Origin of the sequence: Abyssibacter sp. (assembly GCF_964229365.1) — a bacterium.
Lineage (GTDB): Bacteria > Pseudomonadota > Gammaproteobacteria > Nevskiales > OUC007 > Abyssibacter.
This window is the reverse complement of record NZ_CAXRDQ010000026.1, coordinates 1-56,572: the sequence shown is the minus strand read 5'-3', so window position 1 is coordinate 56,572 and position 56,572 is coordinate 1. Positions and strand designations below refer to the sequence as shown.

Sequence of the window (56,572 nt, the reverse complement as noted above, 5' to 3'; positions counted from 1 at the left end):
GGCTGTACGGGCCGCATGGGTCGCCGGGAACGCCGGCACCTGAATACCGTGGCCGGCGTCCGGCAACGCTTCGGTCGTCACCACTGGCCACAGCGCCACGGCCCGCAGCCAGCGACGGCCTGATTCCGCCATCGGCGCTGCCTGCAACCCGGTCGCCAGCCGGTAGGCAACCAGCTCCTGCTCTGCGTTGGCCGGGATTTCGGCGCCCATCGCCTCGATCCGCTGGTACACCGATGCCCAATCCTCGGCGCGGAGCGAGGCCTCGATCTCCCGAACGAGCGGCCGCTCCTGTAGCGCCGCATGCCGCGCCGCCGAAACCGACTCAGCCATGGCCGCTCCAGGCATCACACCGGCCAGGCAGACACAGGCGGCCGCCAGATTAAGTCGTCTTTGCATACTGGACATCATCGCGTTCGCTCCCCCGGCCCGCGCACGCGAGCCAGACACACCATACCGCCGACAAACAGGATCAGGATGGACAAGATCGACACGCGCGAGCTGCCGGTGAGCACGGCGGATACGCCGACCAGCACCGGGCCCAGCACCGCGGCGAACTTACCCATCATGTTGTAGAAACCGAAGAATTCGCCCGCCCGGTCCGCCGGGATCAGAACCGAGTAGTACGAGCGCGACAAGGCCTGCACCGCGCCCTGCACCAGGCCGATCACCGCCGCCATGATGTAGAACTGCGCCTCGGTCTGGAGAAAAAAGCCCCAGAGCGTGACGCCGACGTAGACGAGGATGCCGGCGAACAGCGCGTTGCGCGTGCCGATTCGGCCTGCGAACCGGGCCATGATCAGCGTGGCGGGAAAGCCGACGAACTGGGTGATGACCAGCGCCTGAATCAGCGCATTGGTTTCAAAGCCCAGCTTGGCCCCGTAGTCCACAGCCATACGCGCGATGGTGTGAACACCGTCGATGTATAGCCAGTAAGCGATCAGAAAGGTCCATACCTGCGGATAGCTGCGGACGCGCCGCAGCGTCGTGAGCAGTTCGCGAACCCCCGCCACGGCCGCCGACCACCAGGGAACAGCCTGCTGCGGACGCGGCTCCTGCACACGGCGAAACAGCGGTAGCGAAAAGATCACCCACCAGACCGCGACGGACGCGAAGGCCACCCGCACCGCCGCGGTGGTGTCGGGCAATCCGAACCAGGCGGGGTGCAGCGTCATCACCACATGCAGCACCAGCAACAGACCGCCGCCCAGATATCCCAGCGCATAGCCCAGGGCCGAGACCCGGTGACGCGCTTCCGGCGGGCAAACGTGCACGATTAGGGCGTCGTAGAACGAAATGCCCAGTGCAAAGCCAACCTGGGCAACGACAAAGGCCGTCATCGCCCAGCCCCAGGCACCTGGCCCGATCCAGCAAAGCGCCGCCGTGCCGGCCGCGCCCAGCGCCGTCATCACGGCCAGCAGTCTTTTTTTCAAACCGCCCTGATCAGCCGCCGCGCCCAGAGCCGGCGACAGCAGCGCGACCAGCAGGCTGGCGATGGCGCTGCCGATGCCCAGCCAGAACGTGCTTTGCTGACCGCTGAGAGACTCACCCCAGTAGCGGGCGAAAAACACCGGAAAGAAGGCCACCAGCACCGACGTGGCGAAGGCTGAATTCGCCCAGTCGTACAGCGCCCAGGCCCAGACGCCGCGGGGTTGTTGGCCCGGTTCGCTGTTCATGTAGGTCGCCTCATCAGCCAAACACCAAACCCAAACCGGCCACCAGCAGGACAGTCTGAACCGCCACCGCAAAGCCGCGTTCGGAGGCGTGATGGTGCAACCAATCGCCGACCCAGAGACCGATAGGCACCAGAGGCAGCAGCCAAGCTGCTCGGACCGCCATATCCGTAGTCCACAAACCGCCCACCAGATACGCCACCGACAACCCGGAGTTCAACGTGAACCAGATGGTCATCAGGGTTGCGCGAAAGCGGCTGCGTGAGATTTGCACGCGGCTCAGCGCATGCACGAGCAACGGCCCACCCGAGGCGTACAAACCCTGCACCAGGCCGGCCAGTAACACCCAGACTCTGGCCGGATGCGCCGCCGCCTCGCGCCTCTCCACCGCCTGACCCAGCAGGCGAATCAGTTCGCGCAGGGCAAGCGCGGCGACCAGCGCGCCAAACGCCCGCTTCAGCACATCCCCGGACAACACGAACGCCAGCGCGACGCCAGCGGCGAAACCCACGGCCATCACTGGAAGAATGCGGCGCAGTAACAACGTCCAATCGATATCGCCACGGTTGCGCCAGGCCACCCAGGCCGACATCGGCAGATTGAGCGCCACCACAATCGGCAACCACGTCTTGATCGGCAACAGCCACGCGCCTAGCGTCACCGCGACCACGTTGAATCCGAACCCGGTCATGGTCTGGATCATCAGTCCGGCGAGCACGATGGCCGCCAGCGCAATATCCACAGCGCTCATCGTGGCGTTTTCTTCGCAGATATCCCCATGGGATTGATCCTAGCGGAAGACCTTTCGCGTCGCGTTGTGATGTAAGATACGCGCCCATCGGGCCAGTGGCGGAACTGGTAGACGCGCAGCACTCAAAATGCTGTTCCTTCGGGAGTGTGAGTTCGATTCTCACCTGGCCCACCACCTGATCTTCTCCCTCCCTGCATGCATTGGCGTTGCGATCGCCGCGGCCGCAGCCGCGCACCTGGGCCGCTCGACCCGTCAGATCGCCCGCGCTATCAGAACGTCATAGACCTGTCACGCGTTTTGATATACCGTCTCGCGCCCGTCGCGCAGTTCAGATGGCATGCACGCCAGTGATCTGGTGCGGTTTGTGTGAATTTACAGTGGGTTAGAGAATTCATGGCCAACGCAAAGAAAAAGACCGCCCCGCGGGCAGATGCGGCTGGTGCCAAGGGCGCCAACGACGACCTGCTGACCGAGGAGCGGATTCGGGCAATGTCCGATGACGAATACATGAACGAGGCGCAGCTCGCCTTCTTTCGGCTGCGGCTTATGGAGCAGCGCCAGGAAGTTCTGGAGCGGGAGCGCGAGATCCGCGAGCGCCTGAATCATCGCGAATCGGCCGCCGACCCGGTGGATCGTGCCGCAACCGAGGAAGAGCGCTGGCTGGACCTGCGCCTGCGTGATCGCGAGAGCAAGCTGCTCCGCAAGATCGACGCAGCGCTGGAAGGCATCCGCAACAAGGAATACGGTTACTGTGAACAGACCGGTGAGCCGATCGGCATCCCGCGTCTGCTAGCACGGCCAACCGCGACGCTTTGCATTGACGCCAAGGACACGTCGGAACAGATCCAGGCGCAGTACCGGGATTGATGGCCAGGCGGAAATCACCATAAAAAAAGCGGGCTTAGGCCCGCTTTTTTATGTCCGCGATCTGGTGAGCTATTCGTCGTTTCCGAACAGCACCTTGAGCCCGAAGTTGTAACCGTCCACGCGTTCACTATCTGCGCGGTAGTACACCATGAAACCGCCGCTCAGCGAGATCAGCTTGGAGCCTTCATCGTTGAAAATGCGCAGCGGGTACAGGTTCAGATTCAGGCCGTAGGCACGGTCCCCTTCTTCGTCCGCGCCGTCGAACTCCACCTGACCATAACCTAGCGGCACTTCAAGCTGCAGGTAGTCCGTCAGGTAGGCGCTGGGCACGAGAAAGATGCCCAGGTAGCTTTCCAACGCCACCTGCGGTGGATTGGTCGACAGGTCGGTGTCGTCGCCTTCGAAGCCGTACTGCACCTCCAACGCGAGGTTTTCATTGATCGCAACCCCGCCCCGCAGACGAATCATCGACGAATCCGCCTCAGCTCGCGCTGTCTGTGGCGTGTTCGGGTCACCATCCGCACCGACATTCACGATGGAGACGACATCCAGCTCCGCCTGGTCCAGACCTACGTAGAAATGCAGATCGTCGATTGCAGCTGCGCTCCCTGTTGCCAGCATGCCTGCCGTCAACACCAAAAACTTCTTCATCGGTCTCCCCCAATGATGCCTATCCAAAATCGGCCGCCGCATTGCGATCTGCTGTAATTTATGCCGCAATGCGCCTGCCTTCCATGAGTGTCGATCATCGCCCATTCCGGCCATTGTTTCTACCCCGCTTGCAGGAAGAATGCGCCGTGATCACGGGACGAACAGCCCCGCCGCGATCAACGCTGGGTGTCGTGCTCCTCAGCCTCTCGCTGTTTCCGCCAGCGGTGCTGGGCGTGGTGCAGACGCAGCAAGGCAACACGATACGCTCCATCCAGTTCAGCCCGGAATCCAACGCTGCGGCCCGGCAAGCCATCGCGCCACTGTTTGGAATGCCGCTAACGCCAACCGTACGCCGCGCGGCGCGGCAGCGCCTGCTGGCCAGTCTCGCGACACCGGCGGGCGAATGGTCGGTCGATACAACGGCGAATCTAGACATCAACGGTCGCTGGACGATCACTCTGACACCGCCACCGGTTGCCGCCACGCAGCCGCGGCGCGAGCCGGTGCGTCCCCGATCGCTGATGCCGCTACCGCCCCCCAGGGCAGACCGGTTCCCGGACGCCATCGGCTTTTCCCGGTGGCAACAGTCGGCCAGCCAGGTACTCGTCGTCCGCGCCGATCGCCGACTGTGGCTGAAGACACCGGACGGGATACGCGGATTTTCGATCGCGATCGGCCGCCTGGGGCATGCCACACCGGTTGGCCGTCGCAGCGTGGTGTCCGTGACCCCGAACCCAACGTGGTACCCGACAGCCGCCATGCATCGCGACGCAGCCAGGCGTGGCGAGTCTCTGCCCAGACGCGTGCCGCCAGGCCCGTCGAATCCGCTAGGCAGCCATTTCATCGCCCTGGGCCAGTCGATTGGCATTCACGGCACCAACGCACCCGCTACCATCGGTGCCGCCGTCAGCCGTGGTTGTATCCGCATGCTGCCGCAAGACATCCTGACGGTCGCGGGCACACTCCGCTCCGGCGACGGCGTCTGGATCGTGGATTCGCTGGAATCGATACACAAGCTATGAACTATTGCAGTCAATGCGCGCAAGCCGTGGATTTCCGGATTCCGGAAGGCGATACCCTGCCTCGTCACATCTGTGATCACTGCGGGACCATCCACTACATCAACCCGAAGATCATCGTCGGCTGCCTGGCCGAATGGGAGGGACAGGTACTGATCTGCAAGCGTGCTATCGAACCACGCCACGGCTTATGGACGCTGCCAGCAGGGTTCATGGAGCGCGAGGAGACCGCCGCCGAGGGCGCGGCCCGGGAGACCATGGAAGAAGCCCAGGCGACAGTGCGAGACCCAAGCCTTTACGCAGTGCTGGATGTTCCGCAGATCAGCCAGCTTTACCTGATCTACCGGGGCACGCTGGTCGACGGAGCACATCACCCCGGGCCGGAGAGCCTGGAGACCAAGCTGGTCCACCCGGCCGATATTCCCTGGGAGAGTCTGGCGTTCCCCACCATGCAGGTCACCTTGCAGCATTATGTGGACACGGCGGGCGCAGATTTGACCTCCACAGGGCCGCTGACGAAAACCATACGCCGGCCTGCCCGCAAACCCCGTTGATCCGTTAACATATCGCCCCGATTTGTGATCCGGAGAAGTACCGAATGACCTTCGTCGTCACCGAAAACTGCATCAAGTGCAAGTACACCGATTGTGTGGAGGTGTGCCCGGTGGATTGTTTTCACGAAGGCCCGAACTTCCTCGTGATCGATCCGGAGGAATGCATCGACTGCACGCTTTGCGAGCCCGAGTGCCCGGCCGAGGCGATTTATGCCGAGGATGATCTGCCGGAGGACCAGGCGCATTTCCTCGAGCTCAACGCCGATCTGTCGCAGTCCTGGCCGGTTCTGACCGAGCAGAAAGACCCGCCGGCCGATGCCACCGAGTGGGACGGCAAACCGAACAAGCTGGAATTGCTCGAGCGCTGACCACCGTTGCGGCAGGCACAAAAAAGCCCGACCTGTAAGGCCGGGCTTTTTTATGAGTCTAGCGACGGCGGGTTGATCAGAGCCCTTCCGCCTTGAGCCGCTCTTCCAGCCGCGCTGCCGGCATGTACCCGTTAATCGCCGTGCCGTCGGCGAGCAGGATCATCGGCGTGCCGCGCAGGCCAACCTGCTGGCCGGCCATGTACTGCGCCATGATCGGGTTGTCACACTGCTTCGGTTCAACGCTCTGATTGGCCTTGGCGCGGGTCAGGGCTGCCTGGCGATCATCCGCGCACCAGACGGATTCGGCCGTCTTGAACGACGCCGAACCGGGCCCGCTACGCGGGTAGAACAGATAATGAATGGCAATACCCTTGGCGAGATAGTCGTCCAACTCCCGATGCAGCTTGCGGCAGTACCCGCAATCGACATCAGTGAAGATGTACAAATCATGCTTGGTCTCGCCTTTGGGCGCGAAGCTGATCATCTGATCCGCATCGAACTGGTCGACCACGGACTTGCGTGATTCGTTGCGGCGCTGCTCGGTGAGCGATTCGCCGGTCTGGAGATCGACCAGATCACCCTGAATCAGATAACGCCCGTCGGGAGTCAGGTAGCCATAAGCCGTACCCTGGTTGACTTCCCACAGTCCGCTGGCCGCGGTTTCGCGCAGCGTCTCGGGGTCGAGACTGGGATAAACCGCGGTCAGCAACTCCACGCTGGGAGCACCGTCCGGTGTGGCCGCAACCGGTTCCTCGACCTCTGTCTTCGGAGTCGACTCCACCTCTGCCTTGGCGGTGTATTTATTCTGTCCGGCTTCGCCACAACCTGCGGCCAGGCTCAGGACGATCACGGTAAGGATGCCCGCAGGCAGTCGTCTGTTCATGGAATTCACTGCAATGGATTTGTGGTGTAGGACCGTGCCGGACAGACCCTGTTCACAACCGCTCATCCGCGAGGATGGTGGCGTGCATGTAACTCGGCGAGTCTTGCCTTGGCGACATGAGTATAAATCTGCGTCGTGGACAAGTCTGCGTGACCCAGCAACATCTGCACCGCCCGGAGATCGGCGCCGTGGTTTAACAGATGGGTGGCAAACGCGTGCCGAAGCGTATGCGGCGAAATCGAAACCTGAATACCCGCGAGCACCGCGCGCTGTTTAATCATTCGCCAGAAGTTCTGGCGCGTCATGCGACGACCCCGCGCCGTCAGGAAAAGATCGTCACTCACGCCTGCGCCGATCAGCTCGCCACGCGCCTCACGCAAGTAACGCTGCAGCCAGTCCGCAGCGGTTTCTCCCAGCGGCACCAAACGCTCGCGGCCACCTTTGCCGGTGACCCGGACCAGCCCGTGGCGCAGATTCACTTCATGAATCTGCAAGCCAACCAACTCTGACACCCGCAGACCGCTGGCATACAGGGTTTCCAGCATGGTGCGATCACGCAGGCCCAGTGCCGATGCGGTCGGCACTGCACCGAGCAGGCGCTCGACATCGCCTTCCGTTAGGGTTTTCGGCAGGGGCCGGCCTAGTCTTGGGGACTGGATCAGCGCCGTCGGATCGACCTGCGTCACGCCCTCGCGGACCAGAAAACGATAGAACCGCCGCAGGCTCGACAGCTTGCGAGCCGTGGTTCTGGGTTTGTTCCCAGCCTGCAAGCGTTGCCCCAAATAGCCCTGGATGATAGCGACGTCGGCTGCCTGCAATCCTGATCCGTACTGACGGAAATGGCGGGCGGCGTTCTCCAGATCGCTGCGATACGCGGTTAGCGTGAGATCGGACAAGCCGCGTTCCATCCACAGCATATCGATGAAGCGATCGATCAGTGCGGCATCTTCGGTGGGCAACTCGCGGGCTACAGGAATCATGGCGCACATGATAAGCAGTCCGGCGTGGAGCCGGAGCCGACCAGCCGAGCGGACATCTTCCCTCCGCAGACTTCTATAATCCGCGGATGCCGCGTTTTCTCCGAACCGCCTATGGCGTCTATGCCCTGGTCATCTTTCTGTTGACTGCGACCATCACCGCTGGGCTGTTGGCAGTGTTGCCCGGCGAGCAGCGCCGTCGGCGCGCCGGCCAACGTGCCATGCGATTGGCGCTGGGATTGATCGGCGTCCGCATTCGGACGTCAGGTGTGGATGCGCTGCCGCGAACGCCGGCCGTATGTGTCTGCAACCACTCCAGCCAACTCGACGGCTTGATCCTGTTCGCCCTGCTGCCGCCGCGCTATACCTTCGTCGTGCGTTCGGAATCACGCCGTACGCCGCTGTTCGGGTTTCTGCTGACCCGCGTCGGTGTCATCTGGATGGACCGCGCCGATGCGCGCTCCGGCTCCCGAACCATTCGGGCATTGATTCGTCAGCTCGACGCCGGACGATCAGTGGCGATGTTCCCAGAGGGCACGATCCGGCCCGAGCCCGGGCTGCTGCCGTTCAAGATCGGAGCGTTCCTGCTGGCGAGCAAGGCGCAGGTGCCGCTGGTCCCCATGGTGATGCGCGGTACCCGGACACTATTCCCCGACCGTGCCCGCTTGCCGATGCATAGCCATATCGATGCCCGCGTGCTCTCACCCTTGCGAGCGGATGGGTCGAAACGCGCAAACGCCCGCGATCTGCTGAGCACCACGCGCGGCCAGATGCTTGCGCTATGCGGCGAGCCCGATGGAGCGCCGGCATGACCGTGGGCCCCAAGGCGCGCTACGAAGCCGCGCTCGCCAGCGGCGGATTCGAACCCGACACCGCGCAGGCGCGTGCCGTCGACAGCCTGGAGCGGGTATACCGAGAACTGCTGGCCTACCCACCCAAGGCCGGGTTCGCGCTGCGCTGGTTGCCGAGCCGGATGACGCGGTGGCCTCCGGTGCACGGGGCGTATCTATGGGGTGGCGTTGGCCGGGGCAAGACCTGGCTGATGGACGCGTTCTTTGCCGATCTGCCCTTCGATCGCAAGCGCCGGACGCATTTTCATCGCTTCATGCGCGATGTGCATCAGCGCCGCACCCAATACGCCGATCGCAGCGACCCGCTGGAACCGATTGCCGAAGATCTTGCGAAGAGCGCGCGCGTGCTTTGCTTCGATGAGTTCTATGTTTCCGACATCGCCGACGCCATGATTCTCGGACGCCTGACGGAAGCCTTGTTCGAGCGCGGTGTCACCCTGGTGGCGACCTCCAACTGCTCGCCCGACATGCTTTATCGCGGCGGCCTGCAGCGTGCGCGCTTCCTGCGGGCCATTGAGCGCATTCAGCGACATTGCGACGTGATTGCAGTGGACGGCGCGACCGACTACCGCCTGCGCGATCTGGAGCAGTTTGCGCTCTACGTCGTTGGGGAAGCCCTGGCGCCGATCCGGACCCTGTTCAACCGGGTTGCTCCTGACGCCGCCCCCGATCAGACCCTTGAGATCAACGACCGACCTCTGCGGGCCGAAGCGGCAGGCGATGGTGCTGCCTGGTTCCGTTTCGAAGCCCTTTGCATGGGGCCGCGCGGATCCGACGACTACATCGAGCTGGCTCACCTCTACCAGTGGCTGGTGGTCACTGCCGTACCCCAACTCAATGGCGAGCTGGACAACGAGACCAGGCGCTTCATCAATCTCGTTGACGAGTGCTACGACCGGCGAGTGAAACTGGTGATTCAGGCCGACGCACCCGTCGAGTCGCTGTACCTGGGCGAACGGCTGCGCTTCGAGTTTGAACGCACCTACAGCCGGCTCACCGAGATGCAGACTCGGGACTATCTCGAGCAGCCACATCTCGGCTAGTACCGCAGGCCGCCGGGTGCGCTAGGCGTCCAGCAGCCGCAATTTGCGCAGCTCGCGGACCGCAACCGACAAGCCCAGAAAGTCCGCGGCATCGGCGCTGTCCCGAATCTCCCCGATGCGCCGCAGGGCAAACCCCACGGGCTCCGCATGGCGTTCACACCAGGCCTGGAACAGCGCATCGGGGGCATCACCGGCCTCCTGCAGCACCTGGCCCGTGATCAGGCCATGCAGCCGGAACGCATCGTCGCGCAGCGTCGCGCGCGCCAGCGCCGGCCAGCGGCCCGCCACCTGCAGGCCGTTGATCGCGCGATGCATCCACAACATCGAAAACGCCTCGCCCACATGAAAGAAGGTTCTGGCGACCAACTCCAGCGGGCGTCCGGTCGATTGCCGCAGCGCGGAAATATCCAGAGCCGGTCCCAACACCCGTGTGCTGGCCACCCGTAGCGCCAGGGTTTCCGGCACGCCCTGCTCCTGCCATTGCTGGCTGGCGGCGTCCCAGTCGGCCCGGTAGGCCGCGGGCAGCAAGTCGGGCAACGCCGACTCGATCAACTGCAAATCCTCCTGATACCCCCCGACCTGCTCGCCAATCGTGGCACGCGCCGGATGCAGCAAAAACACCGTACAGGCGTGCTTGATCAACCCCGCTACGCGCGCCATCAATTCATACTGCACATTGGCGTTGAGCCGCCCGTCCAACGCCTCGATTTCCTCGAAATAGCCATCCGACCGTAGCACCCGTGTGGCCACTACGAAGGCCTGCGCCACCGCCGGAACCTGAACTCCCTGCTCCGCGCTGATTCGGTGCGGAAAGGCCATGCCCATGGTATCCACGAGATGATTGGTCACCTGGGTGGCAATCAGCTCACGACGCAGGCGGTGTCGCGCGAAGGCCTCGGGGCGTTGCGTGCGCAGCACCTCGGGGAAGTAGCCGGTCAGCACCGGCTCCAGCGCCGGGTCGTCGGGAAGCGCGCTGTCCAGCAGGGTCTGGAACAGGGCGATCTTGCTGTAGGCGAGCAGCACGGCGAGTTCAGGCCGCGTCAGCCCCAAGCCCCGGCTTTTGCGCTCGGCGATCTCGTCCTCGCTAGGCAGGAATTCGATGGTCCGGTCGAGCAGCCCCTTGCGCTCCAGCGCGCGCATCAAATGGGCATGTTCGTCCAACCGCCCCGCCGCGTTGACGGACATCATCGAGATCGCCCGGCCCTGCTGGTAGGCATCATCCAGCACGGCCTCGGCCACGGCGTCGGTGGCCTCGACCAGCCATGCGTTGCGCTGCTCGATATCGAGATCTCCAGCCCGCATGGCTTCGTTCAACGGGATCTTGATGTTCACTTCACGATCCGACGAGGCCACGCCCCCGACATTGTCAATCGCGTCGGTGTTCAGGCGACCGCCATTCAAGGCGTACTCGATCCGGCTGCGCTGCGTCAGGCCCAGGTTGCCGCCCTCGCCGATGACCTGGCAGCGCAGCTGCTTGGCCGTGACGCGCAATGCATCGTTGCTGCGATCACCAACCTCTGCGTTCGCCTCGTCGGAGGCACGCACGTAGGTGCCGATGCCCCCGTTCCAGAGCAGATCCACCGGTGCCTTCAGCATCGCGCGGATCAGGTCGTCAGGCCGTAAAGCCTCGTCGGTGATGCCCAGGCAGGACCGAATCGCGTCGCTGAGCTCGATCCGCTTGGCGCTGCGTTCGAACACACCACCTCCTGCGGAAATCTTGCCGCTGTCATAGTCCGTCCAACTGGATCGACCCATGTCAAAGAGGCGTTGGCGTTCGGCAAAGCTGGTGACGGGGTCGGGATCGGGGTCCAGAAAAATATGGAGGTGATTGAAAGCCCCGACCAGGCGAATGTGATCGGAAAGCAGCATGCCGTTACCGAAGACGTCACCGGACATGTCGCCGATGCCGACCACGGTGAACGGCTCGCGCTGGGTATCGCGCCCCAGCTCCCGGAAATGTCGCTTGACCGATTCCCAGGCCGAGCGCGCGGTGATGCCCATTTTCTTGTGGTCGTACCCCGCCTTGCCGCCGGACGCAAAGGCATCGCCCAGCCAGAACCCGTAGTCCTCGGCAATGGCGTTGGCGATGTCGGAGAACGAGGCCGTGCCCTTGTCGGCGGCCACGACCAGATAGGGATCATCACCGTCGTGACAGACGACCCGATCCGGCTTGACGATATCGCCGCCGACCCGGTTGTCGGTGATGTCCAGCAACCCGCGGATGAAGGTCTGGTAGCAGGCAATGCCCGCTTGTTGCCAGGCCTCGCGATCACCAACGGGCACCCGCTTCTTGACGACAAACCCGCCCTTGGCCCCCACCGGAACGATGACCGCATTCTTGACCATCTGCGCCTTCATCAGTCCCAGCACCTCGGTGCGGAAATCCTCGCGCCGATCGGACCAGCGCAGACCGCCACGGGCGACCATGCCGCCGCGCAGGTGCACGCCTTCGATCTCGGGCGAATAGACAAAGGTTTCAATGGCCGGCAACGGTTTCGGCAGCTCCGGTATCCGCCCCGGATTCAGCTTGAGCGAGATCCAGGATTTAGGCTGACCCTGGGCGTCGCACTGGTAGTAGTTCGTGCGCAGACAGGCATCGACAATCGCCAGGCAGCCGCGCAACAGACGGTCCGCGTCCAGGCTTTCCAACGCATCCAGCCCGTTGAGCAAGGCGTCACGGCGCGCGTGTCCATCTTCAGCCTTCCGCGTCTGCTCCGGGTCGAAACGCCATTCGAAATACTCGACGATGCCGCGAATGAGCTCACCATGTCCGGACATGATCTCGGCCATGTACGTCGGCGAGTACGGCATGCCGGTCTGCACCAGGTAGCGCAGCCAGGTCCGCACCAGGCCTATTCGGCGCCAGTCCAAGCCACCGGTGAACACCAAGGAGTTGAGGTGATCGTTCTCGTGGCGGCCGTCGCGAACGGCCGTCATCACGGTCTCGAAGCGGTCGGTGGTGCCGTCATCACCAGCGGCGGGCATCGCGTCGCAGCGATACTCCTGTATCCACAGGCGCCGATCTCGGCATTCGAGCTGGTAGGGATGCTGGGTCATTACCGACAAGCCGAATTGCTCCAGCGTCGGTAACACCGCCGACAGACTTTCCGGCTCGCCGGACATGTAGAGCTTGACCCTGGGTGCTTCGCCAGCGATGAAACGTGGCTTCCACGGCAATGCGTCCGACAGCGACTCGAGACAGGCGATGTCTACGGCGGCTTCTTCGGCCGACACGCCGCTGGTGTAACCGGCGGGAAAGGCATCGCCGTAGACCGCCATCAACCGGGCGACCTCCTGTGCCGGTAGCTGCGCGTTCAGCGCATCGCGCAGCGCGTCCTGCCAGGTCCGCGTGGCGCGCAACAGACGGCTTTCGATGTCGGCTGTTGTCGCCTCCACCTGCGTGCCGGTATGGGTGCGCACCATGAAATGCAGCCGCGCAAAACCATCGCGCATGAACTGGACCTGTCGTTCGATCCCGACGGCGTCGAACACGTCCTGCAGCACACCGGCCATACGCTCGCGCACCTGCCAGCCGTACCGATCGCGTGGCATGAAGATCAGGCAGGAATAGAACCGTCCGTAGCGGTCGCGGCGCATCAGGAACTTGAGCTGCTGACGGTCTCGCAAGGCGCGGATCGCCAAAGCCATCTCGTACAGCTCGTCCTCGCCGCCCTGAAACAACTCATCACGCGGCAAGGACTCGATCACATCCCGCAGGCTCTTGGCCGCGTGGCTGTCAGCCGGCAGCCGAGTTTTCGCGACCACATAATCCAGTTTGCGCCGGACAATCGGGATCGCAGCCGTCGGGCTCACATAAACATTCGTCGCGAACAGGCCGAGAAAGCGGTACGTGCCCACCACATCGCCACGCTCGTCGTAATGCTTGAGCGAGATCGAGTCCATGTAGTCGGGGTGGTGGATATGCGACCGGGCGGCCGACTTGGTGATGACCGCCAGCCGCGAGGAGTGGATGTATTTCTGCAACTCCGTGGCGGGCGCCACATAAGGCGCATCAAGATCACGCGTGCGTTCGTCGCGCAGCAGGCCAAGGCCGCTGTCCGGCACGAATTCGAGTTGATTGCCGTCACCGCCCTCGACCAGGCGCGTCTCGCGGAACCCCAGAAAGGTGAAGTGATCGTCGTCGAGCCATTCGAGAAAGGCCTGCGCCTCGGCAAATTGCTGCTCGTCGCAACCCGGCGCCGGGTACTTGAGATCGGCAATGATGCTCTGCGCGCGGCGCCGCATCGGGACGTAGTCCTCGACCACGGCCTGCAGATCAGCGAGCACCCTGCGCACGCGCTGCTCCAACTCCGCATAGGCGTCCTGCCCGGCCAGCGGGTCGAACACGACTCGGATGTAGGATTCCTCGCGACCACCCTCCTGCGCGCGTGGGACGACACGGACACGCCGGCCGCTGTCATCACGTTCTACACGCATGACGGGATGGATCAGCCAGTCAATCGACGCTCCCGTGTCGCGGATCGCCATTGATAGGGAGTCGACCAGAAAAGGCCGATCCACGCAGGCAGTCGACAGCCGTGCCATGGCGGAATCCGTACCCGGCTCGCGAATCGAGACCAGGGTATCGCCCAGGGTCTCGGTATCGTCGTAGAGTTGCTGCGCGAGCGCGATCAACGCGAGGTTGTCGCTGCCTTCCAGCGTTTCCAGTGGCGCCAGATCCACGCACTGGGCCAAAAACTGACGAAAGTCCTGCGGCCGGTCGGAGGCCTCATCCAGCAGCTCGGCGATGAGCGCCTGCTGCCGTTCGAATCGGTTGCTTGCCAAGTCGTCTTCTCCCGCGGTGGCGAGTGTGTCCGGGTCTGCGCCCGATGCGGCCGGAGTATACGCCAGCCATCCGCGTATACTTTGGCGATTCCGCCACAGCCCCGCGTTGGACAATTAGCATGAAACTCAGGACGGTCTTGATTGCGATAGCGCTATTGGTTTGGGCCGGTTGCGCATGGTTTCTGGGCGATCGGGCCGCCTATCCCATCGAGTTTCGGGTGAACAACTTCGGCATTTATCCTGGTGCCGGCACCATCCAGCGCAACGCGGAAGGTGATTACTTTCACGTCCTGCCAAACCACACGGCGCGTCAGATCTTTCCGACGCTGGCGCCACCGACTTATTTCGAACAATGCCCGGAATGCCGCCTGGTCCGCGAAGACCAGCTTTCGGGAACCAACGATTTCTGTGGGACAGCCGCACGGGCGAGCTTGCCCGAGGTGTCATTCGAGGTGCCCTGCGCAACCGGAATCACGCTCAGCGATGGCAGCTTGGTGGTCACGAGCATCATCTTCGCGCTGCCGGTCCTGGGCATTCTGATCGTGATTGGCATCCGACGCGGTGTGTTCAAGCCGCGTGACGTCCAACGCAATATCGGAAAAGGCCGCTACGACGGGCTTTAGGGCCTATCAGGCACCTAGAGCGCTTCAGTCAGAGCTTGCCTACGGTGTCTGACTGGGTTTCCGGCGCGGCTGCTTGGAACGATGACAGCGACAGGCAGCTACGGTAGACGCGGCGCAGGTTCGGGTAGTCCGACAAATCCAGCTTCGTCGCCAATCCATTGTGGATCTGCGGCACCAGACAAACATCGGCCAGCGTCGGCGTGTGGCCGAACGCGAAGTCGTTCTCCGACTCCTGTGCCAGCATCCACTCCATCGCCGCGAAGCCCTTGTGCGCCCAGTGCTCGAACCATTGACGGCGAGCGTCATAGGGCACGGACATCTGGTCACGCATGTAGCGGAATACGCGCACGATGTTCAGCGGATTCATGTCCGCCACCGCAATCTGCGCAAAGGAGCGCACCTTGGCGCGCAGGCGCAAATCCTCTGGCAGCAACGGCCGCTCGGGATAACGTTCGTCCAGATACTCCAGAATCGCGAACGACTGGGTGATGATCAGATCCTGGTCAACCACCAGCGCAGGCACCAGACCCTGCGGGTTCAGCCACAGGTATTCCATCTTCAGATGCTCGCCCGCATCGGAATCCACGTAGACGGGTTCGTAGGGCACGCCCTTGTAGTTCAGCGCAATGCGCACGCGATGCGTCGAGACGCTTCTGTAATTCGTGTAGAGCTTCAACATGTCTTGATCAGCGCTTCGGCCAGAGCCAGGCGGCGCCCCGCACACCTGACGAGTCTCCATATCGGGCACGCAGCAGACGGGTTTGAATCACGTCGCTGAACACCCACTGTTGCCACAGTTCGGGCACGCGAGCATACAGCCAATCGACATTCGACAAGCCGCCGCCGAGCACGATGGCGTCCGGGTCCAGCAGATTGATGATTGACGACAGGCCGCGTGCCAGCCGATTCGCATAGCGTTCGCGGCTTGCCAATGCTGCCGCATCACCGGCATCCGCGCGCTCGATGACATCGCGCCCGGCCACCTGCTCGCCTGTCGTATGCCGGTGCTGCAACGCCAATCCGGTTCCCGACAGGTAGGTTTCCATGCAGCCACGACGACCGCACCAGCAATCGTGACCGGGGGACTCCTGCGGATCCTCAGGGTCCGGCCACGGCAGGGGGTTGTGCCCCCACTCGCCGCCGATGCCGTTAACACCCGCGCGCAGCTTGCCGTCGATCACCACACCGCCGCCGCAGCCAGTGCCCAAGATCACGCCGAACACCACCGAACAGCCGGCGGCGGCGCCATCGGACGCCTCGGACAGAGTCAAACAATTGGCATCGTTGGCGATACGGACCTGGCGCCCCAGACGTTGCTGGATGTCGTCCACGAAGGGCTGGCCGTTCATCACGACGGTATTCGAGTTTCGGAGGCGGCCGGTCCGCGGCGACAGGCTGCCAGGCGTGCCGATACCGACCGGCAGAGACGTGGCCCCGACCTCCTGCTCCACCGCAGCGATCAACGCGGTGATAGTGTCCAGAATAGCGTGGTAGGAGTCTCGCGGCGTCGGCATGCGTTGCCGCGCAATGACGGCGGAGTCGCCATCCAGCACGACCGCCTCGATCTTTGTGCCGCCAAGATCAACGCCGACCCGCAATCCGGATTTGTCCTGAGTGATGAGCCTGCGCCTCCGCCGTGGTCCAAATGGTCAGCGCAGGGAACGCCGCGCCTGATGGCCTAGTGTTCACAGCCAGGGCCGTGCGGGCAAGCCGATAGGCCGCGATGCGACCATGGAGGCTCAGTTCCAGCAGTCCGCAGGTGTCTGATTGCCGAGGGCGGTGACTTGCAGCGTGGCACAGGACGTGCCGGAGTCGGAGTCCGCGCTCTGGTTGCTCTGGGCGGTCGCGGTGATCGTGTAATCCGTGTTCCGACCATTGGTCTGCGTGAACGCGATGGCGACGTTGTACCAGGTGGTCGATGCCGCATTCGTCGCCGACGACAGCGCCGCGGCTTCGTTCGCGTTGTCGGTACTTGGGTACTGGTTGTTCTTGCTGTACCAGCGTTCCAGCCACTGCGCCATTTCACCCATGTTGGCCATGACCGCGGCGCGACGGGTTTGCTGCACGTAGCGCGTGTACGACGGAAACGCGATGGACGCGAGAATGGCGATGATCGCCACGGCAATCATCAATTCGACCAGGGAGAACCCACTCCGCCGCTCGCTCATCGCAGTTCTCTCCAGGTCGCACGCTGGCGCTCGAAGCCTCCCGGCTCGGTCAGCACGGAGTTGATTTGCCCTTCGCCGTCACGCGCCAGGTTCACTTCCTGCCCCGTCGGCGTCAGCAGGACCTGCGGCAGCTCGGAGATCGAATCGTTCTGCACGGCCGAAGGCGGCAGATCATCCACGTAGTTCGAATAGGGCGCGATCAGGGTCCGTCCACCGGTACCCGCATCCAGCCGATAGAACCACGACTTGCCCTCGAACTGACAAAGCGATTCACCCGGCACGACCGACGCGAAGGCAATCTGCCCGTTGCGCAGCCGCGGATCGCCGAGGATGCGTTCGCCGTTGTTGTCCGCCTGGCCGTCCACCAGCATGTCGAGCTTCCAGCCCAGATGCGTATCGGCACCGGTGTTGGTGTCGCTACGCCAGTTGGCCAGATTGTCGCTGGTCACGCGGAACGTCGCCGGCTCCGTTTCGCCATCGCCATCGATGTCCGCCTCCTGCGTCTCCTCGGCTACGATGCTCTGCGCGAGCAGATCCGCATCCTCGATCGTCGGCGCCGTGGTGCCGCCGTCGTACTTGTCCCAGATGCCGTAAAAGGTCTGCGTCGGAAGCCCCTCCGCGGTCAGATCCTCCAGCTCATGGAACTTGCCGGTGCCGAACAACAGCATGTAGCCCTGCCCGCTCGGATGGAAGGTGACTTCGGGACGGGTCGCGATGGGCTGCATGCTGGACGAGGCCACCGAGGCATCGAACAGCGGCTGCGGCTCGTTGCCATCACGGAACGCGAAACCCCAGTTCGACGGATCGGGATCGTCGACATCGATGCGCCACAGCGCGCCTCTCGAGTCCCCGGCGTAGAGCCGGTCGATGATGCCGTCGCCGTCGAGATCAACCGGCGCGACATCGGCCATGCCGTTGGGACGCGCCAACGGAATCGACAGCTCGCTCACCGCGCTGACATCGCCAAGGTCGGGCACGGATGCGGAGATCGGCTTGTCCGTCGGGTTGGTCAACACGCTGGGCGACAGGAAGGAGCCTGATCCGGTGTCGAAGACATAGCCCGCATCGTCCGGACGGTACATCCCGGTCGCCAGATCGATAATGAAGACCACCGCGTTTCCGGTAGCGCTGACCCCGAGGTTCAGCAACGCAGGATTGCTCTGGTCACTGAGTTGCAGGTCCAGATCGGTATTGTGATAACCGTTGCCGATGACCGTCGCCCAACGGCCATCCGCCAGCCGGACAATATTCGGCTGGCCGAAGGTGTAACCGAGTTCAGGGGAACCCGGATACTCATCAACGCCGAGCAACGCCTCCAACAGTGTATCGACCAGATCCGTCACAGTGGGCAGCAATGGCAGATCGAACAGAATATCTGTCACGCCCAACAGATCAGAAACGAGGGCCAGCACGGGACTGGCAACCGTCAGCAAAAGGTCGGTCAGATCGGTCACCAGCGAGCAGACCACGTCCAAAGGCCCGAGAATCGCCTGGCACAAAGGCTCGACGGTACTGTCGATGACGCCCTGGATCAACGCGGGGTCCAGCACTTCGCCCAGGATGTCGTACAAACCGTCGGTCAGCAGACCCTGCAGCAGGAATTTCGCGCCGGACACGACCCCGAGCAAACCGCCACCCGGGGAGTCGGTAAATTCCCAGAGCACGACCTGTTCCGCCAGTGTCTGTTGCTTGGAGAATGTATCCGCGGCGACGAAGGCCTCGGGATCGGTGATATCCAGGGCGTAGATACCCTGTCCGCCGCCCCGCAGACTGCCGACCAGGATGGTCCGCCAGCAGGACTGACCCACTCCGCAGGCCGGAAACTCGTCGTAGGCGTCGACCACGCTCATCCGGCCATCGACGTAAGTCTCGGCCTCGTAGTCCGGATTGGTCAGTTCCGAGACCTTGCCCAGCAGACGCCCCGGCACGTAGGCGAACAGCTCCTCGCCCGTCGTCGCGTCGAAGCCATGCAGCATGCCGTCGTTGGCGCCGACATAGACCATGGAACGGCGATTCGCGTTGTTCGCGCGGAAGGTGCTGTACAACTCGGTATCCGGCGTGTCACCGCCGAACAGGTCATCGAGGAACTGGTCCGAATAGTCGGTATCCGGCGGGCCCACGACCACCGGTCGGGAATGGTAGATGGGCCCCATGCGCAGGTCGCGGTTACGGAACCGCCCGCCGTTGCTTTCCTCGTTCGACTGCTCACCACGCAGATAATTGACGCGCCCCTGCGACAGTTGCCGGGACAGCCCCAGCAGGCTGTAGAGGTCGATTTCGTTCAGATAAAGCGGTGAGACCGCAGTATCCAAGAGCTCATCCAGACCCAGGCCACTGAGCGCAGATACCTCGAGGATCGGATTGAGAATCTCTTCCTGAACCGGCTCGATCGCACTCTCAAGGATAGTGCCCTCGACCGCAAGAACAACATTCAGGACCGGGTTGACCAGACCGACCAGAATTTCCAGTGTCAGGTACAGTTCCGGAGGAAGCTGCAATGCGGCTACCGCCGACAGGCGATAGTTGGGGTCGCTGAACTGCTGCCAGGAAAACGGCATCCCTTCGCGCAGGGTGGGGTCGTAGGTCAGGACCAGACGATCCGCATGCCCCTCGGAATCGATCTTCTGGTCCAGCAACTCGGCCGCGCTCCAGGCCGGCTCGCCCAGCGTCCCGTCCAGGTTGAGATCGTAAGCGATCAGGTCCCCGGTCAGTTCCTGGGCGTCGTAGGTCGCGAGAAACACGCGCTGGTTGTTCAGGATGGAGCCGGAGGTGATGCCGACCGACGTCGTGCCCTGGGAATTTCCGGGTGAAATTCTCAGCGCCTCGGCGAACTTCTCCACCAGATTCGGATCGTCCACGGCGCACTGCCGTCCCCGGCCGTTGTAGGTGGCGTGCAGCAGATCATCCAGCTGATTCACCGGCACGAAGGCGGCCGCTCCCGGATCCGGATCACCCCAGGCAACCGGGTCCGAGTTGTTCGCCGGCCGCGACAAATCGCCGTCGAGGCCCATGTCCAGCACGTAGGTCGTGATGTACTGGCGGCTGTCGAGACCGGCATTCAGATCCCGCTCGTAGTAATGCATCGCGACGTCGCCCAGCGTGTCGGTGAACGCATCCGCGTAGGCGCCCCCGTCATACTCGGTGTCACCGTCACCATCGGCGTTGGTCGGTGTCCCGTTGAACGGCGCGTTATTCACCGCGAGCGACGCCCCGGCCGAACCATTGGAAGACGGCGTGCCGGTGCTGGTCACCGACGCGCCGTTGTCGGAGGAAAAGCCATCCGTCACCAGGAGCACCGACGCCTGCTGACACTGGCCGTCATCGTCCTCGGACAGGCGCGGGCAGTTCGAATTACCGAACAGGTTGGTGCCACCGCCGCACTCGATATACGCGCCGGCGTCGAACAACGCCTTTTGCAGCGGCGTGCCCGCCGAATTGCCGCGGGTGCCGAAGATGGCATCCATGACCTGCCTGCGGTTCCCGATCGCGGGATCGTCGTTGAGCTCGACCATCTCCAGCTGGCTGTCCGGGTTGTTGTTCACGCTGGCGACGGCCATGTAGGCATCGCCCACACCGGCCATGAATTCGGACAGCCGCCCCTTGGTCCTCAACTCGCGCGAGCGGTGATACTGGAACCAGTTGGCGAAATTCTGCAGCTCGGTCGGGTCACCGATCTCGACGCGGGAGTGCGTATCGTCGGCATCGACCACGCCATTGCCGTTGGAATCGGTCCAGGAGTAGTAGTGCGCGATGCGCTCGCGCAGGTCGCGGTAAGTACCCAGCCCGAGATTGCAGAAAAACTGCGAACTCGTGCACACCCTCTCGTGCCTCACCGACACGATGTCGTCGTCCTCGGTGACCAGGTAGGTCGTGAACTCCTTCAGGGACGTCAGATTGACGGTCTTCGTCGGGTCATAGGGATCCAGACGGGCCGCCGATGCCGACGCGTCGGCAAACGCCAGACCTGCGGCATCGACGCCATAAGGCCAGGGTTCGTAGGTCTCGTTCGGGTCGTAATAAAGCGGGTTGTAGTCGCTGTTGCGCGCCCGCCAGACACCCTCGTAGTCATCACCGAGCCTCGCCTCGGAGCCGCGGAGGAAATCGTCATCCTCGTTCCAGGCATCGACGACGACCTGTGACGGAACGGCCAGGCGGTGCAGATACGCGTTGGTGTAGGACGACTCGCTGGACGGCGCGTCCACGGGAAGCGGATAAATCCAGCGATAGGTCAGCGATTCAACGCCCAGTTCACGCTGCGCGTCTTCGTCCCCGGTCAAGAAATTCGATGACATGGACAAGGAGTCGTCCAGCATCAGCATGATCATGGGCGGAGGCGACACACCCAGTTCGATGGGAGCCGCTGGAATTTGCGAACCGCCACCGGACAACGAGTCCAGCGGGAGATCCACTGCGCTGGCGGTGCCCGCCGACAGCGCGAGGGCGATCAATGCCGCGAAGCCATGCCGCACACGATTGCTCAGGACAGTCATCAGAATCGCCGGATAAAGGTGGATTGCAGCACGCGCTGGCTATCTTGCTCGGCACCAACACCTATGGCCGTCACCTCGTACAGGTAACGCTGCGTTTCGTCGCCGCGGCCCAAGGTCAGGCTGTCGCGAATGATGCGAGCCTCGCGGATCAGAAATCGCGGCTGCTCGGCGACGCCCTGCAGCGGCGCGCCACCCTGCGCCGGATCGTAAGCCGGGTTCTGCAAGGACTCGCCTTCGGTGGTCCAATCGTTCAGCGTCATCGCGATCAGGTCACCCACCGTGTCGAACTGACTTTCGACCGGCGAGATCATGAACACACCCGGAAAATCAGCGCCGCGACAAGGCGGGGTATCGCTAATGCATTCAAGCTCATGCGGCAGTTCAGCCTGGCTGTTAATCCAACGCTCGCCGTCGCGCAATCCAAGCTCTGCGGCCTGGAAGGCGATCTGGCTATCGCGATCATTGGCCGACATGCGCTCCTGGCTGACCACGGTCCGTAGCGTTGTAATCCCGATCACGGTGAGCACCAACAGCATGATCAGGCTGATCAGCAGCACGCTACCGCGCTGGCGGACAGATGATGAATGCAACTGTTTCATGACAGCAGATTCCTGAGGCTGATCGTGCGAACAAACCGGCGTTGCAAGTCCCGCTCAACGGTGGTGATGGTTTCCGAGCCGATCCGATCGATTAACGACAGCGGACGCGCGCCATACATCGTCAGAGTCAGCCGTACGCTGACGACTTCTTCCATGTTCAGTCCGGCGGTCGATGGCGACACGAAGCGATCGGCGGCTCCGTCGCCATCACCGTCGTCCCCCAGTTCGATCTGCAGGTTCAATACGTCGTTGGCGATGGGCAGCGTCGTGGCATTGCCTTGCTGAACGCCGCTGGCGTCGAGTAGCGCGGAGGAGCAGTACAGCGCCAGCCTGGACGCTTCGGCATCGGCACTATCCGATTCGGCGGCCGCTGCGGTCGCGCCTTCGGCCACGAAAAAGGTATCGACACTGGTCCAGTCACCCTGAACCGTCTGCCCGAGACAATTGAGAATCGTATTGTCGTCCAGGCCCTGGTACTGAACGGTAATGGTGTCTGAATTGGCCTTGACCGCGTCCAGCGTGGCGGCTGCGCCGCCCAGTGCCACCTGGTATTCGCGCGCGGCCGTATCCAGCGCGGTGTCGTCACCGTCGCTTGCATTCACGGCCGGATTGGTCGCACCAAATCGCAGCAACTGCAATTCTTCCGGCATGGTCCGATGCCCGGTCATGCGCAATGTCGACGCCACCGTGTCCACGGCAAACCGCGAGTTCTCGGTGAGCCTCGCCTCACCCATGATGATGTCGTTCGACGCCTGACTCCCAGCGAAGATCTGAATCACCCCCAGCGCCAGAATCGACCCCAGCGCCAGGCTGATCAGAATCTCGACAATGGAGATCCCCGACGTTGTCGACTGAGACGTATTCATGGCGCAAACACCACGTTCAGAACCGGATCGGCTTCGACAGCACCCGAGGATTGCGTCGCAGCGACGTAGTCCGCATCGATCTGACCATTACGATTTTCATCCCAGGTCAGCGAGATCGTGTACGGATCACCCGCGGCGCAGCCCGCCGCGCAACTCACCGTCGCGACCGCCCCAGGTAAACCGGAGGCAGGACTACCAAGCATCTGGTACCAGGCGTACAGATCGGCGGCCGCCAGTTCAGCCGGTGTGCATCCGGTGCCGTTCGGGAACGAGGTCTGGCAGTCGTACCCGGGGTCGTCGGGTACCTGCTGAGCGGCATAGGCGCCGCTGCGGGCAGCGCCGACGTTGGATCGCATGCGATCGGTGAGGTCCGCAGCAATGCCGGTGGCCTGCGACCGGTAGTAGGCGTTGTGATTGCTGCGCAAGCCGCCCAGTTGCAGCGAGGCCATGCCCAGCATGCCGATGGCGATCACGACCAGCGTAATCAGCACTTCCAGCAAGGTGATCCCGGATTGCGTCTTCATGATGATGGCGAAACATAGCAAGCGGAGGACGCGGAACCGGGCGACGCCTGGGCCCTGCTGACCACGGCGCGCCCGGTCAGGGCCACATCGACGAAACGCGCACGGGCGAGTACGTCCTCATCATCTTGCGTGCCCGCATCGTCGTTGATGCACAGCGCGAAACGCGAAACCGTCCCGGCCAACGCACCACGGCTGTTAAACGCGATGCTGCCGTCGCCGCTTGCCTCGCGAAACCGCACGCCGGACGCCAACGCAGGATGCACGCCGAGCAATGCGTCGATGGACGCCGCGCTCAAGGCACCATCGCCATTAATATCAACAAAGGTGATCCAACCATTTTCCCATTGCCCCTGGTCATCACAGATACAGGCGGCAGACTGCGTCGTGGCATCGCAGGTTTCCGCCGCCCCCCCACGGGCGCACATGACGACATTGCGCCGCTGGCGCGTCGCCTCGCTGCGCGCGGCATTCAGGTCCACCAGAAAGTCATTGATACCGCTGGCCGCACGCTTGCGCATCACGAAATCGGAATAGGCGGGCACAGCAAAGCTCACGACAATCGCCAGCATGGCAATGGCCACCAGCAGTTCAACCAGCGTGAATCCACCACCGGCTCGACTCCTCACAATTGTCATACCACTTCCCATGGCAAGCAGCTTACGTGCGCAGGTTAAGAAGCCGTGATGTCAGATGACGATGAGGGAGCCGAAGCCGACAAGCGGTGAGCACAAAAAAGGGCCTGCGACAGCAGGCCCTTTTTGAGCAGATGAGCGGCATTCACCACTCAGTGCAAACTTCAATGAACTACTTGCGAGCGATCTTCTTGACGTTGCCAGGCGCAAAGTAACCGTCGTCATAGTCTTCGACGGTGTGCTCCGGCTCCTCGTTGTTCATTTCCTGTACGAGATAGCGATTCGCGAGCAGGTCGTACACCGTGCCGGCGATCTGCGCCGTGGCTGGATAGCGATAGAAACTCATCGCATGGGCTTCCTGCACCCGCCACAACTGTCCGCGCTTGTCGTAGATGTCGACCAAGGCAATCTGCCAGGTGTCTTCGTCCACGTAGAAGGTGCGGCGGTCATAGACATGGCTGGTGCCGTCCTTGACCTTGGCGTCAACCACCCACACACGATGCAACTCGTAGCGCGTCAAATCCTGGTCGATATGACCCGGCTTGATGATGTCGTCGTACTCGTTGTCGTCGCTGTGCAGCTCGTAGGCGTTGTACGGAATATAAACTTCCTTCTTGCCGACCAGCTTCCAGGTATAGCGATCGGTGGCGCCATTGAACGTGTCGAGCTGATCGTTGGTCCGCAGGCCATCGGAGCCGGTACCCGGATTGTCATAGGCGACGTTCGGTGCACGGCGCAGACGACGCTGACCGGGGTTGTAAAGCCACGCACGACGCGGCTCCTTGACCTGGTCTGCGGTTTCGTGGACCAGCAGGATGCTACCGGCCTGACGCGGCGGCTCTTCGATCTGCTGCAGGAAGTACAGCAGCACATTGTTCAGGCCGTCCGGCGTCATGCCCTCTTCGGTGTAATTGAAGAGCACATCCTCCTTAAGCTTGAACAGAGAGAACGCACCACTGGTCTGCACGGCAGCCTGCACGTTGTAACGCACCAGGGACGGGCCGCGGTAACGCGTGCGGTGGTTCCACATGATCTCCTTGCCAGACTGCGGAATCGGGAAAGGAACGCCAACCGCGGCGTCGACCAGGGATTCGCCGTTATTGGCCAGGGTGGCGCGGGTGGCGTTTTCCTTGGTGGCGTCGTAGATGTACTGCGGATTAGCCGCGGAGCGGCGCGTCTCATAGACCGGAATCTTGTACGTATCAAACTTCTCGAGCATGGCCTTCTGGCCTTCGCTCAGCTTGTCTGCGTACTTGCCCATGTTCGATTTGGTGATCTCGAACTTGGGCTTGTCATCCGGCCACGGGTTTTCGAAGCGCTTGCCTTCCGGCCATTCCGGGTCATGGTAACCACCATCCCACGCGGGGATGGTCCCGGCAGCGTTACCGGCCTTCTCCGCACCCAACGGTGTCAGTTCGCCGCCCAGCTTGGCGGCTTCGTCGGCCGATACCTTGGCCTGAGCATTCATCGAAACGGTGGCCGCCATCACAGCGGCGCCAACGGCACCCAGGCGTGCAATCGATCGGGACATATCTCCTCCGATTGTGGAACGTAAAAATGATCGAATTTTCAGAAAAGCACACAAAGGATCGGTGCTCCCCTCGTGACCGAGCGACCAATACCGCGCCGTCGGTCCTGGAACCATCCCTGTCCCGGCCATTCGCATCGTGGAACATGGCGTCCCGACGATTTTGTTCTCGGATCCGACATCGTCAATTCGTGACGATCGACCCGACAGGGCGGCAGATGATAACGGCACAAGTGGCACCGTTGTACTGGCACGCCCTCCACGGGGGCCTGTCATCTGCCTCGGATGTGAAGACAAGCATTCGGCGCGATGGTTCATGCAAGGCGCCGGACCATCGTCTGAATCTCATCGATGGGAACCGCAGGACTGAACAGCCAACCCTGGACCATGTTCACACCCAAAGCATCGAGCATGTCCAGCACAACCATGCTGTCCACGAACTCGGCGACCGTCTCCTTGCCCAACACCTGCGCGGTCTCGTTGATCGAGCGCACTAGCTGGCGCCGGACCGGGTCATCCTCCATGCCTTGAACGAAGCCCCCGTCAATCTTCACGTAGTCCGCAGGCAAATCCCGCAGGTACTGGAACGAACACATGCCCGCACCGAAATCATCCAGTGAAAAACGACAGCCCAGCGCCCCGACCCGATGCATCAGGCGCCTAGCTTGCGCGATATTCCGTACCGCAATGGTTTCGGTCACCTCGAAGCAAAGTTTCTCGGGCGGTATGCCTGAGTCTTTGACCGCGCCAACCAGAAAATCCTGGAAGTTGTGATCGGATACCGAGTTCCCCGACAGGTTGATCGCAACGTGGTCAGTGCAGGACATCACGTCCCGGTGCTCGTCCATCCATCGCAAGGCACGGGTGACCATGTAGCGATCAAAGCTGTCCATGAGCCCGAACCGCTCGGCCGCGCTCAGCAGGTTCCGGGGGAACCTCACGCGATCCTGATCCCGGAAGCGCGCCAGAATCTCGAAACCATGCGGCGCCTCGGAAATCGCGCCTTCGGTCCGATAAATCGGCTGTGCGTAGAGCAGCACGGACTCGTCGCTCAACGCCCGTCGCACCGATCGCGCCGCGGTCATCACGGCTCGCGCGTCGTCGGTGTCGGACTCCTCCTCGGCGGTGAACTCCCGGACACTGCCACGCGCCGCTGACTTGGCGGCATAACAGGCCGAGCCAGCCGATGTCAGCGCGTTGAGCCACCCGCCTTCGGTGAGCGCCGAGTAGCCCACGCAACCGGTGACCGAAAGCTCGGTTTCGTCCACCGCTGGCTCAACCGCCTCCAGGCCAGCCAGCAAGTCGGCGGCTTGCTGACGTGCGCTGGCGGCGTCCACATCAAAACGGACGACGACAAATTCATCAGCGCCCACGCGGGCGAGAAGCGAGTCCGTCCCGGCCACCGTGTTCCGCAGCGCATCGGCGATCTCCCACAACACCGCATCGGCGCGCGTCTGACCGATCAACTCGTTGATGTAGCGGAAGTAATCAATATTCAGATGAAACACGAACCCCGGAGCATCGTCTGCGGGCACGCGCTGTTTGAGCATGCGTTCCAGACCACGGCGATTGAGCAGATCGGTGAGCACATCGTGATCAAGCTGGTGGGTAATCTCGGCCTGAAGCCGGTTGTGTTCGGTGACATCTTCTAAAGCTGCCAGCAATACGCGCTGGCCGCCCCGCCCCAGCACGCTCCGAACCGTGATAGCGACGTCCAACCGCTCGCCATCGGCTGTAAACACTTGTGAACTCCAGCGCTCCAACGAATCTTCGCTGTAGGCGAACTCCAAGCGAAATACCGCCTCCTCGAAGGCATGGTCGTCCATGACGCGGTGCAGGTTCATCCCGACCAGTTCGGAGACATCGCGGCCCAACAAACTCGCTGCCCGCTGGTTGGCAGACAGAATTGCCCCGTTCATTTCAAGACTGATCAGCGCGACCGGCGTGCCGTCCAAGATCGCGCGCAATGTGCGCTCGCTCTCCCGCAAGGCCTCTTCAATGCGCCGCTCTGTACCGTTGTCGCGGGCAAATATAGCGACCCGTGTGGGCGCGGATGGCGCCTCCGCCGGCAGGCGTACCGCGTGCATATGCACCAGAACTGGCTCGCCGTCCGTTCCGATCCAGGTACTGCTCCCTCGCCACTCCGAATCCCGGTGCAGCGCCGGCAGCGCCCGAGCCTGGAATGCGTCCCAGGCATCGCCCGCCATCAACTCCGGCAAGCCGATGTGCCCACCCACTCCGGTGCCGAAATCTCGGACAACCGCCGCACTGACTCCACGCGCTTCGCCCGCTTCGTCGACAACCAGCATGTAGTCCGGATGTCGACGGAGAATTTCGCGCACGATGTCCTGGGACCCACCCGGCTCGTCGCCGTCGGCCGCCACGTCGACAAACAGCGCGTGTAGACCGTCACCGGCAGCATCGAGACCGACCACACGGATTCGGCAAAGCGCCTGCAGGCCGCCATGGTTCAGGCCCATCGTGAACGGTGCGGACTCAACGCCGGTTAGCTGCTGCGACAGGCTTGGCCACGCCGCTGGCCAAGCCTCGGCCAGGGGATGATCCACAAACTGATCAGCAGACCGGCCAGTCACGGGGTCACTGCCCCACGCACGCTGCACGCGGCGCTCCGGACCGATGACAAGCACCAGCTCGGCCGCGTGGGCGATTAGCTGATCAAGCATGGTCATTCGGTACGGCCTGTCCCCGGCTAAGCTGCGCGTGGCAGACCTGCCGATTTAAACCTGAATAAGACGTGAGTATCGGTCGATCGACGTAAAGCAAACGTGAATATCCGAGCATGCAGCTACGACAATGTGGTCGTCATCGCGGTCAATCGTGAGCGAGTTGGCAAAGCCGGCGGCGAAATCAGCCGCGGCACCCGTCAGGACATCAGCTCATACGGTCCGCCACGTTCCAGCGCCGCCTGGTATGTCGGCAGCGCGTGGATACGCTTGAGAAAATCTCGCATGTTCGGGTACTTCGACTCCAGCCCGCTCCGCGCAGCGGCGGCTTCAACCGGGAAGCTCATCATGACATCGGCGGCCGTCATGGTCGGGCCGGCAAACCAGCCGGTCGCGCCCAGCGATTGCTCGATGTGATCCAGCGCCCGCTGCAGGCTAGGATTGATGAACGAGCCCTTGACCTTGCCGGAGATGCCCTTGGCAATCGGCCGGATGAAAAACGGCATGGGCGCCGTCTCGACCTTGTTGAACACCAGGGTCATGACCAGCAGCGGCATCACGCTACCTTCGGCCGCGTGCATCCAGTAGCGGTAGGCCTTCTTGTTGACAGGGTCCGCGGGAACCAGACGCCCCTGCCCGTATTGTTCGGTCAGATACTCGATGATGGCGCCGGTTTCGGCCACCACTTCGCCGTCATCGGAAATCACCGGCGACTTGCCCAGCGGGTGCACCTCCAGCAGTTCGGGTGGCGCCAGCGAGGTGTCCGGATTGCGCTGATAGCGCTGGACCTCGTAGTCCACGCCCAGTTCTTCCAGAAGCCAGAGCACACGCTGCGATCGTGAATTCTCAAGGTGATGAACGGTCAGCATGTGAATCTCCCTTCCGGCGTTATGTATGCCGCTGAAAGTAACGTGCCTGCGGGGCCGGCGGCAATCGAAAAGATGGTTTCGCAGGTCAGCGGATCGGCGCGGGGCAACCGAACTCGGTCTCGGACAGCACGCCGCGGTAGCGGTCAGGAAAGTTCGTGAACAAGCCATCGACGCACATTGCAGCCATGGCGGCGAGGTCATCCTCGCTGTTGATCGTATACGGGTGGATCGCCATGCCCAGCGAATGGGTCAGGCTGACGAGCGCCGGCGTCACCTCAGCCGAACTTGGGCCGATGCCGAAGGCATAGCTCGATGCCAGCACGACGCCCGCCGTCGCCCCGGCGGCATACAGCTGGATCAACGGCAGTTCGGCATCCAGCGCACGCATGTTGATCAACGAGGTCGGGATAAACGACTGCACCAGTACTTGGCGGTCGTTCACGGCCCCATCGTACAAATCATAGGCATGGATTAGATCCAGCAAGGTTTGCTCCACGCTGCCGCCGGTGCTCGTGTTGGGCTTGATCTCGACGTAGTACTTGATATCCGGCGCATTGCCGTAGCGCTGGAAAACCTCTTCCAGCGTCGGGATCGGCAACCCGACGTACTCCTCGCGTGCCCGGTCCGGGTTCGCCTCGTTAAACCATGTGCCGAAGTCACAGCTGCGGAGCTGTTCCAGCGTCTTATCACTGACATTGCCCGTGCAGTTCTCCACCGGGCCGCGGGCCGTGCGATCCAGCGTGTCGTCATGGATGCAAACCAACACACCATCGGCCGTGGGCAGCACGTCCTGCTCGATGTACTCGGCGCCCATCTCCAAGGCGAGGTCGTAGGCCATCAGCGTGTGCTCCGGCGCGTACCCCGACGCTCCACGATGCGCCACGATGACCTGATCGGTTTGCAGCACAGGCGGCGGCACCACCGGTTCGGGCGGCTGCGGATCAGGATCGGGGTTCTCCGCAACCGGCCCAGGTGGTAGCGGGCTAGTGCCGCAGGCGGCAAACAACAACGGCCAGACCAGCGCCAAGGCAAGGGTGTTACGCATGAGTGGGTTCCGCACAGGCTATCGATGAACTACAGCCGCCCGCATCGGGCAGGTTTATGTTCAGGCTAGCGCCTCAACATGACAGGCCAATGAGCGCGGAAAACCGGCCGCTTACACTGGCCCCATGCCTGCACCTGTCTCGACCTGCCAGCTTTGCCAGCGGGATACCCGACTGGAGTTTCATCACCTGATTCCGCGCAAGGTGCATCGCCGGGCGTGGTTCGCGAAGCGCTATTCTCGCGACGACATGCACCAGCGCGGCATCTGGTTATGCCGGCTTTGCCACCGCTTTGTTCATCGTCACTTTGATGAAGTCACGCTCGGCCGCGACTATGCGACGCTGGACCGGCTGCTGGCCGACCCCGGTGTGCAACGACACCTCCAATGGGCCGGCCGTCAGCGTCCTGGCAAGCGGTGACGATGCCTACTCGGCTGTCAGGCCGCGACGCTCCAGCAGCGGCTCGATGGCCGCGGGCCGACCGCGGAAGGCCTCGTACATCTGCTGGGCGTCGACACTGCCCCCCAGCGACAGAATGCCGTAGCGCATGCGATCACCGTTCTTCCGGCTCAATCCACCGTCTTCCTTGAACCACGCGACCGTGTCGGCATCGAGCACTTCCGACCATACGTAGGAGTAGTAGCCCGCCGAGTAACCACCAGAGAAGACGTGCGCAAAATAGGTACTGCGGTACCGAGGCGGCACCAGCTCCAGTGCCACGCCTGCCTGTTCCAGCGCCCGCATCTCGAAGGTTTCTACGTCATCCGGCATCGCATCAGGCGTGAGCTGATGCCAGGCCTGATCCAGCAACGAGGCGGCGAGATACTCGGTCGTGTCGTAGCCCTGATTGAACAACTCGGTGGACTTGTAGCGCTCGATCATCGCCGGTGGCAGCGCCTCACCGGTCTCGTAGTGGCGCGCATAGTTCGCCATCACCTCAGGCCAGAACGCCCACATTTCATGCACCTGGGATGGGTATTCGACAAAGTCACGCGGCACCGCCGTGCCCGAGAAGAACGGGTAGTGCACGTTCGAAAGCAAGCCATGCACCGCGTGCCCAAACTCGTGGAACATGGTGTTCACTTCACTCGGCGTCATCAGCACCGGACCGTCGCCTGCGGGCTTGGTGATGTTCAGATGATTCGCGACGACCGGCCGCGTCCCCAACAACCGCGACTGACGCACATAGCTGTTCATCCAAGCCCCGCCACGCTTGGTATCACGCGCAAAGGGGTCGAAGATGAAAATGCCCAGCGCCGAGCCATTGTCCTGGAACACCTCGTAGACCGTGGTGTCCGGGTGGTAGACGGGCAGATGATCACGGCGCTCGAAGCGCAGTCCATACAGCTTCTCGGCCATGAAGAACACGCCGTCCTCCAGCACCCGCTGCATCTCGAAATAAGGCTTCAGTGCAGTCTGATCGAAGTCGTAGTCTTGTTGCCGCACGATTTCGCGGTAGTAGGGCCAGTCCCAGACCTTTAGATCGAAGGACTCACCAGCCGCATCGACAGCCTGTTGCAGGCGCGCGGCTTCCTTGCCGGCGTTCGCCGCGCTGGGTTTTGCCAGCTTGGCCAGCAGCTTGTTGACGGCATCGGCCGTACCCGCGGTGGCATTCGCGAGCACATAATCAGCGTGGGTGTCGTAGCCCAGCAACCGAGCCCGCTCGGCACGCAAGGCAACGATCGCCTGCAGCACCGGGCGGTTGTCCAGGGTTCCATCGGTATTGCCGCGCTGGATGGAGGCCCGATGCAGGCGCTCGCGCAACGCGCGATTCTCAAGCTCAGCCAGTTGTGGCTGTAAGGTCGGCAGCTGCAGGGTCAGCACATAGCCATCAACGCCGCGGCTCTTCGCCATCGCGGCGGCGGCCTCAATCGCCGATTCCGACAGCCCGGCGAGCTGCGCAGGATCGTCCACCACGACCGCGAGCTCGTTCGTGTGTTTCAGCAAGTTCTGCTGGAACTGTGTCGTCAGCCGTGACAACTCGGTGTTGATCTCACGCAGCCGTTGCTGATCATCCGCGCCCAGACGCGCGCCGGCGCGAACGAAGCTCACGTGGTAGCGCTCCAGCAAACGCGATGCCTCGGCATCCAGCCCCAGGCTGCCCCGTTCGCGATACAGCGTGTCGATGCGCTCGAACAGTTTGGTGTTGAGAAAAATCTTGTCCCGATGGGCAGCCAGTTGCGGCGAGATGGTTTCGTCGATGGCCTGCAAGGCCTCGGTGCCGTGAGTCCCGACCAGGTTGTAGAACACCGTCTGAACCCGATTCAGCGTCCGCCCGCTTTTCTCCAGCGCAACAATGGTGTTGTCGAAGGTCGGGGCCTCCGACTGGCTGGCGATGGTGTCGACCTGCTCGAGCGACTCCTCCATGCCGACCTCGAAGGCCGGCATGAAATGGTCCGGCTTGATTCGGTCGAACGGCGGATACTCGTAAGGCAGCGGACTGGGCTGCAAGAGTGGATTGCTGGCGGTTTTCATGATGGGAAGCGGATGATTCGCGCAGGCCGTTAGCGTGGCCGCGACCAATAGGGAAATGATTCGCATGATGTCCTGGTCTTTTATTCGGGTCGGCCGTCACCGCGAGCGGATGACCGGTCGTTGGGGGCAGTCTAACCAATCACGGCACTTGGTTGGTCGAACCGCACGGATCGAATAGCGAGGGTTGCGAGACCGCTGGCGCGGGTTGCATGAGTTGCTGAAATCCAACGCCGACCAGGCGATACAACGTGGTCGCCGGGAGATCGACGCGATGACGCAGTGCCAGCACGCTCTGGGTGAAGGCTTCCAGAGAAGGCGGCGGGGCCACCAGCGTCTGTTGCCGCGTTAGCGTGACAAAGGCGCGAGTTTTCAGCTTGAGGAGGACCGTTCTGGAGCGATACTGCTCACGCTCGGCCTGCTGCCAGACCTTCTGCGCCAACCGACGGATGTCGGGTTCTAGCTCCGACAATGGCCGGTCATCGCTGAAGGTGTCCTCGGCCGACAGCGACTTGCGCCTGCGCTCCGTGCGCACGGGTGAATCGTCCTGCCCCCAGGCAAGCTGCAGCAAGCGTTCGGCATACTGCCCCAGCTGTTGGTGCAGCACCGGCACATCGCTGCGCCGAAGATCGCCTGCCGTTTGAATGCCCAACGCCTCCAGCTTGCCTTGCGTGACCCGGCCCACACCGGGAATCTTGGCGACTGGCAACGGTTCGAGAAAGGCATCCACCCGGTGTGGCGGCACGACGAAAAGGCCATCCGGCTTGCGCCAGTCCGAGGCAATCTTGGCGATGAACTTGTTCGGGGCCACACCCGCCGAGGCGGTCAGTGCAAGCTCTTCGCGAATCGCGCTCCGTATCGCCTCGGCGACTTCCGTCGCGGTGGCCAGACCACCGCGTTGTTCGGTGACGTCCAGATACGCCTCGTCCAGCGACAAGGGTTCGATCTGGTCGGTGTAGCGGCGATAAATGGCTTGCACCTGCCGCGAGACCGCCTTGTATCGCTTGAAATCCGGCGGAATGAACTCGGCATGAGGGCACAGGCGAGCGGCTCGCATCGCTGGCATGGCAGAGCGGATACCGAAGCGGCGCGCCTCGTACGATGCCGCACAAACCACCGACCGTGGCCCCTTCCAGGCAACAACGGTCGGCCGACCGATCAACTCCGGTCGGTCACGCTGCTCGACCGACGCGTAAAACGCATCCATATCGATATGAACAATCTTGCGCACGACAGCCACGATACCTGAGTCAGACTTAGATTCAGGCCACAGAAATCTGCTGCTTCATTGAGACAAGATGGCGGCGCGTCGGGCGCCCGTGACAGGACTAGTTGTTGGCGGAAAGATCCGGAGCCGTATCGATCTTCTGCGACCAACGCCGCACACGGCGGCGGCGCGCGTCGATCAGCAGCGCACTGGAGACCACCCACATCAGCAGCGCAGCGACAGAAAACTCGGTCCAGGAATCCAGCACGTACAACAACGACAGCAGGTAGGCTCCCGCCAGGCTGCCTAGAGCGGCCAATGACACGCGGCCAATCATCTCGCCATACGATTCGGTGAGTCCGCAATCGACCACGGCGCGACTGAGTGAATTGACGGTCACGCGTTGACCCGTCCGCTTGTTGACCAAGCTGAGAAAGCGAATCACCTTGCCGTCGGAGAGCACGCGCGTCTGGATCACGTCGTCCACCTTGGCTTCAAACAGGCCTGGCTCTAGCGACAGTTCATGGTCGTAACTGTCGTCATCCTCCAGCCACAGGGCGTGGAACATGACGGTGTCGTCCATGACGTCATCTCCCTCGCGTCGGCCAGGTCGCAGATGACTGGCCGAAACCCGCATCTCGGAGAGCTCAACAACGGCCTTGGCCTCGTTAATCTTGAGCAGAAATTTCTGGCGTGATTGAGGCATGACGATCTCTCCGATGGACCGCATGCACCTTAAGCGGCATTCGTGCCATCCGACATAGTAAATACAACGAACAGCCGGTCGATGTGTGACGCAGATGTCATAAAGCCGCGAACAAACCGCGGCTTTATGACATCAATCAAGAGCGAAACACGCTCAGAACGCGGCAACCTCCAGCGCCATGATCGTGTCGGCGCCTGACTTCACGCGGGCCAGCAGCGAGCTGTGCTCGGCGACATACTGCTCGGCGAAGAACCGTGCCAGCACCGGCTTGGCGGCGTAGAACGCGGTCTCGGACGAGCCGCCGTCCAGGGCCTCCTGCGCCACGGTCGCGGCCCGCAGCCATATGGCCCCAATCGCGGTCACGGCAAACAGGCGCAGGTAGTCGGTGGCCGCACTGCCCAGGTTGTTCGGTGCGGCGCTGGCCTGCTCCAGCAGGTACTGGGTGCCCTCCTGCAGGGAATCGAACGCCGCCCGCACGTTGGCCGCCACATCCTTGAGGTCATCGCGGCCCGCCGCTGCGTCCAGCGTTTCGGTGATCTCTTGGAAATACGCCTTAACACCACGACCACCGTTCCAGAACAGCTTGCGACCGACCAAGTCCATGGCCTGCACGCCGTTCGTACCCTCGTACATCATGCTGATGCGCGCGTCGCGAGCGATCTGCTCGGCCCCCCATTCGACGATGTAGCCGTGGCCGCCGTAGCACTGCATGCCCAGGTTGGCACCGCGGAAACCCTCGTCGGTAAAGAAGGCCTTGATCACCGGTGTCAGCAGGCTGACGATATCTTCGGCGCGGGTGCGGGTGTCGTCGTCCGGGTGCTTGTGGCGCACATCCAGCATCATCGCGCAGTAGCCGGCCAGCAGGCGGCCACCCTCGACAAAGCTGCGAATCGTGAGCAGCATCTTGCGCACGTCAGGATGCACGAGAATGTTGTCGGCGGGCTTGTCCGGATCCTGCGGTCCGGTCAGCGCGCGGCCCTGGATCCGCTCTTTCGCGTAGTCGGTGGCGTACTGATAGGCCAGCGCGGCCTTGGCCAGGCCCTCGACGCCCACGCCCAGTCGCGCCGCGTTCATCATCGTGAACATCGCTTTGAGCCCGCCATGCTCGGCGCCGATGAGATAGCCGGTGGCGCCCTCGTAGTTCATCACGCAGGTCGCTGACGCCTTGATGCCCATCTTGTGCTCGACGGAGCCACACTTGAGCGAGTTGCGCTCGCCCAGTGAGCCGTCATCGTTCACCAGGAATTTGGGCACGATGAACATCGAGATGCCTTTGGTCCCCGCCGGGGCGTCAGGCAATTTGGCCAGGACCAGGTGGACGATGTTTTCGCTCATCTCATGCTCGCCGCAGGAGATGAATATCTTGGTACCGGTAATCGAGTAGCTGCCGTCACCGTTAGGTTCGGCGCGACTCTTGAGCATGCCCAGGTCGGTACCGGCGTGCGGTTCCGTCAGGTTCATGGTGCCGGTCCATTCGCAGGTTGCCATCTTCGGCAGGAACGTGGCTTTCTGCTCGTCCGTGCCCCAGGTCTGGATCGCGCTGACCGCGCCGTGGGTCAACGACGCGTACATGTACCAGGAGTGGTTTGCTGCGGAAAACATCTCGTCTACCAGCACGGCGACCAGATGCGGCATGCCCATGCCACCAAACTCTTCGGCCGCGTGCATCGTGGCCCAGCCGGCTTCCTGATACTGCTCGAAGGCGGTCTTGAATCCGTCAGGCAGGGTCACTACACCGTCGTTGAGCTTGGCACCTTCGGCGTCACCGATCTGATTCAGCGGGTGCACGACTTCCGAGGCCAGTTTGCCGGCCTCTTCGAACACGGCGTCAATCGTGTCTGGCGTCGCATCGGTATAGCCGAGCGTGTCTCGCAGTGCATCGAACTTGAGCACTTCATTCACGACAAAGCTCATGTCGCGGACGGGGGCCTTGTAATCAGCCATGGTCTTGACTCCTTGGATAGCGATTAAGGTTGCGGGAGCATCGGCGCCAGCCGGCACTCTCAATCAATGAACTGAAGCGGTGTCGGGCAGCGGGCCATTACCCGCGCAGACGATCACCGAAATAAGCGCGCAGTTTGTCCACCTTGGGCTGCGCCACCGCCTGGATATAACCCTGGCCGGGATTCAGGGCGGCGTAATTCTGGTGGTAGCCCTCTGCCTGAAAGAAGGCTTCCAGCGGCTCCAACCGCGTGGCGACAGGCTCATCGAACACGCCGGCGGCGTTGATCTGTGCGATGTAGCGTTCGCCGATCTCGCGCTGCAAGTCGTTGGCGTAGAAGATGGCGGAGCGATACTGGGTGCCGCGGTCGTTGCCCTGGCGATTCACCTGCGTCGGATCATGGGCGACCGCGAAAAAAATTCGCAGGATCTCGCCAAAGGTCGTCCGCAAGGGGTCGAACACGATCTGCACCACTTCCGCATGCTCGGTACTACCGGTGCAAACGGTCTGATAATCCGCCGTGTCTTCGGAACCACCGGCATAGCCGGACAGCACTGAACTCACCCCGACCAGCTCGCGATAAACCGCTTCCACACACCAGAAACAACCGCCCGCGAGCACGGCGAGCGTGCCCACACGATCACTCTGATCCGCCGGGTCAAAATCCGGCGCGGGGAACTCGCTGGGCGAGATTTTCAGGCTGGTCCGGTCGAATAGGCTCATGGAATCGCGGGTCGGCGCAGCAAAGTACGGCCGCGTATATTATCGCCCTCGCGCCAATCATGCGCGACGCGCATATCCCCAACGGGATCAGGGAGAGAGACGGATGGAATACTTCAAAGCATTCATCGGCGGCTTTGTCGCGACACTGGTCTGCCACCAGGGCGTGTACACCCTGTTCTATATGGCCGGGGCAGCCCTGCCTGCTCCGCCCTTCAATATGGCGGCCACGGCGCCGCTAGGCATCCCGGCCGTCATTTCACTCGCCTTCTGGGGCGGCATCTGGGGCCTGCCGATCTGGTGGATGCTGCGCAACGCCCATGGAGTGGGCTACGGGCTCCGCGCGCTCATTCTCGGGGCAGTCCTCCCGAGTGCGGTTGCACTGTTCATCGTCTTTCCGATCAAGGGGATGGCGTTCGCTGCCGGCTGGAATCCGCAGGTCATCATCGGCGCGCTGATTCTCAACGGCGCCTGGGGGCTGGGCGTGGCGTTATTCATGTGTCTGGCGAACCGTCCAGCCGGTGCGCCGGCCGGTACCTGACCGACCGGCGCCAAGCGCCTAGCTGCCGCGATAGCGGCTGAGTATCCCGGCGATGTGACCGGCGGACTGCAAGCGATCCAAGGCTGCGTTCATCGCCTGCACCTGGTCGTTGGAGACGCTGTTCTTGGAGAACATGAACGTCACTGACCCCCTGTGGACATTCCCGCGCAGCTGCTTGATCGACGTGCCCATGCCGGTTCGCCGCAGCACCGCTCCGGCCACATAGGGATCGCCGATCACCACGTCTACCAGCCCTTCTTCCAGATGGCGGTAATTCGCTTCGGGAACCGGCGCCGGGACAATCTGCTCGTCGTAATCCGGATTGGAGAGCAGCGCCTGCGCATCCTCGCCGTAGTAATAGCCATCGGTGATCCCGACCCGCTTGCCGTCCGCCAGCAGCTGCCCGAGGCTTAGGCCCTGGTAGGCCTGAACGCCACCGTTGTGGGCAAACAAGACAAAGGACTCATCGCGATACGGCTCGGAAAAGTGGGCGAAGTCACGCCGGTCGCTGGTCGGCGTGGCCGCCATCAGTACATCCACGTCGCCGGCTTGCAACTCTTCCAGCAGGGCCACCCAATTGCCCTTGCGGAAGTCCAGCCGGCATCCGGCGGATTCACCGAGCTGGCGAACGAGGTCCACATCCAGACCTGTCACCGCACCATCGACGGCCTCGTAGCTATAGGGTTCCCAAGGGTCCCATCCCACGGTCATTACGCAACTGGCTTTTTTTTGCGGGGCGGTCTCAGCCGCCGTGGTCGTGTTCGTCGCGGGCTGACAGCCGGCAACCGTTAACAGTCCGGCCAGGGCCGGCAGAATCCATCGCCTCATTGTTCTCCTCCTGATACGTTCCGCGGACCCGGACGCTCTGATGGCGCCGTGCAATGGTTCGCCCGGGCAGTCTATGCCTCTGGACAGGCCGGCGGTAGTTTCGGTGCGTCGACCGCCCAGGGACGCGCTGATGGACGCGCGTCACCAGGCCTCCAGTCCCAACAAGATGCCCAAACGCCATGCAGGGTCGCGGCATGTTCAGATTTTTCAGCTGCGACCGTCGCCCGCATACTGATCGGAGTCTCAACAGGGAGCGCGCAGGATGAGTGATGGCCGGAAACCTTCTGTAGCGTTCGCGCTAGGCCTGGGCCTGGTGATGACAGCCTGTTCGATGTCGAGCACGCCACCCGCCGAGCCCTCGCCAGAGTTCGCACCGCGGGAGGTCGTGGACATCGTACTCACGGCGTTGCGTAGCAATAACGAACCCGCGCCGGATACGGGCATCGCCACCGCGTTTGCGTTCGCATCCCCCGGCAACCGGGAAAGCACCGGCCCGTTGCCCCGGTTCATTCAGATGATCGAGGCCGGATACGCCCCACTTATCGACCACCGCAGCGCCGAAATCGGCCCGCCGGTGGAACGCGGTGATCGCCTGGTCTTCCCCGTTCGCATCTACCCGCAGGAAGGCCCGGTACGGCTTTATCTGTTCGTGCTCGCCGAACAGGCTGACCCCACCTGCACCGGCTGCTGGATGACAGACGGCGTGGTCGAGCACACCGAACTGGTCACGCCGGAGTTATCGATCTAGGGGCGTTAGTAGTCCCGCCGTGGCCGTAGATACGCATCATCGGTGATCGCGAATGGGACCTCGCGGCCGACCAGCGCCTCAAGCATTCGCAACTCGACGTCTTCGTGATCGATAAACGGCGCGGGAATGATCCAGCTGCCCGCCTCAGGCGCACCGAGAATGTAACGTGGGGCGTCATGATGCCGGGCGGTGATCTGCTCGCGTACGTCCGTTGCCAATGTCGCCTGCAGTTCGGTGCTCCCGTAACAGGTGCAGAGGTACGTCCGGTCACCATCTGCCGCCGCGTAGACCCCGGTTCCGCGAATCCCGATGGTCGCCGTGGGCGTGTGAATCCAAATCGGCTGCTGGCGTTGACCGAAGACCGTGAGCATGGCCCCGGTGACGAGACGAAAGGCCTGTTTTGCTGCAGACAACCCCAGGTTCACCGAGCTGCGTCGGCGTATCAGAAAGGCGTCGCTGCCCACGGCGGCGACCAGTTCCCCATCGTCGCCGGTTTCAATGCGATCGTCCGGCCCGATCAGCGTCTCGAGCGTGGCCGGCAAGCCGTTGACGCGGACGTCGCCGCGGACACGAAACACGGACCTGCCCGCTGGCAGGGGGTTTGGAACCTCGCCAAACGGAGCCGTCTGCCCCGCGGTCATCCAACCCAGCCCGCCGATCAGCCAGCCCGATTGCAACGCGCGCTCCAGAAAACGCCGCCGCGCGTCATCAACATCATCGTGAGTGCTCACGCCAGTCCCCATCCATAGGCAGCATGCACGATAGCAGTTGCCAACGGCCGGGCACCGGCGAAGCGCGCCCGACATGCGATGGGGTTTGCTTGTTGGAGGCCACAACGCAAGAATTCGCCGCGTCGACAACGGGGAACGCAACGTGGCAGGGAGCTTTAGCTGGATGAATCGCCGTGTGGCTGCGCCCCGGCCCCGGCCCGCGGTTTGGCGAGCCGGGCTGGCGCTTGGCCTCGCCGCCCTGCCGTCGATTGCCGTGGCCAACTGGACCTGGCAGGGCCAAAACGGCCTGATCTATGATTCGAACACCAATCACGCGGCGCGCTCGGACCAGCGGCAACAAAGCCTGGCTGTGACTCAGTCGCTACGCGGACAGACCGTTCGCCTGCTCAACGCGCATCAGGCACTGCGCTGGCATGTCGGGGCGCACACCGCACAAAACCTCCGATTCACTGCCTTGTCATACGCCCAGGCCGAGTCCGGCGTGGCGTGGAGCTACCAACCCGGAGCCGGTTTCCATGCCGCGCTGTGGTCGATCTCCACCAACCTGCAATGGCATGAAACCGGCGATCGCCTACGCGACGGAGCCAGAACGGCAGTTCGCGCCAGCGTGACCTCGCAGCTAACGACACGCCTGCAAGCTCGGGTATCGGCACGCTTCGACGCTCAGGCAACGGCGTCAGACGCATTCTCCACCTGGCGTCTGGGTGCCGGCGGGCGGTTGGATTGGCAAGCCACGCCAGCCGTCGCGATCTATGTCGACATGAAGTGGTTGGATGGCGAGTTCACAACAACGGTGGGCGAATCGACGGATCTGGGCAGCGACTGGACCCGCGACACCGCCTTCGATGTCGACGGCGAGCGCGCCTACCGCCGTTCCGGCCAGGGCGGCAGCGCACTGCTTGGAATGAACTGGCTGCTGACACGCAGCTGTGCGGCCGATCTGGCGATGCGGCAGACTGCGCTGACGGCCGGTGACCAGTCCTACTCCGTCCTATCGATCATGGCGGATCTAATCTACCGGTTCTGACCCCCGACCCAAGCGTTTCCAATCCCATGCAATCACTCTGGCTTCCACTCTCTGCCCTGTTCGGCTTTCTCGGTGTCGCCCTCGGCGCCTTTGGCGCACATGCACTACGCCAGCGTCTGGATTCAGACATGCTCCGGGTGTGGGAAACCGCGGTGAACTACCAGTTCTGGCACGCGCTGGCGTTGCTGGGTGTCGGGCTGCTTCTGCTGCGCGGTGCCTCGGGTTGGCTCAACGCCTCCGGCCTGCTGTTTGCACTCGGCATTCTGCTGTTTTCAGGCAGCCTTTATGCGCTGGCGCTGTCGGGCATCCGCGTGCTGGGCGCAATCACACCGCTGGGCGGATTGCTGTTTCTGGCCGGTTGGGCCTGCCTGCTGGTCGGGACGCTGAAGCTGACCTAAAGCCTGGCCGCCGGATTGTCCTTTCCGGGTTTTGCGGCTGCCTCGTCGCCACGCAACGGCAGGCCTGGACCGGGACGCCCCTGCTCCAGCCGCACGTCGGCGTCCACGCCGTAGTCGAGCAGCTGCTCCTTGAGGATTTGCACCGTGCGGGCATGCACCAGCTTGCGGACAAAATTCGGCGAGATACCGGCAAGGGTTCCAGCCAGCCAGGACTGGCGTCGCGCCAGCTCCATCGGGTTGAGGATACGGATGGCGATGTAGGTATCCGAGCGCGAGGACGCATCGCCGACAGACTGGACCAAGCCTGCGGCCTTCGACCGAAGCCGCTGCAACCGCAGTAAACAGGCGACCAGACCGAATAGCAGAGCACCTTCGATCAGCCAGTGCGCGAATTGCGGGATCATGCAGGAGCGAGACTCGGGCGAAGCGGAGCATAGTGTAGCCGGGCCGGCCGAACCGGACACCACGACAAAAAACGGCGAGCCCAGGGCTCGCCGTTATGGAAGGCCGGTCGGTCGCTACGCGCTAGCGCCCTTTCTTGTCGGCCCAGCGTTCAGCGCGTTCGCGGAATTTTTCACGCTTTTTCGCCGCGCGTTCTTTCATCTCCGTACGCTGTTCCGGGGTCAGCACTTGTGCAACCTGCCTCCGCAGCTCGCTGCCATGCAACACCTGCTCGCGCTTGAGTTCCGCTGCTTCATTGGCCAGCGTCTGCACATCGGTCTGGTAGTCACCAGCCGTGGGGTCCAACTCCATCATCTTGTCGTGCAGCGAACGCGTGCGTTCCCTCAGCGCCTGAGACTCCGGCTGATTGGCTTCCATGATGCTGCCGATCTGGGACTTCTGTTCATCGGTCAGATCCAGGCCCTTGAACATGTGCTTCATGTAACCGCCGTCGTGGTCCGGACGCGCCAGGGCAGGCGTGCTCAGCATGGTCAGGGCGGACAGGGACACCAGGGCAATCGTGATCAATCGTTTCATCGGGAAAACTCCGTCGGTAAGTGACGAACACTTTGTACGCCGGGCGCGGGTCAAGTTGCGTTGCGGTCGTGTAAAGATGCGTAAAGCGCTCGCCAGACACAAAACGCTGCGGGCACACTGCCCCCATGAATACGCGGCCTCGCATCCTGATCGCAGACGACGATACGGCGCTCTGCGACCTTCTGATCGACTATCTGGCGACCCAGTCTCTGGACGCCTTCGCCGTGCACAGCGCCGAGGCCGCACTGGACACACTGAGCCAGACCGACAACCCTCCCGACGCCATGGTGCTGGATGTCATGCTCCCCGGCATGACCGGGCTCGACGCGCTTTCACAGATCCGAGCGGGGTGGGATCTGCCCGTGCTAATGCTCTCCGGCCGCGGCGAACCGCTGGACCGCATTATCGGCCTGGAGCTGGGCGCCGACGACTACCTGCCCAAGCCGGCCATGCCGCGCGAACTGGTGGCCAGGCTGCGAGCCCTGCTCCGCCGCCACCAGCCCCGCCCGCGCGCCGCCCCGGAGACGCTACGCCTCGCCGGTGTGGAGCTGGACACGGGCCGGCGGTCGGTGCGATGCGGCACGACACCGCTTAACTTGACGGCCGCCGAGTTCGAAATGCTTCGCAGCTTTTTGTCGCAGCCGGGTGATGTCATCTCCCGCGAAGCGCTCACCGAACAGGCGCTGGGGCGCAGCCTGGAGCGTTACGACCGCGCCGTGGACGTCCACGTGAGCCGCCTGCGCAAGAAGCTCACGGACGCCGAGGCCGGGCTGCGGATCGACACCGTACGCGGCGCCGGCTACGCGCTGGTGGAACACGATGAGGGGTAGCCTGACGCTCCGGTTGTTGATGGCATTCTGGCTCGCGCTGGTGGTGACACTGTTGATCAGCGTTTTCGTCACCCAGCGCATCAATGCTTACCGCGCCTGGTCCGCGCTGGATGCCGAGCAACTGGCTGATGCCGTCACCGCCGCACAATACCGGGGCCGCGCCGCGACACGCGAGCTGCATCGGCGCCTGCGTGAACGCGGTTACCGGCTGGTCATCATTCGCGGCTCACGCCCACTGCCACCGGAACTGGAATCGCTGCGCAACGAGATCATGAACGCGCCGGCGGGCAAACTGCGGTTGCCCCGCGGCGGGCTGGCCGTTATCGCACCCGTGACCGAGCCCGATGGCGATCAGGTCACCGCAGTCGCGGTCCAGATGCCGGGAGAGCGACCGGTCTCGCCGGGGCTGGCGCTGGGGCTGCACTTGGTGCTCTCGCTGTTGGTTATCACCTTGGTGGCCTGGTGGGTAGCGCGCCGGCTGACCCGCCCCGTCCGAGGCATCCAGCAGGCCGTGCGACGCTTTGCGGGCGGCGAATTGGGCACGCGGGTCGCGCCCGAGCACCGGAGTGGTCAGGATGAAATCGCCGCCCTTGCCCGTGATTTCGACTCCATGGCCGCCCGCATCGAAACGCTTGTTCGCGACCGTGATCGCCTGCTGCACGATGTGTCCCACGAGATCCGTTCGCCGCTGGCACGGATGCGTCTGGCACTGGAACTCGCCCGCGCCCAGCGACCGGATGCGCTGGATCGCTGCGATGCCGAGGTGGACCGCATCGATGACCTGGTGGAGGAGATTCTGACCTTCGCCAGGCTCGATCCGGAGCAGGTGTCGGAGCACAGCCGCATTCAGCGTGAATCCACCGACCTCGCCCAATTGTGCCGGGATGCCGGGGAACGCCACGGGATTCTTGCGGACGAAAGAGACATTCGGCTGGACATCAAAACCCCGGACCGGCTGGACGCCCAAGTGGACATACGATTGATTGATCGTGCGCTGGACAATTTGATCTCCAATGCGCTGCGCTACGCCAACACGCGTGTTCGCGTGCATCTGGGCCGCACGCCGGACGGCATCCGCATGGCGGTTGAAGACGACGGTCCCGGTGTGCCCCCCGGTCAGTTGCCGCGCGTCTTCGAGCCGTTCTGGCGGGGCGGAGACGGCCATGGCACCGGGTACGGCCTGGGCCTGGCACTGGTCGACCGCGTCGCCCGGGCGCACCACGGGCAGGTACAGGCGCAGACCGCCCAACCGCATGGCTTGATCGTGACGCTGTTGTTTCCGGCGTTCGAGGCCACGACCTAATATGCGGCCTGTCGTGCTGTTTACCGACTTCGGCTTCGACGGACCTTATGTCGGGCAGCTACGCCTGGCCGCCCACCGCTGGGGCCCGCATGTCCCGGTCTTCGACCTGATGCACGATGCGCCGGCCTTTTCGCCTATCGCCGCCGGTTGGCTGCTGGCGGCACTGGTAGAGCGCCTGCCCCAGGACGCCGTGGTCTGCGCCGTGATCGACCCCGGTGTTGGCACGCGCCGCCGCCCGGTCATCCTGCGCGCAGGTGGCCGCCTGTTCGTGGGGCCGGACAACGGCCTGCTGAATCGCGTGGCCGAACAGGAACAGAACGCCCGCTGGTGGGCGCTGGACTGGGTGCCGGAACGGCTCTCGGCCAGCTTTCATGGCCGCGACCTGTTCGCACCCGCGGCGGTCCGGCTCGCGCAGGGCGACTGGCCGGACCATTCGCCGGTGTCGGCGCCGAGCCGCGATGCCTCCGGCTCGCCGGCGCAGATCATCTATGCAGACGGCTTTGGCAATGCCTGGACCGGACTGCGCCAGCTGGAATCCACGGCGCAAATCCAAGCGGAACAGACGCGGTTTCGCCACGCCAGCACCTTTGGTGATCGGGCACCGGGCGAGCCACTCTGGTACCTGAACTCGAATGGTTTCGTCGAACTTGCGGTCAATCAGGGCTCGGCTGTGGAAGCCGCCGGACTCGGCATCGGCACGCCGGTCACACTCGATCTGGCCCCGCGCTAAGCGGCGACCGCTGCCACCCCACAACCCAGACCAAAATAACCGCGCACGGCAGCCAGTTGCTCACGGGCAGATTCCAACGTCATCGCCGTTTTGAGAAAGCGGGCCTGGTCGGGGTGGCCGTCGGCATACCAGCCGATGTGCTTGCGCGCGACGCGCACACCGCGACGCTCGCCATATAGCGTGTAAAGGCCGTCGAGGTGCTCGCTGAGCCAGCCGCCGATTTGCCCGGATGGCGGCGCCGGCAGCGTCTCACCCGTGCGTAGAAAATGATCGATCTCGCGGAAGATCCAGGGCCGTCCCTGCGCCGCTCGGCCGATCAGCAAACCATCGGCGCCGGTCACACGCAGAACCTCTTGCGCCTTTTGGGGCGAGTCGACATCGCCATTGGCGAACACCGGAATGGTCACCGCGTTCTTAACGGCGCGAATCGTGTCGTACTCTGCCAACCCGGTGTATTTCTGGTCGCGCGTGCGACCGTGGATGGCGATCGCAGCGATACCGGCCTGTTCGGCGATCTGCGCGATTCGAACGGCGTTGCGATGCTCGGCACACCAGCCTGTCCGCGTTTTCAAGGTCACGGGGACCGGCACGGCCTCGACCACGGCTTCGAGAATGCCTGCCACCAGCGGCTCATCCCGCATCAGCGCGGAGCCCGCATCCCGCTTGCAGACCTTCTTCGCCGGACAACCCATGTTGATGTCGATGATGTCGGCACCGTGGGCGACGTTATGTCGCGCTGCGTTGGCCATCATGGCGGGGTCATAGCCGGCGATCTGGACCGAAATCGGACCAGACTCGCCGCGATGGTCCATGCGCGCACGCGACTTGGGCGTATCCCACAACCCGGGATCAGCGCTGAGCATCTCCGACGGCGCCAGGCCGGCGCCCAGACGCCGGCAAAGCTGCCGAAACGGCTTGTCGGTCACGCCGGCCATGGGCGCCAGCACCAGAGCGGGTTCTATGGAATGTGGGCCGATCTGCATGGGGGGATTTTCGCAGGGTTCGCCGCCGGCCGCGACGGGGGTCAATCGTCCAGCGCGCGGTCGATGCTGCCGCGGTCCAGCGTGTCCTTGCGCCGCTGCACCTCGATCGGCGTGGGGTCGTCGTCAGCGGGGCTCGCTTGCGCCGGCGCCTCGTCGCTGTCCTTTTTCTTGTCCTTCGCCTCGTCCGGAGGGTCGAGAATGTCCTTCGCAGCCTGCGGAATGGACCACTCGGTCAGGCTATAGCCGGCCTGCGTCATCTTTTTCGCCAGACCCGCCACGGCACGTGACGTCCCGTGAGAGGTGGTGATGGACGTCCCACGACGGACGATGGCCGTCTCCAGGCGCTCCAGAAACGTGCCGCGGTCACGCACGATGTTGCCGGACGAGATGCGCGAAAAAGCCCAGCGCTCGGCGGAACGAAATGCCAGCGAATCCGTCGCCACGGCACCAAGGCCGTCGAAGACGATCAGGGTGATTTCCCCGGCCTTGCGGACCTGAGCGCGCCTCAAGGCGCTATCGAGCAGACTCATGCTCATCCTGAATCGAGTCCTCGTCGAATAAAGAGTGCCGGGGCGTCTTGCTGCCCTAGGGAAACACTGATCTATTCCCGCCGCCAAGTTGCCCCGGCGCTGCCGCGTTGTCGAAACAACGCCGCGCGAAATCCGCAATGCGTCCCGCGATGGCGTCGGGTTCGACATGGTGCGGAGCATGGCCGAGCCCCGGCAACATTTGAACCTCGGCATCGGGCAGTAATGCCGCCAGGCGCTGACCATGGTTCCAAAATGGAACGATAGCGTCAGATTCGCCATGCATGACCAACAACGGCCGGCGAATCGTCGGATAGCGCGTGCTTTGCGCCTGAAGATAAGCGTTCAGCCGCACCAAGTCGCGCGCGTTGGACCAAAACGCCCGGGGCCGCACGGCCAGCGCGGCGCCGATGCGTTCAGCATAGCCGTCCGGAACGGCATTCGGACGGAAGATCTTCGCGATCGCGGCGGGCATCAGCGACGGGCCCAGTAGCGGCACGACCGTATGACAAAACAGCTGCCCCAGAATCGGTACGCGCGCGACATGCGTTGCCCAGCCAATGCCGCCCACCCAATGACTGGCCACACCGGCCAGGCTGATACCGCCGGCGACGCGATCCGGCTGATCCGTCAGGGCCGCGAGCACCACCGAACCCGACCATGAATGGCCGACGATCACGGGCGACTCGGCGCCCAGCTCCTCGGCGACATTCAACACGAAATCGGCCAAATCGCTGGGATTGAGCCAGGCGCCGGTACCGGCACTGTGGCCCAGTCCCGGCCGGTCAATGGCGATGACGCGGAACTCGCGGGCCAGGATGGGAAAAATGCTTTCCGTCCAATCACGCAGATTGGAACTGGCCCCATGCAGCAGGATCAGCGGCGGGCCGCTACCGGCCTCCACCACATGCACATCGTGGCCATCGAGCCGACGAACCGTGCCAACGGGAGGACAGGAGCGCTCGATCAGACGGGCGCGACGCTGCCCCGCCCAGAGCAGCAGAACGAGAACAACCGCCAGCAGCGTCATGCGCCCCCTGCCCTAGCGCCCAATCGCCTTGGCGCCGATATCGCGGCGCAGATGCACCTTGTCCCAGGTGATGCGATCAGCGCCCGCGTAAGCGGCCTGTTGCGCCGCCGCCACATCGTCGCCCAGCGCGGTCACACACAGCACGCGCCCGCCCGAGGTGACGATGTCACCCTCGTCGTTCTGCGCCGTGCCGGCGTGAAACACCTTGGCACCCGAGGCCGCGGCCGCGGCCAACCCCTGGATCGGAAGACCTTTGTCGTAGGCGCCGGGATAACCGCCGGCGGCCATCACCACGCCCAGTGCGGCCTGTGGATTCCAGCGCGCGCTCATCAGGCCGAGATGGCCGTCCACGGCCGCCAGGCAGAGGTCGAACAAATCGCTATCCAGCCGCATCAGCAACGGCTGGGTTTCCGGATCACCCAGCCGGCAGTTGAATTCCAGCACCTTGATGTTGCCCGCATCGTCCACCATCAGGCCGGCGTAGAGAAAACCGAGATATTCGATACCGTCGGCCGCGAAACCGGCCAGCGCGCGGTCGATCACCTCGCGCCGAATGGCCTCGTGGATGGCTGGCGTCACCACCGGCGCGGGCGAGTACGCTCCCATGCCGCCGGTGTTCGGGCCCTGGTCGCCATCCAGCGCGGGTTTGTGATCCTGCGACGAGGCGAATTCGACCACCGCCTGGCCGGCCGCCATGACGATAAAACTCGCCTCCTCGCCCGGCAGGAACTCCTCGATCACCACGCGAGCACCGGCCGCACCGAAACTGCCGTCGTCCAGCATGTCGCGCACGGCGGCTTCGGCCTCGGCCAGATCCTGGGCCACCACCACGCCCTTGCCCGCCGCCAGGCCATCCGCCTTGATGACAATCGGCGCGCCCTGCTCACGCAGGTAGGCCAGCGCGGCTTCGGTGTCCGTGAATTCGGCGTAGGCCGCCGTCGGAATGCCATGGCGCTGCATGAAGGCCTTGGCGAACGCCTTGCTGGATTCCAGCTGCGCGCCGGCCTGGGTCGGACCGAAACACCGCAATCCTGCATCACGGAACCGATCGACAATTCCGGCTGCCAGCGGGGCTTCCGGACCGACCACCGTCAGGGCCACGGCTTCGCGATCGGCCAGCGCCAGCAACCCGTCGATGTCATCGGCGGCCACGGGCACGTTCTCGCACAGCGGTTCGGTCGCGGTGCCGGCATTGCCCGGCGCCACCAGCACCCGATCCACCTTGGGCGACTGGGCCAGTTTCCAGGCCAGTGCATGCTCGCGGCCTCCGCCGCCTACTACGAGAACAGTGTGTTCGGCCATAACGGAAATCGGTTGCGAATCGGCAGGCAAATGGCGCGCGAGTTTAGCATCGCCTTGACGCCACCGGCTCTCGGAATCAGAGTCGACGCAACGCTTTTCAGGGGAATGGCATGCGCGTTCGACTTCACCGTTTCACCTCGGGGCTTGCCCTGGTTTTCCTGGCGGTCAGCTCCGCCGCCATCGCGGCCGAACCCGCCGACGACCCCAACCGCTGGGATTTGCGTGACCTGTTCCCGAATGTGTCGGCCTGGAATGCAGAGCGCAACGAGGTCGAGGACTACTTCGACGCGCTGGCCGAATGCGAGGGCCGGCTGGGCAATCCCAAGGGTCTGAACACCTGCCTCGAGCGCTACCACACCGCCCTGAAGCGGCTTTACCGCGTGGGCGTGTACGCCAGCCTGCTGGCCGATCAGGACACCAGCCAGTCGATCCCGCTGGAAATGCGGCAGCAGGTTCGGCGCCTGTACACGCGTTTCAGCGAGGTGACGAGCTATATGGCGCCAGAGTTGATCGCACTGGGCGCCGATACGATCGACGACTTCAAAAAGCGGTTGCCACGGCTGACACGCTACGACCGCCTGCTCGAAGTCACCCTGCGCCAAGCTCCTCACGTGCTCGACCCGCAGCGCGAATCCCTGCTGGCCTCGGCCGGCGCGATGGGCGGCACGCCGTCGGCGATCTACCGAGTGCTCGCCAACGCCAATATTCCGTGGCCGACCATCAAGTTATCCGACGGCGAATCCGTCCGTCTGTCGCAATCCGGATACACCAAATACCGGCAGGTGCCCGAGCGGGACGACCGCAAGCAGGTTTTCGAGGCCTTCTGGTCCACGTGGCAGGACTACGAGCAAACCATGGGCGAAACCTTCCACGCCCATTTGCAACAGGCCAAGTTCTTCGCTGATGCACGCAACTACGACAGCACGCTGGCGGCCGCTCTTGGCGGCACCCACGTGCCCGAAGCCGTGTACCGAAATCTGGTCAAGCAGGTGAACGACAACCTGGACACCCTGCACCGGTATCTAACGCTGCGCGAGCGGATTCTGGGCATCGACCAGATCGAGTACTACGACATCTACCCGCCGCTGGTGGAACTGGAAACCGACTACCCGATCGCGTCAGCCAAGCCTTTGGTTGTCACGGCGATGGCGCCGTTGGGCGAAGACTACGTGGCCAAGCTGTCCGAAGGGCTAAGCGCGCGCTGGATGGATTTGTATCCCCGTGAGAACAAGGTCTCTGGAGCCTATATGTCCGGATCGGCCTACGGGGTGCATCCCTATGTGCTGATGAACTACAACGACGACTTCGAATCGGTTTCGACGCTGGCGCATGAATGGGGCCATGCGGTGCACACCATGCTGTCGTCAGAAACCCAGCCGTTCGAAACGGCGCGCTACCCGATCTTCCTGGCCGAGATCGCCTCGACCGTGAACGAGGTGCTGTTGGTCGATGACCGCATGCAGGTCGCCACGACCGACGACGAGAAGCTCTATTACCTCGGCTTCCTGCTGGAGCAATGGCGGGGCACCTTCTTCCGTCAGGCCATGTTCGCCGAATACGAGTTGCAGGTGCATGAAGCCTTTGCCGACGGCACGCCGCTGTCGGGTGCGCGGCTGTCGGAGATGTATGGCGACATCCTCAAGCGCTACCACGGCCACGATGAAGGCGTGCTGACGATCGACCCCACCTTCCATATCGAGTGGGCCTACATCCCGCATTTCTATCGGAATTTCTACGTCTACCAGTACGCGACTTCGATCACTGCCGGCGCGGCGTTTGCGGAGAAGATTCTCGCCGGAGACACCCAGGCGCGCGACGCCTACCTCAACATGCTGCGGGCGGGCGGCAGCGACGATCCGCATGCTCTGCTGGTCGCCGCCGGCGTGGACATGACGACCGCGGCCCCCTACGAAGCCGTGTTCCGCAAACTCAACGGTGTGATGGATCAGATCGAGGCGATTCTCGACAACCAGGAGCAGTGACATGGCACAGGGATTTGTTCAACGCATCGTCGGCGCCGCGAAGCTCGACGTGGCGACCTACGAAGAGGTCGAAAGCGACCGCAGCGCCACCGGCCAAGCGGCCGGCGTGGTCCTTCTCGTGGTCATCGCCTCCGGCCTCGGGCTGCTCGCGGCCGGTGGGTTCGCCACGCTGCTGATCGCCGCACTCAGCGCGCTGCTGGGCTGGATCGTCTGGGCAGCCGTGATCTATGTCGTCGGCGCTAAACTGCTGCCGGAATCCGGCACCCGCGCCGATGTCGGCGAGCTGATGCGAACCTTGGGCTTTGCGCAGGGACCGGGCCTGCTCCGGGTCTTCGGATTCCTGCCGCTGGTCGGCGGTCTGGTGTATCTGGTGGCCACGTTGTGGACCATCGCGACCACCGTGGTCGCCGTGCGTCAGGCATTGGACTATCGCAGCACCGGCCGGGCGGTGGGCGTGACCATCATCGGTTTTCTGGTCAACGGTCTGGTGTGGTGGGTGTTGCGAGGCTTAACCGGCATCTGAGCCGGGTTCCAGGTGGGCCGCCTGTCGCCCCACGAACACCGTTGGTGGCCGCCGGCCAGTGAGCGCGACCCTTTCTCAACACACGGCATCCTGGGGTTGTGAGCAGTCGATTTGACATCCCGATTTCCGAGCTGACGCTGGCCGCGCTCAAGCGCGGCGACCTGCGCGCCCAGGAATCGATTTATCGGACGTTCCAGCGCCCGGTCTTCGATCTGGCCAGCCGGATGTCGGGTTGCAGCCATCTGGCAGCCGACATCACGCAGGACACCTTCATGCGCGCCTTCGCCAAGGTGAAGACGTTTCGGGGGGACTCGCCGTTCTGGGGCTGGCTGCGCCAGATTGCCGTCCGCGAAACCCTGCAGGTGCTACGCAAGCGCAAGCGCTGGACGGTGCTGATTCCAGAGGCACATGAAGCCGCGGCAGCGCCTGACAGCGACGACAGCTTGCTGGAACAGGCACTAACCCTGCTGCCCGATACGGCTCGCGCGGTGGTGTGGCTTTATCACGTCGAGGGCTACACCCACCCCGAAATCGCCGACCTGATGGGCAAAACGCCCAGCTTTTCCAAATCCCAACTCTCCCGTGCTCACGCCAAGCTGCGCGGCATCCTGCACCCGGATGCCCTGCCGCCTGCGCCCAGTACGGTTTCTCAACCATCGGAGAATCAGCCATGTCTGAAGCCTTTGAGCGCGAGCTGAACTCGCGGCTGCAGGCCTTGGCCGCCTGCTCGCCCCCATCCGACGGGTGGGAACAGTTCCAGCAGCGCCGTCGTCGTCGCCTGCATCGGCCGTTGCTCGCAGCGGCCGCCACGGTCGCGGGTGTCACCATTCTCGTCGCTGCATTGTGGTCTGAACCCGCAGCGATTCCGACGGTTCGCTCGGATGACCTGCAGGCCAGCGACCAGGCCAGCACCTCCCCCAACCCGCTACCAACACTCATCGCGCAGTCACAGGCGCTGGAGCACCAGTGGCGGCAGCGCAAGGTGGCGCTAACGGGCGGCAATGAGGCGCAACGCATCGCCCGTCTCGAAGGTGGCCTGGCGATGATCGATGTACAGCTCAACGCCGCCGCGCCGGGCTCGCCGGAAGAACTCGCGCTCTGGCGCAACCGCGTCCAGCTGATGTCAGCGCTGGTCGCCACACCCCAAACCGACCCCGGACTCCGGACCGCTGCTTACGAGGTCCCGCTATGAACAAAAACAACACCATCCCGACACTGGCGATCACGCGGCTGGCCCCGCGTCTCGCCGCCCATCCAGCCAGCTGGCTGGCCCTCGGCCTGACCGTGGCCGCGTTGTCGCTAAGCCCGAAAGCAACCGCCGGCGATCACGAGACCGAATGGGCCGAGGCCCGCGCCGAGCTGGAGGAACGCCGCGCCGAGGTGGTCGAGCGCCACGCCAAAATCTCGGAACACCGCAGCGTGGAGATCGAACGCGAGATCAAGAGCGCGGAACGCGCGCTGGAACATGCCGAGAAGGAACTGCAACTGGCGGCCGAACGGCTGGCGGAGCTGTCCCTCAAGCACCAGGCCAACGCGCCCCGAGCCTTCGCCTATCGCCTGCTGGGCGGGCGCAAACGCGCCATGCTGGGCGTCACCGTGCGCACGGCCGACGATGAATCAGGCGTCCATATCAACGGCGTGACACCCGGCGGGCCGGCAGAAAAAGCCGGCATGCATGCCGGCGACATCATCATCGCCGCCAACGGACAACGCTTTGAAGGCGACAAGGCACTCAAAGAACTATCGGCCTTCATGGAAGAACTGACACCGGGCGACGAAGTCGATGTCAGCATCATCCGCAGTAGCAAGCGCAAACAGCTCACGGTCAAGACCGATGACCTCTCGTGGCCCAGCGCCGCCGTGGCGGCTGCCCCGCCCGCTCCTCCGGTGCCGGGCATTCACCTGTTCGGATCTGACGCCGACGACGTGCAATGCCCACAGGGCCTGGTCATGGACTTGCAGGATCTGGGCGAAGGCCGACGCGTGATCCGGATCGACCCGCCCGCTGCACCGCGCCCGCCGACGCCCGGCCTTCCGCCGTCTGCCGAGGTCGCCAACGTCGGCGGCGGTTTGACACTGGCGCAACTGAACAAGGAACTGGGCAGCTACTTCGGCACCCAGGTCGGCGTGCTGGTCGTCGCATCCGGCACCGGCCGCACGATGGACCTCGAGCCGGGCGACGTCATCCAATCGGTCAACGGCCAGACGGTCAAGCGACCACGTGACGTGATCCAGCAGCTCGAGCGCGTGGCCACCGGTGAATCCGTCAAGCTCGGCGTGATCCGCCGTGGCGCCAACAAGCAGGTGGCGTCGGTACGGCCGGATCAGTTGCTGGACCATGTCCATGTGCAGTCCTACGCGGTCAGGACGGATTGATCGCAGGCAACAGTCCCGCATGCATCACCCGAGGCCCGGTGGCACCCACCGGGCCTTTTTCATGTCGGCGGCTGGCGGGAGAGCCGATCGGTTAGAATTGGCACCATGGATATCCGCCTCAACGGCCAAGCCTTTGACGCGCCCGACGGCTGCACGCTGCAGGATCTGGTCGAGCGGCTGGGGCTGGCAGGCAAACGCTTGGCGATCGAGGTCAACGGCCGCATCGTGACGCGCAGCGCGCATGCCTCGCATCAGGTACAGCCGGGCGATTCCATCGAAATCGTGCAGGCAATCGGCGGCGGTTGAACCGGCGCCCGACGCCAGGAACTGCACACGGGCCTGCGGTTCTGCCAAAGTAGCCGCCCCATTGAACAACGACAAACGCATGGCTTTCGGTACCGACGAACAGATATCAGACGCCCTGACCATTGCCGGTCACAGCTATCGCTCGCGCTTGCTGGTCGGCACTGGCAAATATGCGTCGATGGAACAAACCGGCGAAGCAATCCGCGCCTCCGGCGCCGAGATCGTCACCGTGGCGATTCGCCGCAGCAACATCGGTCAATCGCCGGACGAACCCAACCTGCTGGATGTGGTGCCACCGGACGAGTTCACCATCCTGCCCAACACCGCCGGCTGCTATACCGCCAAGGATGCCGTGCGTACCTGTCAGCTTGCGCGCGAACTGCTGGACGGCCACAAGCTGGTCAAGCTCGAAGTGCTGGGTGACCCCAAAACCCTGTTCCCCGACGTGCCCGCCACCTTGCAGGCCGCTCAAGAGCTGGTCGATGACGGATTCGACGTGATGGTCTACACCTCTGACGATCCCATCGTCGCCCAGCGCCTGGAAGCCATGGGCTGCGTGGCGGTGATGCCGCTGGCCGCACCGATTGGCTCGGGCCTGGGTATCCAGAACCGCTACAACCTGCTGAGCATCATCGAAAACGCCAGCGTGCCGATCCTGGTCGACGCCGGCGTCGGCACGGCTTCGGACGCCGCCATCGCCATGGAACTGGGCTGCGACGGCGTGTTGATGAACACGGCGATTGCCGAGGCCCGCGACCCGGTCATGATGGCCCGCGCCATGAAGCTTGGCATCGAAGCCGGACGCCTGGCCTTTCGCGCCGGTCGCATGCCGCGACGCCGCTACGCGAGTGCATCCTCCCCACTCACCGACATCATTGAATGAGCGATTCGGCATCTCGTCGCATGTCGGACTCAGACACACCGGCCTACCACCGGCGTATTCGCAGCTTTGTTCGCCGCGAAGGCCGGCTGACCCCGGCGCAGTCCCGCGCGCTGGATGCACTGATGCCGCGCTACGGCGTAGCGGCCGAGGCCTTCGCTGACCCCGCACAGCTATTCGAGCGCCCCGCGCCACTCACCCTGGAGATCGGCTTCGGCGACGGCGAAAACCTGCTCGCGGCCTGCCAACAACACCCCGAACGCAATTTTCTGGGCTTCGAGGTGCACCGCCCCGGTGTCGGCCGTCTCCTGGACCGCGCCGACAAGGCTGGTGTGGTCAACCTGAAAGTAAGCACGGACGATGCCGCCGAAACCCTGGCGCAGTCCGCCATGACACCATGGATCGACAGCCTCTACGTGCTGTTTCCCGACCCATGGCACAAAGCTCGCCACCACAAGCGCCGCCTGATCCAGCCGGCCTTTCTGGACATGCTCGCCGGTCGCATGGGCGCCGGCGCCCGACTGCGGCTGGCCACGGACTGGGCGGACTACGCCGAACACATGCTCGCGGTTTGCGATGCCCATCCCGCGTTCGAAAACGTCAACGGGATCGGTGGGCAGATGCCCACGGCCGACGACCGCATCGAGACCAAGTTCGAACGCCGCGGACTACGGCTCGGCCACACGATCGCCGATTTCGACTACAGGCGTGTCTGAGCGGCATCCCATCATTGCCGTCACCGGTTCATCCGGCGCCGGCACCAGCACGGCCAGCCAGGCCTTCGCCAAGATATTTCAGCGCCTGGGCGTACGCGCCGCCAATATCGAAGGCGACAGCTTCCATGCCTTCGACCGCGTGCAAATGCAGGCAGCGATTCAGCGCGCCCGCATCCGCGGCGAGAACTTCAGCCATTTCGGGCCGGCCTCCAACCACTTCGACAAGCTCGAAGCCCTGTTTCGGCAGTACTCTGACGACGGGTCAGGCATGCGCCGCCGCTACCTGCACACCGACGAAGAGGCCGCCGCCCACGGCCAAGACGCCGGCACCTTCACCGACT

Annotated in this window: 55 protein-coding genes, 1 tRNA gene and 1 pseudogene (1 of these 57 cut by a window edge); 25 read left to right on the top strand and 32 right to left on the bottom strand. The window is 63.4% G+C overall.

Annotated elements, in window-relative coordinates; translation table 11 throughout:
- The 3 genes in view from ACE1EY_RS03980 to ACE1EY_RS03970 are tightly spaced (at most 13 nt apart) and all read right to left on the bottom strand, a layout consistent with a single transcriptional unit that may run on beyond the window.
- On the bottom strand, positions 1-396 hold the beginning of the coding sequence (locus tag ACE1EY_RS03980) for a hypothetical protein (protein WP_370299537.1). 666 nt of this gene lie to the left of the window's left edge; only the first 396 of its 1,062 coding nucleotides appear in the window; its start codon is at positions 394-396; its stop codon lies beyond the left edge, outside the window.
- A gap of 8 nt (positions 397-404) precedes the next feature.
- Positions 405-1,673 (bottom strand): MFS transporter, encoded by a 1,269-nt coding sequence (locus tag ACE1EY_RS03975; RefSeq protein WP_370299536.1) that lies wholly within the window; start codon positions 1,671-1,673, stop codon positions 405-407.
- A 13-nt stretch (positions 1,674-1,686) separates the two neighbouring features.
- A complete protein-coding gene (locus tag ACE1EY_RS03970) occupies positions 1,687-2,421 on the bottom strand; it encodes a TSUP family transporter (RefSeq protein ID WP_370299535.1) in 735 nt (244 codons plus the stop codon).
- An 89-nt stretch (positions 2,422-2,510) separates the two neighbouring features.
- On the opposite strand from ACE1EY_RS03970, the gene ACE1EY_RS03965 reads away from it, so the two are divergent.
- Both ACE1EY_RS03965 and dksA read left to right on the top strand, forming a co-directional pair.
- A tRNA-Leu gene (locus ACE1EY_RS03965) sits at positions 2,511-2,595 on the top strand.
- A 291-nt stretch (positions 2,596-2,886) separates the two neighbouring features.
- Positions 2,887-3,288, top strand: a complete 402-nt coding sequence (gene dksA, locus ACE1EY_RS03960) for an RNA polymerase-binding protein DksA (protein WP_370299541.1) — start codon at positions 2,887-2,889, stop codon at positions 3,286-3,288.
- 69 nt (positions 3,289-3,357) lie between these two features.
- Here dksA and ACE1EY_RS03955 read toward each other — a convergent pair whose 3' ends face one another.
- On the bottom strand, positions 3,358-3,939 hold the full coding sequence (locus ACE1EY_RS03955) for an outer membrane beta-barrel protein (RefSeq protein WP_291513212.1): 582 nt from the start codon (positions 3,937-3,939) through the stop codon (positions 3,358-3,360).
- A 146-nt stretch (positions 3,940-4,085) separates the two neighbouring features.
- Here ACE1EY_RS03955 and ACE1EY_RS03950 point away from each other — a divergent pair, with 146 nt between their 5' ends.
- From ACE1EY_RS03950 to fdxA, 3 genes are read left to right on the top strand one after another with little or no spacing between them, the layout of a single operon-like run.
- Positions 4,086-4,961, top strand: a complete 876-nt coding sequence (locus ACE1EY_RS03950; RefSeq protein ID WP_373928040.1) for a L,D-transpeptidase — start codon at positions 4,086-4,088, stop codon at positions 4,959-4,961.
- Entirely contained in the window at positions 4,958-5,512 is a 555-nt protein-coding gene (locus ACE1EY_RS03945) for an NUDIX hydrolase (protein WP_291513214.1), read from the top strand. The genes ACE1EY_RS03950 and ACE1EY_RS03945 overlap by 4 nt, the downstream gene beginning before the upstream one ends.
- A 44-nt stretch (positions 5,513-5,556) precedes the next feature.
- On the top strand, positions 5,557-5,880 hold the full coding sequence (gene fdxA, locus ACE1EY_RS03940; RefSeq protein ID WP_291513215.1) for a ferredoxin FdxA: 324 nt from the start codon (positions 5,557-5,559) through the stop codon (positions 5,878-5,880).
- 76 nt (positions 5,881-5,956) lie between these two features.
- Here the strand turns inward: fdxA and ACE1EY_RS03935 are convergent, their stop codons facing one another.
- On the bottom strand, positions 5,957-6,763 hold the full coding sequence (locus ACE1EY_RS03935) for a DsbC family protein (RefSeq protein WP_291513216.1): 807 nt from the start codon (positions 6,761-6,763) through the stop codon (positions 5,957-5,959).
- Positions 6,764-6,825: 62 nt separating this feature from the next.
- On the bottom strand, positions 6,826-7,722 hold the full coding sequence (gene xerD, locus ACE1EY_RS03930) for a site-specific tyrosine recombinase XerD (RefSeq protein ID WP_370299540.1): 897 nt from the start codon (positions 7,720-7,722) through the stop codon (positions 6,826-6,828).
- 107 nt (positions 7,723-7,829) lie between these two features.
- On the opposite strand from xerD, the gene ACE1EY_RS03925 reads away from it, so the two are divergent.
- Positions 7,830-8,552, top strand: a complete 723-nt coding sequence (locus ACE1EY_RS03925) for a lysophospholipid acyltransferase family protein (protein WP_370299533.1) — start codon at positions 7,830-7,832, stop codon at positions 8,550-8,552.
- Positions 8,549-9,634, top strand: a complete 1,086-nt coding sequence (gene zapE / locus ACE1EY_RS03920) for a cell division protein ZapE (protein ID WP_370299532.1) — start codon at positions 8,549-8,551, stop codon at positions 9,632-9,634. The genes ACE1EY_RS03925 and zapE overlap by 4 nt, the downstream gene beginning before the upstream one ends.
- Positions 9,635-9,655: 21 nt before the next feature.
- Here zapE and ACE1EY_RS03915 read toward each other — a convergent pair whose 3' ends face one another.
- The gene (locus ACE1EY_RS03915; protein WP_291513220.1) at positions 9,656-14,419 is read right to left on the bottom strand and encodes an NAD-glutamate dehydrogenase; all 4,764 of its coding nucleotides are present in this window, start codon (positions 14,417-14,419) and stop codon (positions 9,656-9,658) included.
- A gap of 119 nt (positions 14,420-14,538) precedes the next feature.
- Here ACE1EY_RS03915 and ACE1EY_RS03910 point away from each other — a divergent pair, with 119 nt between their 5' ends.
- On the top strand, positions 14,539-15,042 hold the full coding sequence (locus ACE1EY_RS03910) for a hypothetical protein (RefSeq protein ID WP_291513221.1): 504 nt from the start codon (positions 14,539-14,541) through the stop codon (positions 15,040-15,042).
- Positions 15,043-15,070: 28 nt separating this feature from the next.
- Here ACE1EY_RS03910 and maiA read toward each other — a convergent pair whose 3' ends face one another.
- The 12 genes from maiA to ACE1EY_RS03850 form a co-directional block, all read right to left on the bottom strand.
- Positions 15,071-15,721, bottom strand: coding sequence for a maleylacetoacetate isomerase (gene maiA / locus ACE1EY_RS03905; protein WP_291513222.1), 651 nt, complete (start codon positions 15,719-15,721; stop codon positions 15,071-15,073).
- A gap of 7 nt (positions 15,722-15,728) precedes the next feature.
- Complete coding sequence (locus tag ACE1EY_RS03900; RefSeq protein WP_291513223.1) at positions 15,729-16,640, bottom strand: ROK family protein; 912 nt, start codon at positions 16,638-16,640, stop codon at positions 15,729-15,731.
- Positions 16,641-16,781: 141 nt separating this feature from the next.
- Positions 16,782-17,210, bottom strand: a complete 429-nt coding sequence (locus tag ACE1EY_RS03895) for a type IV pilin protein (RefSeq protein WP_291513224.1) — start codon at positions 17,208-17,210, stop codon at positions 16,782-16,784.
- Complete coding sequence (locus tag ACE1EY_RS03890; protein WP_370299531.1) at positions 17,207-21,700, bottom strand: pilus assembly protein; 4,494 nt, start codon at positions 21,698-21,700, stop codon at positions 17,207-17,209. The genes ACE1EY_RS03895 and ACE1EY_RS03890 overlap by 4 nt, the downstream gene beginning before the upstream one ends.
- On the bottom strand, positions 21,700-22,299 hold the full coding sequence (locus ACE1EY_RS03885; protein WP_370299530.1) for a PilX N-terminal domain-containing pilus assembly protein: 600 nt from the start codon (positions 22,297-22,299) through the stop codon (positions 21,700-21,702). The genes ACE1EY_RS03890 and ACE1EY_RS03885 overlap by 1 nt, the downstream gene beginning before the upstream one ends.
- Complete coding sequence (locus tag ACE1EY_RS03880) at positions 22,296-23,165, bottom strand: PilW family protein (protein WP_370299529.1); 870 nt, start codon at positions 23,163-23,165, stop codon at positions 22,296-22,298. The genes ACE1EY_RS03885 and ACE1EY_RS03880 overlap by 4 nt, the downstream gene beginning before the upstream one ends.
- A complete protein-coding gene (gene pilV / locus ACE1EY_RS03875) occupies positions 23,162-23,689 on the bottom strand; it encodes a type IV pilus modification protein PilV (protein WP_291515250.1) in 528 nt (175 codons plus the stop codon). Before pilV ends, ACE1EY_RS03880 begins: the two co-directional genes overlap by 4 nt.
- Positions 23,686-24,324 (bottom strand): GspH/FimT family pseudopilin, encoded by a 639-nt coding sequence (locus tag ACE1EY_RS03870; RefSeq protein WP_370299528.1) that lies wholly within the window; start codon positions 24,322-24,324, stop codon positions 23,686-23,688. Before ACE1EY_RS03870 ends, pilV begins: the two co-directional genes overlap by 4 nt.
- 169 nt (positions 24,325-24,493) lie before the next feature.
- On the bottom strand, positions 24,494-25,852 hold the full coding sequence (locus ACE1EY_RS03865; protein WP_370299527.1) for a DUF1329 domain-containing protein: 1,359 nt from the start codon (positions 25,850-25,852) through the stop codon (positions 24,494-24,496).
- Positions 25,853-26,163: 311 nt separating this feature from the next.
- Positions 26,164-28,533: a putative bifunctional diguanylate cyclase/phosphodiesterase gene (locus tag ACE1EY_RS03860; RefSeq protein ID WP_370299526.1), complete on the bottom strand. Its 2,370-nt coding sequence runs from the start codon at positions 28,531-28,533 to the stop codon at positions 26,164-26,166.
- A 200-nt stretch (positions 28,534-28,733) separates the two neighbouring features.
- Complete coding sequence (locus ACE1EY_RS03855) at positions 28,734-29,402, bottom strand: glutathione S-transferase family protein (protein WP_370299525.1); 669 nt, start codon at positions 29,400-29,402, stop codon at positions 28,734-28,736.
- An 85-nt stretch (positions 29,403-29,487) separates the two neighbouring features.
- The gene (locus ACE1EY_RS03850) at positions 29,488-30,447 is read right to left on the bottom strand and encodes a glycerophosphodiester phosphodiesterase family protein (RefSeq protein WP_370299524.1); all 960 of its coding nucleotides are present in this window, start codon (positions 30,445-30,447) and stop codon (positions 29,488-29,490) included.
- Between the two features lie 124 nt (positions 30,448-30,571).
- Here ACE1EY_RS03850 and ACE1EY_RS03845 point away from each other — a divergent pair, with 124 nt between their 5' ends.
- The gene (locus ACE1EY_RS03845; RefSeq protein WP_291514404.1) at positions 30,572-30,865 is read left to right on the top strand and encodes a hypothetical protein; all 294 of its coding nucleotides are present in this window, start codon (positions 30,572-30,574) and stop codon (positions 30,863-30,865) included.
- A gap of 6 nt (positions 30,866-30,871) precedes the next feature.
- On the opposite strand, the gene ACE1EY_RS03840 is transcribed toward ACE1EY_RS03845, so the two are convergent.
- The 5 genes from ACE1EY_RS03840 to msrA form a co-directional block, all read right to left on the bottom strand.
- On the bottom strand, positions 30,872-32,986 hold the full coding sequence (locus ACE1EY_RS03840; RefSeq protein WP_370299523.1) for a M3 family metallopeptidase: 2,115 nt from the start codon (positions 32,984-32,986) through the stop codon (positions 30,872-30,874).
- A 73-nt stretch (positions 32,987-33,059) separates the two neighbouring features.
- Positions 33,060-34,148, bottom strand: a complete 1,089-nt coding sequence (dinB, locus tag ACE1EY_RS03835; RefSeq protein WP_370299522.1) for a DNA polymerase IV — start codon at positions 34,146-34,148, stop codon at positions 33,060-33,062.
- A 97-nt stretch (positions 34,149-34,245) separates the two neighbouring features.
- Entirely contained in the window at positions 34,246-34,830 is a 585-nt protein-coding gene (locus ACE1EY_RS03830; RefSeq protein WP_370299521.1) for a hypothetical protein, read from the bottom strand.
- Between the two features lie 153 nt (positions 34,831-34,983).
- Positions 34,984-36,774, bottom strand: a complete 1,791-nt coding sequence (locus tag ACE1EY_RS03825; RefSeq protein ID WP_291514400.1) for an acyl-CoA dehydrogenase C-terminal domain-containing protein — start codon at positions 36,772-36,774, stop codon at positions 34,984-34,986.
- A 97-nt stretch (positions 36,775-36,871) separates the two neighbouring features.
- Positions 36,872-37,495, bottom strand: coding sequence for a peptide-methionine (S)-S-oxide reductase MsrA (msrA, locus tag ACE1EY_RS03820; protein WP_291514399.1), 624 nt, complete (start codon positions 37,493-37,495; stop codon positions 36,872-36,874).
- 103 nt (positions 37,496-37,598) lie between these two features.
- On the opposite strand from msrA, the gene ACE1EY_RS03815 reads away from it, so the two are divergent.
- Complete coding sequence (locus tag ACE1EY_RS03815) at positions 37,599-38,033, top strand: hypothetical protein (RefSeq protein ID WP_370299520.1); 435 nt, start codon at positions 37,599-37,601, stop codon at positions 38,031-38,033.
- Between the two features lie 18 nt (positions 38,034-38,051).
- On the opposite strand, the gene ACE1EY_RS03810 is transcribed toward ACE1EY_RS03815, so the two are convergent.
- Positions 38,052-38,861, bottom strand: coding sequence for a substrate-binding periplasmic protein (locus tag ACE1EY_RS03810; RefSeq protein WP_370299519.1), 810 nt, complete (start codon positions 38,859-38,861; stop codon positions 38,052-38,054).
- A gap of 262 nt (positions 38,862-39,123) precedes the next feature.
- Here ACE1EY_RS03810 and ACE1EY_RS03805 point away from each other — a divergent pair, with 262 nt between their 5' ends.
- Positions 39,124-39,609, top strand: a complete 486-nt coding sequence (locus ACE1EY_RS03805) for a DUF4864 domain-containing protein (RefSeq protein WP_370299518.1) — start codon at positions 39,124-39,126, stop codon at positions 39,607-39,609.
- 5 nt (positions 39,610-39,614) lie between these two features.
- Here ACE1EY_RS03805 and ACE1EY_RS03800 read toward each other — a convergent pair whose 3' ends face one another.
- The gene (locus tag ACE1EY_RS03800; protein WP_370299517.1) at positions 39,615-40,340 is read right to left on the bottom strand and encodes a hypothetical protein; all 726 of its coding nucleotides are present in this window, start codon (positions 40,338-40,340) and stop codon (positions 39,615-39,617) included.
- Positions 40,341-40,482: 142 nt separating this feature from the next.
- Here ACE1EY_RS03800 and ACE1EY_RS03795 point away from each other — a divergent pair, with 142 nt between their 5' ends.
- Both ACE1EY_RS03795 and ACE1EY_RS03790 read left to right on the top strand, forming a co-directional pair.
- Entirely contained in the window at positions 40,483-41,367 is an 885-nt protein-coding gene (locus ACE1EY_RS03795; RefSeq protein WP_373928039.1) for a hypothetical protein, read from the top strand.
- A 26-nt stretch (positions 41,368-41,393) separates the two neighbouring features.
- Entirely contained in the window at positions 41,394-41,765 is a 372-nt protein-coding gene (locus ACE1EY_RS03790) for a DUF423 domain-containing protein (protein WP_291514393.1), read from the top strand.
- On the opposite strand, the gene ACE1EY_RS03785 is transcribed toward ACE1EY_RS03790, so the two are convergent.
- Together ACE1EY_RS03785 and ACE1EY_RS03780 are read right to left on the bottom strand one after the other, a co-directional pair.
- Entirely contained in the window at positions 41,762-42,169 is a 408-nt protein-coding gene (locus tag ACE1EY_RS03785; RefSeq protein ID WP_291514392.1) for a hypothetical protein, read from the bottom strand. The two genes, ACE1EY_RS03790 and ACE1EY_RS03785, sit on opposite strands and share 4 nt — an antisense overlap.
- A gap of 121 nt (positions 42,170-42,290) precedes the next feature.
- On the bottom strand, positions 42,291-42,743 hold the full coding sequence (locus tag ACE1EY_RS03780) for a Spy/CpxP family protein refolding chaperone (protein ID WP_291514391.1): 453 nt from the start codon (positions 42,741-42,743) through the stop codon (positions 42,291-42,293).
- Between the two features lie 125 nt (positions 42,744-42,868).
- Between ACE1EY_RS03780 and ACE1EY_RS03775 the strand changes: the two genes are divergently transcribed.
- Genes ACE1EY_RS03775 through ACE1EY_RS03765 form a run of 3 tightly spaced genes read left to right on the top strand, consistent with a single transcriptional unit; the run spans position 42,869 to position 45,606 of the window.
- Entirely contained in the window at positions 42,869-43,573 is a 705-nt protein-coding gene (locus ACE1EY_RS03775) for a response regulator transcription factor (protein WP_370299515.1), read from the top strand.
- Positions 43,563-44,876 (top strand): HAMP domain-containing sensor histidine kinase, encoded by a 1,314-nt coding sequence (locus ACE1EY_RS03770; protein WP_291514389.1) that lies wholly within the window; start codon positions 43,563-43,565, stop codon positions 44,874-44,876. Before ACE1EY_RS03775 ends, ACE1EY_RS03770 begins: the two co-directional genes overlap by 11 nt.
- A gap of 1 nt (position 44,877) precedes the next feature.
- Entirely contained in the window at positions 44,878-45,606 is a 729-nt protein-coding gene (locus ACE1EY_RS03765; RefSeq protein ID WP_370299514.1) for an S-adenosyl-l-methionine hydroxide adenosyltransferase family protein, read from the top strand.
- On the opposite strand, the gene dusB is transcribed toward ACE1EY_RS03765, so the two are convergent.
- The 4 genes from dusB to purD are packed head-to-tail and all read right to left on the bottom strand — an operon-like array spanning position 45,603 to position 49,448.
- Positions 45,603-46,589, bottom strand: coding sequence for a tRNA dihydrouridine synthase DusB (dusB, locus tag ACE1EY_RS03760; RefSeq protein ID WP_370299513.1), 987 nt, complete (start codon positions 46,587-46,589; stop codon positions 45,603-45,605). The genes ACE1EY_RS03765 and dusB overlap by 4 nt on opposite strands.
- A gap of 41 nt (positions 46,590-46,630) precedes the next feature.
- Positions 46,631-47,125: a hypothetical protein gene (locus ACE1EY_RS03755; protein ID WP_373928038.1), complete on the bottom strand. Its 495-nt coding sequence runs from the start codon at positions 47,123-47,125 to the stop codon at positions 46,631-46,633.
- A 49-nt stretch (positions 47,126-47,174) separates the two neighbouring features.
- Positions 47,175-48,146 (bottom strand): alpha/beta fold hydrolase, encoded by a 972-nt coding sequence (locus ACE1EY_RS03750; RefSeq protein WP_291514385.1) that lies wholly within the window; start codon positions 48,144-48,146, stop codon positions 47,175-47,177.
- A 12-nt stretch (positions 48,147-48,158) separates the two neighbouring features.
- The gene (gene purD, locus ACE1EY_RS03745) at positions 48,159-49,448 is read right to left on the bottom strand and encodes a phosphoribosylamine--glycine ligase (protein ID WP_291514384.1); all 1,290 of its coding nucleotides are present in this window, start codon (positions 49,446-49,448) and stop codon (positions 48,159-48,161) included.
- 110 nt (positions 49,449-49,558) lie between these two features.
- Here purD and pepF point away from each other — a divergent pair, with 110 nt between their 5' ends.
- From pepF to ACE1EY_RS03700, 9 genes and pseudogenes are all read left to right on the top strand, one after another.
- Positions 49,559-51,430, top strand: coding sequence for an oligoendopeptidase F (gene pepF / locus ACE1EY_RS03740; RefSeq protein WP_370299512.1), 1,872 nt, complete (start codon positions 49,559-49,561; stop codon positions 51,428-51,430).
- Between the two features lies 1 nt (position 51,431).
- A complete protein-coding gene (locus ACE1EY_RS03735; protein ID WP_291514382.1) occupies positions 51,432-51,953 on the top strand; it encodes a YIP1 family protein in 522 nt (173 codons plus the stop codon).
- Between the two features lie 98 nt (positions 51,954-52,051).
- Positions 52,052-52,651 carry a sigma-70 family RNA polymerase sigma factor gene (locus ACE1EY_RS03730; RefSeq protein ID WP_291514381.1) on the top strand — a complete coding sequence of 200 codons (600 nt, stop codon included), beginning with the start codon at positions 52,052-52,054 and terminating at the stop codon, positions 52,649-52,651.
- Complete coding sequence (locus tag ACE1EY_RS03725) at positions 52,624-53,145, top strand: hypothetical protein (protein ID WP_291514380.1); 522 nt, start codon at positions 52,624-52,626, stop codon at positions 53,143-53,145. The genes ACE1EY_RS03730 and ACE1EY_RS03725 overlap by 28 nt, the downstream gene beginning before the upstream one ends.
- The gene (locus tag ACE1EY_RS03720) at positions 53,142-54,329 is read left to right on the top strand and encodes a PDZ domain-containing protein (protein WP_370299511.1); all 1,188 of its coding nucleotides are present in this window, start codon (positions 53,142-53,144) and stop codon (positions 54,327-54,329) included. Before ACE1EY_RS03725 ends, ACE1EY_RS03720 begins: the two co-directional genes overlap by 4 nt.
- 105 nt (positions 54,330-54,434) lie before the next feature.
- Positions 54,435-54,635: a sulfur carrier protein ThiS gene (thiS, locus tag ACE1EY_RS03715; protein WP_291514378.1), complete on the top strand. Its 201-nt coding sequence runs from the start codon at positions 54,435-54,437 to the stop codon at positions 54,633-54,635.
- Between the two features lie 79 nt (positions 54,636-54,714).
- Positions 54,715-55,518 carry a thiazole synthase gene (locus ACE1EY_RS03710; protein ID WP_370299510.1) on the top strand — a complete coding sequence of 268 codons (804 nt, stop codon included), beginning with the start codon at positions 54,715-54,717 and terminating at the stop codon, positions 55,516-55,518.
- Positions 55,515-56,231, top strand: a complete 717-nt coding sequence (gene trmB / locus ACE1EY_RS03705) for a tRNA (guanosine(46)-N7)-methyltransferase TrmB (RefSeq protein ID WP_370299509.1) — start codon at positions 55,515-55,517, stop codon at positions 56,229-56,231. The genes ACE1EY_RS03710 and trmB overlap by 4 nt, the downstream gene beginning before the upstream one ends.
- A pseudogene (locus ACE1EY_RS03700) lies at positions 56,224-56,572 on the top strand (phosphoribulokinase); the annotation flags it as partial. The gene trmB and the pseudogene ACE1EY_RS03700, both read left to right, overlap by 8 nt.

Bases quoted from the DNA above. Each gene is read 5' to 3' on its own strand.
- ACE1EY_RS03975 (WP_370299536.1), bottom strand. From the start codon at position 1,673: ATGAACAGCGAACCGGGCCAACAACCCCGCGGCGTCTGGGCCTGGGCG.
- ACE1EY_RS03970 (WP_370299535.1), bottom strand. From the start codon at position 2,421: ATGAGCGCTGTGGATATTGCGCTGGCGGCCATCGTGCTCGCCGGACTG.
- ACE1EY_RS03955 (WP_291513212.1), bottom strand. From the start codon at position 3,939: ATGAAGAAGTTTTTGGTGTTGACGGCAGGCATGCTGGCAACAGGGAGC.
- ACE1EY_RS03945 (WP_291513214.1), top strand. From the start codon at position 4,958: ATGAACTATTGCAGTCAATGCGCGCAAGCCGTGGATTTCCGGATTCCG.
- fdxA (WP_291513215.1), top strand. From the start codon at position 5,557: ATGACCTTCGTCGTCACCGAAAACTGCATCAAGTGCAAGTACACCGAT.
- ACE1EY_RS03935 (WP_291513216.1), bottom strand. From the start codon at position 6,763: ATGAACAGACGACTGCCTGCGGGCATCCTTACCGTGATCGTCCTGAGC.
- ACE1EY_RS03925 (WP_370299533.1), top strand. From the start codon at position 7,830: ATGCCGCGTTTTCTCCGAACCGCCTATGGCGTCTATGCCCTGGTCATC.
- zapE (WP_370299532.1), top strand. From the start codon at position 8,549: ATGACCGTGGGCCCCAAGGCGCGCTACGAAGCCGCGCTCGCCAGCGGC.
- ACE1EY_RS03910 (WP_291513221.1), top strand. From the start codon at position 14,539: ATGAAACTCAGGACGGTCTTGATTGCGATAGCGCTATTGGTTTGGGCC.
- maiA (WP_291513222.1), bottom strand. From the start codon at position 15,721: ATGTTGAAGCTCTACACGAATTACAGAAGCGTCTCGACGCATCGCGTG.
- ACE1EY_RS03895 (WP_291513224.1), bottom strand. From the start codon at position 17,210: ATGAGCGAGCGGCGGAGTGGGTTCTCCCTGGTCGAATTGATGATTGCC.
- ACE1EY_RS03890 (WP_370299531.1), bottom strand. From the start codon at position 21,700: ATGACTGTCCTGAGCAATCGTGTGCGGCATGGCTTCGCGGCATTGATC.
- ACE1EY_RS03885 (WP_370299530.1), bottom strand. From the start codon at position 22,299: ATGAAACAGTTGCATTCATCATCTGTCCGCCAGCGCGGTAGCGTGCTG.
- ACE1EY_RS03880 (WP_370299529.1), bottom strand. From the start codon at position 23,165: ATGAATACGTCTCAGTCGACAACGTCGGGGATCTCCATTGTCGAGATT.
- pilV (WP_291515250.1), bottom strand. From the start codon at position 23,689: ATGAAGACGCAATCCGGGATCACCTTGCTGGAAGTGCTGATTACGCTG.
- ACE1EY_RS03870 (WP_370299528.1), bottom strand. From the start codon at position 24,324: ATGACAATTGTGAGGAGTCGAGCCGGTGGTGGATTCACGCTGGTTGAA.
- ACE1EY_RS03865 (WP_370299527.1), bottom strand. From the start codon at position 25,852: ATGTCCCGATCGATTGCACGCCTGGGTGCCGTTGGCGCCGCTGTGATG.
- ACE1EY_RS03860 (WP_370299526.1), bottom strand. From the start codon at position 28,533: ATGCTTGATCAGCTAATCGCCCACGCGGCCGAGCTGGTGCTTGTCATC.
- ACE1EY_RS03855 (WP_370299525.1), bottom strand. From the start codon at position 29,402: ATGCTGACCGTTCATCACCTTGAGAATTCACGATCGCAGCGTGTGCTC.
- ACE1EY_RS03850 (WP_370299524.1), bottom strand. From the start codon at position 30,447: ATGCGTAACACCCTTGCCTTGGCGCTGGTCTGGCCGTTGTTGTTTGCC.
- ACE1EY_RS03845 (WP_291514404.1), top strand. From the start codon at position 30,572: ATGCCTGCACCTGTCTCGACCTGCCAGCTTTGCCAGCGGGATACCCGA.
- ACE1EY_RS03840 (WP_370299523.1), bottom strand. From the start codon at position 32,986: ATGCGAATCATTTCCCTATTGGTCGCGGCCACGCTAACGGCCTGCGCG.
- ACE1EY_RS03830 (WP_370299521.1), bottom strand. From the start codon at position 34,830: ATGCCTCAATCACGCCAGAAATTTCTGCTCAAGATTAACGAGGCCAAG.
- ACE1EY_RS03825 (WP_291514400.1), bottom strand. From the start codon at position 36,774: ATGGCTGATTACAAGGCCCCCGTCCGCGACATGAGCTTTGTCGTGAAT.
- msrA (WP_291514399.1), bottom strand. From the start codon at position 37,495: ATGAGCCTATTCGACCGGACCAGCCTGAAAATCTCGCCCAGCGAGTTC.
- ACE1EY_RS03815 (WP_370299520.1), top strand. From the start codon at position 37,599: ATGGAATACTTCAAAGCATTCATCGGCGGCTTTGTCGCGACACTGGTC.
- ACE1EY_RS03810 (WP_370299519.1), bottom strand. From the start codon at position 38,861: ATGAGGCGATGGATTCTGCCGGCCCTGGCCGGACTGTTAACGGTTGCC.
- ACE1EY_RS03805 (WP_370299518.1), top strand. From the start codon at position 39,124: ATGAGTGATGGCCGGAAACCTTCTGTAGCGTTCGCGCTAGGCCTGGGC.
- ACE1EY_RS03790 (WP_291514393.1), top strand. From the start codon at position 41,394: ATGCAATCACTCTGGCTTCCACTCTCTGCCCTGTTCGGCTTTCTCGGT.
- ACE1EY_RS03785 (WP_291514392.1), bottom strand. From the start codon at position 42,169: ATGATCCCGCAATTCGCGCACTGGCTGATCGAAGGTGCTCTGCTATTC.
- ACE1EY_RS03780 (WP_291514391.1), bottom strand. From the start codon at position 42,743: ATGAAACGATTGATCACGATTGCCCTGGTGTCCCTGTCCGCCCTGACC.
- ACE1EY_RS03775 (WP_370299515.1), top strand. From the start codon at position 42,869: ATGAATACGCGGCCTCGCATCCTGATCGCAGACGACGATACGGCGCTC.
- ACE1EY_RS03770 (WP_291514389.1), top strand. From the start codon at position 43,563: ATGAGGGGTAGCCTGACGCTCCGGTTGTTGATGGCATTCTGGCTCGCG.
- ACE1EY_RS03765 (WP_370299514.1), top strand. From the start codon at position 44,878: ATGCGGCCTGTCGTGCTGTTTACCGACTTCGGCTTCGACGGACCTTAT.
- dusB (WP_370299513.1), bottom strand. From the start codon at position 46,589: ATGCAGATCGGCCCACATTCCATAGAACCCGCTCTGGTGCTGGCGCCC.
- ACE1EY_RS03755 (WP_373928038.1), bottom strand. From the start codon at position 47,125: ATGAGCATGAGTCTGCTCGATAGCGCCTTGAGGCGCGCTCAGGTCCGC.
- ACE1EY_RS03750 (WP_291514385.1), bottom strand. From the start codon at position 48,146: ATGACGCTGCTGGCGGTTGTTCTCGTTCTGCTGCTCTGGGCGGGGCAG.
- purD (WP_291514384.1), bottom strand. From the start codon at position 49,448: ATGGCCGAACACACTGTTCTCGTAGTAGGCGGCGGAGGCCGCGAGCAT.
- pepF (WP_370299512.1), top strand. From the start codon at position 49,559: ATGCGCGTTCGACTTCACCGTTTCACCTCGGGGCTTGCCCTGGTTTTC.
- ACE1EY_RS03735 (WP_291514382.1), top strand. From the start codon at position 51,432: ATGGCACAGGGATTTGTTCAACGCATCGTCGGCGCCGCGAAGCTCGAC.
- ACE1EY_RS03725 (WP_291514380.1), top strand. From the start codon at position 52,624: ATGTCTGAAGCCTTTGAGCGCGAGCTGAACTCGCGGCTGCAGGCCTTG.
- ACE1EY_RS03720 (WP_370299511.1), top strand. From the start codon at position 53,142: ATGAACAAAAACAACACCATCCCGACACTGGCGATCACGCGGCTGGCC.
- thiS (WP_291514378.1), top strand. From the start codon at position 54,435: ATGGATATCCGCCTCAACGGCCAAGCCTTTGACGCGCCCGACGGCTGC.
- ACE1EY_RS03710 (WP_370299510.1), top strand. From the start codon at position 54,715: ATGGCTTTCGGTACCGACGAACAGATATCAGACGCCCTGACCATTGCC.
- trmB (WP_370299509.1), top strand. From the start codon at position 55,515: ATGAGCGATTCGGCATCTCGTCGCATGTCGGACTCAGACACACCGGCC.